Origin of the sequence: Pseudomonas sp. RA_105y_Pfl2_P56, assembly GCF_963970845.1 — a bacterium.
In the GTDB taxonomy this organism is placed as follows: Bacteria; Pseudomonadota; Gammaproteobacteria; order Pseudomonadales; family Pseudomonadaceae; genus Aquipseudomonas; species Aquipseudomonas baetica_A.
In genome coordinates this window covers 1-56,073 of record NZ_CAXAPL010000025.1, presented here as the reverse complement: position 1 = coordinate 56,073, position 56,073 = coordinate 1, and the positions used below count along the sequence as shown (strand labels likewise).

Below are 56,073 nucleotides of genomic sequence, written 5' to 3'. Positions count from 1 at the left end.
GATCGGCATCCGGATTGGTAAAACCATGCTTGGCGCCCTCCAGACTGACGAACCTGTAGTCAGCCCCCGCCTTGTCCATTTCCGACTTGAACGCGGTGACGTTGTCCGGCGTGACCATGCTGTCCAGCGCACCATGCTCCACCAGAATTTTCGCCTTCACGCTGCCGGGCGTGGCCGGCGTCTTGGTTGCCAGCGCGACATGGAAACTCACCACACCCGCCAGCGGTACACCTTGGCGCGCCGCGTTCAACACGACGCCACCGCCGAAGCAATAGCCGATGGCTGCGAGTTTGTTCACGTCGGTCTGGGGCTGTTTTTTCAACAAGTCCAAACCGGCAGTGAAGCGTTTACTGGCGGCGTCGGCGTCCTGGGTCGCTGCCTGCATGAACGCCATCGCATCTTTCGGGTGCTCGGTATTTTTCCCTTCGCCGTACATATCAATCGCCAGCGCGCTGTAGCCGAGCTCAGCCAGGTCGCGTGCGCGGCGCTTGGCGTAATCGTTCAAGCCCCACCATTCATGCACCACGACAATGCCGGGACGGGCGCCTTTGATCGCGTCGTCGTAGGCGTAGTAACCCATCAGCTTGCTGCCGTCGGCGCTTTGGTAGGGGATTTCTTCGGTCTTGATCGCCGCGTGGGTGAGGCAGCTTGCGGCCAGCAGGGTGAGGGCGAGGAACAGGCGCATGGTCGGTCTCCATATCGAAAAGTGGTCAGAGCAGCCTAGTCGATTTGGTTCAGGTCAGGTTCAGAGAGTGTTCAGGGGCGGTACAGGACAGGGGCAGTAACCTTGCGCCATACCCAAACAGCACTGTGAAAGAGGAAATACCATGACTCGTTTAAACAAACTGCTGCTGGCATTTACCGTAATGAGCGCCAGTATCGCGGCCCATGCCGACACGACTTCGAACTTCGCCGGCCTGACCTTCGGCCAGACCAGCGACAAGATCAAAAAATCCCATGCCCTGAACGACAACCTCGATCACCCTGACGCCACTGGCGCGATCGACGGCAACAATACCTACGGCGTACGCCTCGGTCAGCAAAACAGTCAGGGTCGCTACTACGCCACCTACGACAATGTGTCGGGTTCGCACAATGGCATTAAACTGCGTCAGGAAAACCTGCTGGGTAGCTACGATCTGTTCTATCCGGTGGGCAACACCACCAAATTGTTCGGCGGTGCAACGGCCGGTTTGACCAAGCTGACTCAGGAATCGCCAGGCTACAGTCGCGACAGTGACATCGGTTATGCGGTCGGCGGCCAGTTCGGTGTTTTGCAGCAAGTGTCGCAAAACACTTCGGTAGAACTCGGTTACCGTTACCTGCGTAGCAACGCCAGCACCGAGATGAGCGAGCGCGGCGGCAGCAAACAGGGTTCGCTGGGCTTGACCAGCAGCGCCCAGACGTACCTGTCGGCCAACTACTCTTTCTGATAGAGCAGTCAGCCTGAATGTGGGAGCGGGCTTGCTCGCGAAAGCGGTGGATCAGTCAATGAAGATGACGACTGGTACATCGCCTTCGCGAGCAAGCCCGCTCCCACAGGTGTGTTGTTGGAGATTTTGATTTACCCAGGAGAGCGATATGAAACTGTTGGTCGTCGAGGATGAAGCGCTGTTGCGTCATCACCTGCAAACCCGTCTGACGGAGAGCGGTCACGTGGTCGAGTCCGTGGCCAATGCCGAAGAGGCGCTGTACCAGACCGGGCAGTTCAATTTTGACCTGGCGGTGATCGACCTCGGTCTGCCGGGCATGGGCGGCCTCGACCTGATCCGCCAGTTGCGCTCAGGCGCCAAGACCTTCCCGATCCTGATCCTCACCGCGCGCGGTAACTGGCAGGACAAGGTCGAAGGCCTGGCCGCCGGTGCTGACGACTACGTGGTCAAACCGTTCCAGTTCGAAGAACTCGACGCGCGCCTGAATGCCTTGTTGCGACGCTCCAGCGGTTTCACGCAATCGACCATCGTCGCCGGCCCGTTGCTGCTTGATCTCAATCGCAAACAGGCCACCCTCGACGAGCAACCGCTGGCGCTGACCGCCTACGAATACCGCATCCTCGAATACCTGATGCGGCACCACCAGCAAGTGGTGCCCAAGGACCGCTTGATGGAACAGCTCTATCCGGACGATGACGAGCGCGATCCGAACGTGATCGAAGTGCTGGTCGGCCGCCTGCGCCGCAAGCTCGAAGGTCCGGCCGGGTTCAAGCCAATCGACACCGTGCGTGGTCTCGGCTACCTGTTCAATGAGCGCTGCACTTGATTCGTTCCCTTCGTGTTCGCTTGATGCTCGCCGCCACCACGTTGGCGGTGTTGTTCATGCTCGCCTTGCTGCCGGCGATGCAAGGCGCGTTCAGCCTGGCGCTGCAGGATTCCATCGAGCAGCGTCTGGCGTCGGACGTCACCACGCTGATCTCCGCCGCACGCATTGAAAACGGCCGGCTGGTGATGCCTACGCAGTTGCCGGATGAGCGCTTCAACCTCACTGACCTGCGCCTGCTCGGTTACATCTACGACCGTTCAGGGCATCTGGTCTGGCGTTCGAAAGCCACCCAGGAAGAGCAGATCAACTACAAACCGCGTTATGACGGCCTCGGCAACGAGTTCGCGCGGATTCGCGAGGCCAGCGGCCAGGAATTCTTCGTCTACGACGTGGAAGTCAAACTGCTCGGCGGCAAAAGCGCTGCGTTCAGCATCGTTGCCTTGCAACCGGTGCGCGAGTACGAAAGCACCCTTGAAGGCCTGCGCGAAAATCTTTACCTGGGTTTCGGCGCCGCCTTGCTGGTACTGCTGGCGCTGTTGTGGATCGGTCTGACCTGGGGCCTTAAAGCCTTGCGCCAACTCAGTCAGGAACTCGATGAAATCGAAGGCGGCACCCGCGAAAGCCTCACCGAACAACACCCGCGTGAACTGCTGCGACTGACCGGTTCGCTCAACCGCTTGCTGCTCAGTGAGCGCCAGCAACGCAGCCGCTATCGCGACTCTCTCGATGACCTGGCCCACAGTCTGAAAACGCCGCTGGCGGTGCTGCAAGGCGTCAGCGAGGACATGGCTCAACGTCCCGAAGAACGCGATCAGGCCTGGGTGCTGCAAAGCCAGATCGAACGCATGAGCCAACAGATCAGCTATCAACTGCAGCGCGCGAGTTTGCGCAAAAGCGGACTGGTGCGGCATCAGGTGCGCTTGCAACCGGTGCTCAAAAGCCTGTGCGACACGCTGGACAAGGTCTACCGCGACAAGCGTGTGCGGGTGGCATTCGATCTGCCTGAGCATTGTTATGTACCGATCGAGCAGGGCGCCTTGCTGGAGATGATGGGTAACTTGCTGGAAAACGCCTATCGCCTGTGCCTGGGCGAAGTGCGCATCAGCGTGCGCGAGACCCTGGCCGGGGTTGAGTTGTGCGTCGAAGATGACGGCCCGGGCGTACCGCCGGATCAGCGTGCGCGGATTCTTGAGCGTGGCGAGCGGCTGGATCGTCAGCATCCGGGGCAGGGGATTGGCTTGGCGGTGGTCAAGGACATTATCGAGAGTTACAACGCCAAGTTGATGCTGGGGGATTCGCCGATGGGCGGGGCGGCGTTCAGGATTCATTTTCCTCCCGCTTGATCGCTGTCCTTTCTGGCTCCTTCGCGAGCAAGCCCCACAGGGGGAGCCTTGAACGCCACACAACCTTGTGGGAGCGGGCTTGCTCGCGAAGGCGTCCGTGCAGCCCACGCAAGGCGTACTGATACCGCTACGCCAGAATCATCAATGTCATGCTCAACGATTTGGCCGGGCTGATCTATTGCTCTTAATGCTCCTGCGCCCGATAAGCCCCCGGCGTCAGCCCTGTCCATTTCTTGAACGCGCGGTGAAACGCCGACGGTTCGGAAAACCCCAGTTGTTCGGCAATCTGCTGCAACGACAGATCCGCCCGCCCCAAATGGTAGATGGCGATATCCCGCCGCAACTGATCTTTCAACTCCTGAAAACTGCTGCCTTCCTCGCGCAAATGCCGACGCAGGGTCTGCGGGCTGATGTGCAGGTGCGCGGCCACCGCTTCCAGATCCGGCCAGTTCGCCGTGTCGCGGCTGAGCAAGCGACGCAAGCGGCTGCTCAGGCTGTCGCCGTCATCCGGGCGTGACAGCAGATCCGCCGGGGAGCGTTCGAGGAAATGCTTGAGGGTGCGTTCGTCCTGCAGCAAGGGCATGGGCAGGTAGCGACTGTGAAACAGCAGGCTGCTTTGCGCGGTGCCGAACGTCGTGGGGCAGGGGAACAGCAGATCGTATTCAGCGCCATGCGCCGGTTTCGCATAGCTGAACGTGGCGTGTTCCAGGCGAATGCGCTGGCCGATCAGCCAACTGCCCAGGCGATGCCAGATCACCAGCAGGCTCTCGCTGAGAAAGTGATCCGGGTCCCATAGCTGCGAATCGTCAAGGCTCAGCCGCACCCATTCGTCTTCGCGGCTCAGGGTCAGGCGCGGGGCTTGGGGGAACAGGCTGTAGAACAATAAACCGCGTTGCAGGGCTTTCTCCAGGTTGCGGCAATGAATCGAGGCGTGGCACATCATGGCGAAGCTGCCGGGTTTGCTTGGTGCGTTACCCAGTCCCAGGTACTCGTCGTCCAGCACCAGCCACAGTGCCTGGATCAAACGGGTGAACTGCTCCGGGGCAATGCGTGCACGAGGCTCGTCGAGCAATTCAGGGCTGATCCCCAGTTGCTGCAACAGGCCCGAATAGTCGAACCCTGAGCGACGTGCGCCGCCGAGGGCGGCACGGGCGAAATGGCTGGCAATGGTGCGTTCGCGCATAAGCGGCAAATCCTTTCTCAGGCGCCGGATGGTAGCCGGGGTCCATCAAGGGCAACAAGGCGGATTTCCGCCAAATTGTAGGACGAGAAGCGGTGGGTTGGCGGAAATCCGCCAGGGCAGGGGCGACGAACGCTGACATCGATGAGCCTGCAATCCCTGATATCAAAAGGCTTGCCGCGAAATGCACCAACGTGGCACGACGCTTGCGATAGGAGTGTCAGAAGCGTGCGTTGATCCGCAGGATAAAGCGCCATTCGACACAACAAATCCCTCCAGTGCAGGAGGGTTCGCAATTTAAGGTTTTGCGGACAACAGATGGATGTTGCCCAGCGAGACGCTTGAGGACACTTGCAATGACGACTCGTCAGCCACTGTATAAATCCCTGTATTTCCAGGTGATCGTTGCCATCGCCATCGGCATTCTGGTCGGTCACTTCTATCCGCAGACCGGTGTGGCGCTCAAGCCGCTGGGTGACGGGTTCATCAAACTGATCAAAATGGTCATCGCGCCGATCATCTTCTGTACCGTTGTCAGCGGTATCGCGGGTATGCAGAGCATGAAGTCGGTGGGCAAGACCGGCGGCTACGCGCTGTTGTACTTCGAAGTGGTTTCCACCATCGCCTTGCTGATCGGTCTGGTGGTGGTCAACGTTGTGCAGCCGGGCGCCGGCATGCACATCGACGTGACAACGCTGGATGCCTCGAAAATCGCCTCCTATGTCACGGCCAGTAAAGACCAGAGCATCGTCGGTTTCCTGCTTAACGTCATCCCGAACACCATTGTCGGTGCATTCGCCACTGGCGATATCCTGCAAGTGCTGATGTTCTCGGTGATTTTCGGTTACGCCCTGCATCGCCTCGGTTCCTACGGCCGTCCGCTGCTGGACCTGATTGATCGCTTCGCGCATGTGATGTTCAACATCATCAACATGATCATGAAACTGGCGCCGCTCGGTGCGCTGGGTGCCATGGCCTTCACCATCGGTGCTTACGGTGTCGGCTCGCTGGTACAGTTGGGTCAACTGATGATCTGCTTCTACATCACCTGCGTACTGTTCGTCGTCGTGGTGCTGGGCTCCATCTGCCGCGCGCATGGTTTCAGCGTGTTGAAACTGGTTCGCTACATCCGTGAAGAACTGCTGATCGTGCTGGGTACTTCCTCGTCCGAGTCGGCGCTGCCACGCATGCTGATCAAGATGGAGCGTCTGGGCGCGAAGAAATCCGTTGTGGGTCTGGTGATCCCGACCGGTTACTCGTTCAACCTCGACGGTACTTCGATCTACCTGACCATGGCGGCCGTGTTCATCGCTCAAGCGACCGACACCCACATGGACATCACTCACCAGATCACCCTGCTGCTGGTGCTGCTGCTGTCCTCCAAAGGCGCTGCCGGTGTCACCGGTTCGGGCTTCATCGTGCTGGCGGCCACGCTGTCGGCGGTCGGTCACCTGCCGGTGGCCGGTCTGGCGCTGATCCTGGGTATCGACCGCTTCATGTCCGAAGCTCGCGCGCTGACCAACCTGGTCGGCAACGCCGTTGCCACCCTCGTTGTGGCCAAGTGGGTGAATGAGCTGGACACCGACGTGCTGCAATCCGAGCTGGCCTCGGGCGGTCGTGGTATCTCCGATGTGCGTGAAGAAGATGACCTGGGTGTGGCTGAAGGCCCAACCCCTAACAGCGTCAGCTAACTCGTGCTTGCATGAAAAAACCCGCTTCGGCGGGTTTTTTTTGGCCTGCGATTTGAGCACAACGGTCATGTTTACTGACACATCCGGTGATTGCCGCATGGCGGTTAGCTGCCTAGGCTGAGTGCATCGCACAAGGAGATCGCCCATGTCCGCACCGCTGGCCTCACTGAAGATTCTGGATTTCTCGACGTTGTTGCCGGGGCCCTTCGCCTCGCTGCTGCTGGCGGACATGGGCGCCGACGTGCTGCGCATCGAGTCGCCCACGCGCATGGATCTGCTGCGGGTGCTGCCGCCCCATGACGGCGGGGTATCAGCCAGCCACGCGTATCTCAATCGCAACAAGCGCAGCCTGGCGCTGGACTTGAAACAGCCCGCGGCGCTGGACGTGATCAAGCAGTTGCTGGGCGATTACGACATTGTGCTTGAGCAGTTTCGCCCCGGTGTGATGGAGCGTTTGGGGCTGGGTTACGAGGCGTTGAAAGCCATCAATCCGAAGCTGATTTACGTGTCGATCACCGGTTACGGCCAGACCGGGCCTTACAAGGATCGCGCCGGCCACGACATTAACTATCTGGCCCTGGCCGGGCTGTCCAGTTACACCGGCCGCGCCGACAGCGGGCCTCTGCCGCTGGGCATGCAGGTGGCCGATGTCGCCGGCGGCTCGCTGCATGGGGTTGTCGGTCTGTTGGCGGCGGTGATTGCGCGTCAGCAAACCGGGCAGGGCACGCATCTGGACGTGAGCATGACGGACTGCGCCTTCAGCCTCAATGCCATGGCCGGCGCCGGCTATCTGGCTTGCGGCGAGGAGCCGGGGTGGGAAGACCAGATGCTCAATGGCGGCAGCTTCTACGACTATTACCGTTCCCGCGATGGGCGCTGGATGTCGGTGGGCAGTTTGGAGCCGGGTTTCATGCAGCCACTGTGTACGGCGCTGGGCCGGCCGGAGCTGGCGGCGTACGGCCTGTCACCCAAGCCTGAGCAACAGCAGGCGCTCAAGGAGGCGTTGAAGGTTGAATTCGAGAAGCATGACTTTGCCGAACTGTGCGCGCTGTTTGCCGGGCTCGATGCCTGTGTCGAGCCGGTGTTGAGCCTGGGTGAGGCGCTGCAGCATCCACAGTTGCAGGCGCGGGAACTGGTGACGCAGGTGCCGCGGGGAGATGGCACGACACAGGCGCAGATGGCGTGTCCGCTGAAGTTTTCCGAGGCTTTACCGGCGCCGCGGCATGTCGGGGCGGTGTTGGGGGAGCATACGGATCAGGTGTTGGGGGCGTTGGGGTTTAGTGCGCAGCGGATTACCGAATGGCGTGTTGCCAAAGTAATTTTTTAGTGCCAGTGCTAGCGATGGGACCAGTTGTAACAACACTTATTCCACCCGCATTTCACCACTGAATACCAACGTGTTCCGGCACCGCCGGCACAAATACCGCCGCCCCTGCCGCACCAGGCTGTGACGCTGCGCCGAAAACGGAAAATCGCTGTCTGCACACGGGCATTTATAGATATAGCGCGTCACGCTGCGGCGTTTGACTTGATAGGTATGGCAGCGATCCGGCGGCAGTTCATAAACGCCGCGCATGATCAGTTGCCACTCCTCGCCGTGGGGCTGAATGCGGTCGCCAAACAGTTGATGGGCGATCAGGTGCGCGACTTCATGGGCCACGGTCTGCTTGAGGAAATGCTCGGTGTTTTCCCGGTACAGCTGTGGGTTGAAGCGCAGCAGGTTCTCGTGCAGATGCGCGACCCCGGCTTTTTGCCCGCGCAGCTTGAGGCTCACCACAGGGCGTTGGAAGTGACGTTTGAAAAAGGATTCAGCGAGTTGGTAGCAGTCTTCGACGCGGGTATTGAGTTGCTCGGGCATGCTTGATGGATCTCCAGAGGTGTCGAGTATGCCGCAACCCTTGGGACTTGCGAATCGCCGAACTGCCGAATGGTCATCCTGCACGCGAGAAGGCCGCCTTGCGGCGGCCTCTATTGGCAGGTCTGGTTTTTCTCAGGCAGGACGCTTTTCTAGTTGGTATAGACCGGGCCGACGCCCAGCCCCCAGATGATCACGGTGAACGCCATGATGGCCACGAGCACCACCAGGCCCACCGCCAGCACCGAGCTGGAAAACAGAAAACCCTCGTCGGATGGAATATTCATGAAGGTCGGAAGACCGACATAGAGCAGATACACCGTGTAGCAGATGGCCGCCGTACCGACGATCATCCCCAGCCACATATGCGGATACAACGCCGCCAACCCGCCGACGAACAGCGGTGTCGCGGTGTAAGTGGCGAATGCAACGCAACGGGCCAGGCTCGGGTTGGCGTCATAGGTGCGCGCCATCCAGTGCACGAAGGCCCCCATGACCGCGACGCCGCCGAGCATCGCCAGATAAGACATGACTGTCATCCAGATCGCGCTTTCGACCGTGAGCATCACGGGGGCGCGGTTGCCGATCACCCAGCCGACCTGAGTGGTGCCGATGAAGGCCGAGACAGCCGGGATGGCCGCCAGGATCAGCGTGTGCGTCAGGTACATGTGGCTGATGCTTTCCTCTTGGTCGCCACGGATTTCTTTCCATTCCTGATCGGGGTGGGTAAAAAGTCCCACTACGTGATGGATCATGCCAGTCACTCCTCTTGTTATTGCCATCGCCCCCCAGCGGAGCGCCTACGGGCCAATGAGGCCGAGCAAGTTCAGGTCTTCAAATGCGTGCGACCTTACGTCGCAGTATAGAAAGGTCTGAACCGCACCGGGACCAGGGGGTTAGAGCAAATCGCGCTGTAAACACACGGGTTAATCGCCGTGGGGTCTGTAAAAGGCGAATCGGCCAGTGGCGACAACCTGTGACCACAACCTCAGGGTTTTTGCGTAAAATGCCGGCCTTTCGTCACACCTCACGGATTTCGCGTCATGGGCACTCTTACGGTCAATCAGAACAAACTGCAAAAGCGCCTGCGCCGCCTGGCCGGCGAAGCGGTCGCCGATTTCAACATGATCGAAGACGGCGACAAGGTCATGGTCTGCCTGTCCGGGGGCAAGGACAGCTACACCATGCTCGACGTACTGATGCACCTGCAGAAGGTTGCGCCGATCAAGTTCGAGATCGTCGCCGTGAACATGGACCAGAAGCAGCCGGGCTTCCCGGAGCACGTGCTGCCGGCCTACCTCAAAGAACTGGGCGTCGAGTACCACATCGTCGAGAAGGATACTTACTCGGTGGTCAAAGAGCTGATTCCGGAAGGCAAGACCACCTGCTCGCTGTGCTCGCGCCTGCGTCGTGGCACGCTGTACACCTTTGCCGATGAAATCGGTGCGACCAAAATGGCCCTCGGTCATCACCGCGACGACATCGTCGAAACGTTCTTCCTCAACATGTTCTTCAACGGCTCGCTCAAGGCGATGCCGCCCAAGCTGCGCGCCGACGACGGTCGCAACGTGGTAATCCGCCCGCTGGCCTACTGCAACGAGAAGGACATTCAGGCGTACTCGGACTTCAAGGCATTCCCGATCATCCCGTGCAACCTCTGCGGTTCGCAGGAAAACCTGCAGCGTCAGGTGGTCAAGGAAATGCTTCAGGACTGGGATCGCAAGACCCCGGGTCGCACCGAAAGCATCTTCCGCAGTTTGCAGAATGTGGTGCCGTCGCAACTGGCTGACCGCAACCTGTTCGACTTCACCAGCCTGAAGATCGACGAAACGGCGGCTTCGCGCTTCGTTAACGTCGTCAATCTGTAAACACCATCCCTGTGGGAGCGGGCTTGCCCGCACACATTGGTTTCTTCGCTTCACTCAACAGGAGAGGGCATGCGCGATTACAAGTGGCTGCACGAATACTGTCTGAACCGTTTTGGTTCAGCGGCTGAACTGGAAGCCCATCTGCCCGTTCCCAAGACCCCGGCGCAACTGCGCAAGATCAGCGATGATCGCTACCTCTCGACCATGGCCCTGCGCGTGTTTCGCGCCGGGCTCAAGCACAGCTTGGTCGACGCCAAATGGCCGGCGTTTGAAGAGGTGTTCTTCAAGTTCGACCCGGAAAAAGTCGTACTGATGAGCGCCGAGCACCTTGAACGCTTGATGCAGGACGCGCGGATCATCCGCCACTTGGGCAAGCTCAAGAGTGTGCCGCGCAATGCGCAGTTCATTCTGGATGTGGAGAAGGAGAAGGGCAGTTTCGGCGCGTTGATTGCCGACTGGCCGGTGACCGATATTGTCGGTCTGTGGACCTACCTGAAAAAGCACGGCCATCAGTTGGGCGGGCTATCGGCGCCGCGCTTTTTGCGCATGGTCGGCAAGGATACGTTTGTGCCGAGCTACGACGTGGTCGCGGCGTTGAATGCGCAGAAGGTCGTCGACAAGGCGCCGACCAGCCTGCGCGATCTGGCCATTGTGCAGAATGTGTTCAACCAGTGGCATGAAGAGAGTGGCGGCCGGCCGATGAGCCAGATTTCGATGATGCTGGCTTATACCGTCAATCACTGACACCGAGTCCGCCCCTTCGCGAGCAAGTCCGCTCCCACAGGGGATCTGTGGACGCCACGGATCCATTGTGGGAGCGGGCTTGCTCGCGAAGGCGCCGGCTCAGGCGCCGCAAATCTCGCCTTCACCCGCCAGTTTGCGATTCAACTGATACCGCCACCGCACATACAGCAGCGCCGAGCAGAACACTGCCAGGCTCGCGAGCATCTCCAGAATGCCGAACAACTGCCGGTTCGGGTCATACGCCGCCAGCGCGCCTTTGATGAAATACAGATTCACCACAAAGCACATCCACGAATGTCCGCGAGCGCTGCCTATGATCATGGCCGGTGCGAGGACGATCCACGGGACCAGTTCGACCAGCAGAATCACCCACGGTCGCGCACCGTGCAGGTCGGCAAAGATCAGGTAGTAAGCGGCGAGCAATCCGGCCAGGCCGAAAAAGCACAACAGACTGATAATCCGCATCGCTTTGACGCGCGGCTCGAGCCACGCGACGGAGGGTAGAATCTTCGGCTTCCTGGCCATGTCAGTCCTCCAGTTTTTGGGCTGTCTTGGCCAGACGCAGGCCGAGTGCGCGACACAGCGCCACTTCGTGCTGATCCAGACCGCTTTTACCATCAGCCCCGGCATGATGGCTGGCACCGTAAGGCGTGCCGCCGCCCTGGGTTTCCAGCAGCGCCGATTCGCTGTACGGCAGGCCGGTGATCAGCATGCCGTGGTGCAGCAGGGGCAGCATCATCGACAGCAACGTGGTTTCCTGACCGCCGTGCAGGCTGGCGGTGGAGGTGAACACGCCGGCCGGTTTGCCGACCAGTGCGCCGGTCAGCCACAGATTGCTGGTGCCATCGAGGAAGTACTTGAGCGGTGCGGCCATGTTGCCGAATCGGGTGGGGCTGCCGAGGGCCAGACCGGCGCAATTCTTCAGATCATCAAGGGTGGCGTAGAGCGCGCCTTCATCAGGGATGTCCGAGGCCACGGCTTCGCATTCGGTGGAGATCGCCGGCACGGTGCGCAGGCGTGCTTCAAGACCGGCCTGCTCGACGCCGCGGGCAATCTGCCGCGCCATCTCGTTGGTCGAGCCGCTGCGGCTGTAATACAACACCAGAATGTACGGCGCGCTCACGGCAGCAACTCCAGAATCTGTTCCGGTGGACGGCCGATGACGGCTTTGTCGCCGGCTTCAAGAATCGGTCGCTCCATCAGTTTTGGATGCTGGGCGATGGCGGCGATCAGTTGATCTTCGCTGAGGCTACTGTCGGCGAGCTGAAGCATTTTGTATTCATCTTCCCCGGTGCGCAGCAGTTGCCGTGCGCTGATCCCCAGCTTGCCGAGCAGCGCCTTGATGTGCGCCGCATCCAGCGGGGTTTCGAGGTAACGCACGACGATCGGGGTCAGGCCGCGGGCTTCCAGCAGTTCCAGTGCGCCGCGGGATTTCGAGCAGCGCGGATTGTGATAAAGCGTCAGATCGGTCATGGCGGGTCGCTTCTGGCGTAAAGTGGCGGCTATTCTAACTGTGCAGCGCACAATCCAGAACCTTCAGAGACGATGGGTCGCAGGCGCATTCAAATTTTCACAAGGAACACGACATGACACGGCGATTGGCAGCGGCATTGACCATGATCGGGGCGTTGATGCTGGGGGGCTGCGGCAATGATTACGGCATCGACCAGAATGGTCAGAAGGTGGCGTCCGAGCGCCTGGACAAACAATGGGTGGTGCTCAACTACTGGGCCGAATGGTGCGGGCCGTGCCGGACCGAAATTCCGGAGCTCAACCATCTGGCAGACGAGCTCAAGAGCAAGAACGTCGGCGTGTTCGGGGTCAACTTCGACAACGTGCAGGGGGAAGAGCTGAAGAGCGCCAGCGAAAAACTGGGCATCCAGTTCACCGTGCTGGCGCAGGATCCGGCGGAGTTGTTCGAGTTGCCGCGCAGCGAGGCGTTGCCGGTGACTTACATCATCGACAACAAGGGCAAGGTGCGGGAGCAGTTGCTGGGTGAGCAGACGGCGGCCGGGGTGATGGCCAGGCTTGAGGCGTTGCAGGCTACCCAGTAGGCACGCCGAGCTTTTGCCGAAAGCGAGCTTCAATGGTGAGGGGATAAGTCCCCTCACCACAAATGATCAACCCTCTTCCAGCCACCAGCGCAGCGGTTTGCCTTGCGCCGGCCAGAAGCGCATCTGCTCGATGGGCGAGATGTCCCAGCGCTGCACGCCTTCCAATGCCTGCAGGAAACGCTGCTCCTGCTCCATCAGTGCCGGTGCGCACAGCTTGCGGGTCTTGCCGATCTTGCCGAAGCTCAACTTGTTGCCATCGAGCGTGTAAGGCGCGAACCAATGGTTGCAGCCGCCGTTGCCATAGGCGCGACCATCATCGCCAAGTGTCACGGTCAGATGGCTGTAATCCATCAACGGCCGCTCGCCGATCCACTCCAGAATGTAGCTGCGGTTCTGTTGCAACTGCACAGGCTCCGCGGCGCAGCCCATCAGGCCAACACCGACCAGAGCGGCCAGGGCAAGGCGTTTCATCACGCAGGCTCCTGGCATTTCGGGCACAGGTGCTTGTCGCCAACGGCTTTCCAGCCCAGTTCGGCGATGCGCGCCGTAGCCGCTGGTTTTTCTGCGGTTTTGCCCAGCTTGGCGTCGACGGCGAATTCAAAGCTCAGCTCTTTGGCGCAGCTGTCGCAGTTGACCTGCCAGGTGTGAATCGCCAGTTCGCCGAACACCGGGCCCGTGGTCATCGCGGTCCATTGGCCCGGCGGATTGATCAGGTGGCGGACGGTTTCGACGGTCAGGCGCATGGACAAGTCCTTGCTGCCTTTGAGGGTGACCAACAGGGCGTCACCGATGCGGATCGAGCCACCATTGCCGGTGACCTGATAGCGGCCCGGAACAAGGGCGCGGCATTCGGTGAGGGTGTGTTGCGGGTTCATCAGGTTGTAGCGGAAATCGTGTTCGACCATGGGTCCTCCAAATATGCGCGACATGCTAGCACGGGCCACGTTGCAGAATGACGCACGCTTGTGACCTTCGATCAGGTTCAAATCGGCTTGCACACATGGCAAACTGCCGCCCTCGACTCTGAAGGAACGGAACATGGCGCTTATCGAATGTTATGAATGCAAGCGCAACATCAGCTCAGAAGCCTCGGCGTGCATTCATTGCGGGGCTCCTCTGGCAGAGCAGCCAACCCACGCACAAGCCCAGACCGCAGCGGCCCCCGTTCAGCCTTCGACGATTTCTTTCGGCAGTCTGCCGCGTAACCAGGCCGTGCCCGAGGCATTTGTCCCTCCGGCGCCTGAGCCTTTGCCAAAAGTCATGCCGGCCGCAGCGGGGCGTCGGCGTCGGCAACAGGCCGAACAAACGGTTGCGCGGCCCATCAATGAAGATGGCAGCCGTCCGGTGGAAAGCTGGCTGAAGATCATGGTGTTCCTGTTGCCGATGGTTTTCGTCTGGTTTCTGCTGCGCAGCGGGCACTCGGCGAAGCAGCGGCTTTTCGGCTTCGGCTGGCTGGCGCTACTGATTCTGGCGTCCTGGCTATCACCGAAATAAAACGTTAAACCCTCAACCCTCAACCCTCGACCTGATTTTGCGGCGATCCCGCCGCCCAGGTCGCGATGTTGTGCAGGGTCGTTGCGGCAATCGCGCCCAGCGCTTCATGCGTCAGAAACGCCTGATGCGCGGTGATGATCACGTTCGGAAAGGTCAGCAATCGCGCCAACACGTCGTCCTGCAACGGCAGGTCGGAGCGATCCTCGAAAAACAACTGCGCTTCTTCTTCATACACATCCAGCCCCAGGTAGCCGAGCTGCCCGTCCTTCAAGGCGTCGATCAACGCTGGCGTGTCGACCAAAGCGCCGCGCCCGGTGTTGATCAGCATGGCGCCGGCTTGCATGTGCGCCAGTGAATCACGGTTGATCAGGTGTTTGCTTTGCTCGTTGAGCGGGCAGTGCAGGCTGACGATTCGCGATTGCGCGAGCAACTCCGGCAGGCTCAGATAGCGTGCGCCGAGTGCCAGGACGTCGGGGTTTGGATACGGATCACAGGCCAGCAATTTACAGCCGAAACCGTGCATGATTTTCGCGAACGTGGCGCCGATCTGCCCGGTGCCGACGATGCCGACGGTCTTGCCGACCAGATCGAAACCGGTCAGCCCGTGCAGGCTGAAATCGCCCTCGCGGGTGCGGTTGTACGCGCGGTGCAAGCGTCGGTTGAGGGCCAGGATCAGTGCGACAGCATGTTCGGCCACGGCATGGGGCGAGTAGGCCGGGACACGCACGACGGTCAGGCCGAGACGTTTGGCTGCGGCCAGATCGACATGGTTGTAACCGGCCGAGCGCAAGGCAATCAATCGGGTGCCGCCGGCGGCCAGTCGCTCCAGCACCGCCGCGCCGAGATCGTCATTGATGAACGCGCAAACCACCTCGTGCCTGTCGGCCAGTGCGGCGGTGTCGAGGCTGAGCCGGGCAGGTTGAAAATGCAGTTCGATGTCCGTCGGGCAGTCGGCCGCGAGAAAACTGTCGCGGTCGTAGGCCTGGCTGCTGAAAACGATTGTGCGCATTGAATCCTCCTGGAACATCGACCCGGGTTGAAGCACCCGAATCCACTTTAGCCGGGTCTGCGTCGACCGGCATTGCGCTGGATCAGGCGCTGATCCTCGCTTGCGCTGCCAGTCGGTTCATCGCTCGCTCCAGTTCATCGAGCGCTTGCGCGGCTTTTGGGTCGTCCTGTTTTAGCAGGGTTTCGCTGCGCTGACAGGCGGCGCGCAATTGCGGTACGCCGCAGTAGCGTGTGGCGCCGTGCAGGCGATGGACTCGTTCGATCAGTGCATTCTGATCGTGGCTGTCGCGTGCATTGCGGATGGCTTCGCGGTCGGCCTCCAGCGAGGCCAGCAACATCGCCAGCATGTCCGCCGCCAGATCTGCTTTACCGGCAGCCAGGCGCAAACCTTCCTCGTGATCGAGTACCGGCAGTTCGTTTTGGTCGGCAGTGCTTTCGCTGGCCCGCTCCGGCCCCTGATTGCGCAGGGCTAGACCGGTCCACTTCAACACGACCTGCGCCAGTTGCCGTTCGCTGATCGGTTTGGTCAGGTAGTCGTCCATGCCGCTTTGCAGTAACGCACGTTTTTCGTTGGCCATGGCGTGGGCGGTGAGGGCGACGATCGGCAGCGGCGTGCAATGCCGCTCACTTTCCCACTGGCGGATGGTTTCGGTGCTCTGGCGGCCGTCCATGCCCGGCATTTGCACGTCCATCAGTACCAGGTCGAAGGATTCGGTCTGTACCGCTTTGACTGCGGCGTAACCGCTTTCCACGGCGAGGACCTTGGCGCCCATGTCTTCGAGCAGGGTTTGCACCAGCAACAGGTTGGCCGGGTTGTCATCGACGCAAAGCACTCGCGGCGCGCGACTCGACAGCGGCTCGCCGGGTTCGGTGCGCGGTTGGCGCGGGTTGGCCAGATCCGATAGCGCCCGGCGCAGTTTGCGCGTGCAGGCCGGTTTGGCTTGCAGTTGGCTGTGCGGATTGGGCACCGACAGATGGAACAGCGTCTGTTCCGTGGTCGGGCACAGCACCAACACTTTGCAACCCAGGTGTTCGAGATCCCAGATATGCTGGTTCAGACGTTCCGGCAACATGTCGTTGCTGGTGATGCCGATTACCGCCAGATCAATCGCCTGATCGGTCTGATGCGCGCCGGTGACGCCATTGGTCAGGCTTTCCAGGGTGTTGAACGGTGTGACATTGAGGCCGCAGTCTTCCAGTTGATGCTGCAACGCCTGACGCGCCAGTTCGTGGTTTTCCAGCACCGCCACCCGACGTCCGAGCAGCGGCGCCGAGGGCAGGTCTTCGGCATCGTCGCGGGCCTTGGGCAGGCTCAGGCTGATCCAGAATTCCGAGCCTTCGCCCGGCGTGCTCTCGACGCCGATTTCGCCGCCCATCTGTTCGATCAGTCGCTTGGAAATCACCAGACCCAGACCGGTGCCACCGGGTTGGCGCGACAGCGAGTTGTCAGCCTGACTGAAGGCCTGGAACAACGCCCGTACGTCCTGGCTCGACAAGCCGATGCCGGTGTCCTGAATGCTGATGCGCAGTTGCACACTGTCCTCGTGTTCTTCCTCAAGCATGGCTCGCGCGACGATGGTGCCTTCGCGGGTGAACTTGATCGCGTTGCTGACCAGGTTGGTGAGGATCTGCTTCAGGCGCAACGGGTCGCCGACCAGCGACAGTGGCGTGTCGCGGTACACCAGGCTGACCAGTTCAAGCTGTTTGGCGTGGGCGGCCGGGGCAAGAATCGTCAAGGTGTCCTGCAACAGATCGCGCAGGTTGAACGGGATATGGTCGAGCACCAGTTTGCCGGCTTCGATTTTCGAGAAATCGAGGATCTCGTTGATGATGCCCAGGAGGCTGTCGGCGGACTTTTCAATGGTGCCCAGATAATCGAGCTGACGCGGCGTCAGTTCGCTTTTCTGCAACAGGTGAGTGAAGCCGAGAATGCCATTGAGCGGCGTGCGAATCTCGTGGCTCATGTTGGCGAGGAACTCGGATTTGATCCGGCTTGCCTCCAGCGCCTCCTTACGGGCCAGGTCCAGTTCGATGTTCTGGATCTCGATGGTTTCCAGGTTCTGGCGCACGTCTTCGGTGGCTTGATCGACACTGTGCTGCAATTCTTCGCGGGCGTTTTGCAGGGTGCCGGCCATGCGGTTGATGCCCGACGCCAGCTCATCGAGCTCCTGGCTGCCAAGGGGTGGCAGGCGGGTTTCCAGATGACCATCCTTGAGTTGCGCGACGGCTTGTTTGATCTGGCCCAGCGGGCGGTTGATGGTGCGCCCCATGCGCAATGCGAGCAAAGCCGCACCAGCGAGGCCTGCGGCGATCAGCAGCAGGCTGGCGAACAGGCTGCGATAACCGCGCAGCAGCATGCCGTTGTGGGACAGCTCCAGTTCGACCCAGCCCAGCAGGCGGTCGGACTCTTCGGGGATCACCTCACCGGCAAGGTTGCGGTGTCTGCCGAAGACCGGCATCAGGTAACGAGTCGCGTCATTGCCGCTGCGTCTTTGCAGTTGGGCGCTGTCGCCGCTCGGCGCCTGATTGAGCATGGTGGGGCCGGCGTGGGCCAGCGGCGTGCGATCCGGCGCGAGGAAGGTCACCGCGCGCATGTCCGGTTGTTCGAGCGACTGGGTGGCAATGCGTTCGAGCAATTCGTTGTTGCCATGGCCCATGGCGGGAGCTACCAGCGGCGCCAGTTGCTCAGCGATCATTTCGCCACGCTGCATCAATTGGGTCTGCAAGTCGGACTGCTGCGTCCAGGTGAAATAACCACCCAGCACCAGCGCCATCAGGCTGGTCGGCAACAAGGTCAGCAGCATCACGCGACCTTTGATTCCCAGTTTCTTGAGCACACCTGTCTCCTGCATCCCGCTGATCTGTTGACTCATGCGTGCATCCGGCACGCGGCATGGGCGCAGTGTAGCGATTTGCTCGCGGGCAATCTTCGGAAAAATGGTGTCGTGGTCGGTCTGTGCATCGGTGCGCGTTTGTCCGGCAGGCCAGGCTTGGGTTGCCCGATGTCCCTCAATCTTGAATAATCGCGCTCAACTGAGAATTATTTGCAGATACTCATGAATCCTGTTTCCGTCGTTCAGCCACGCATTCTTTCCATCGAAGACGATCCGGTCCTGGGGGCCTACGTTCACGAACACCTGGGCCGCAGCGGCTTTCAGGTGACGTGGTGCCAGAACGGCCAGGAAGGTCTGAACATCGCTCAGCATCAACCGTTTGACGTGGTGCTGGTGGATATTCTGCTGCCCGGGCTGGACGGTCTCAAGGTGCTGACCCAGTTGCGACAGAGTCATTCGACGCCAGTGCTGCTGATGTCGGCGCTGGGGGCCGAGGCTGATCGCATCAGTGGTTTCCGCTTGGGCGCCGATGACTATTTGCCCAAACCGTTCAGCATGGCCGAATTGCATGTGCGCATCGAAGCGATTCTGCGGCGGGTGGCCCTGGATCGTCGCCCGGCGCCTGTAGCCGTGCCCGTGGCGCCGGGTACGCTGCGCTTCGACGATCAACAGAGCGATGTGTTTTTTCGCGAACAACCGGCGGGGCTGACCCGCAGCGAATTCCGCCTGCTGGAAACCCTCGATCGCTATGATGAGGAGGTGCTGAGCAAGGCCTTCCTTTATCAGCATGTTCTGCAACGCGGTTACGCGGCCCATGACCGCAGCCTCGATATGCACATCAGCCAGATCCGCCGCAAACTCAAGGCCATCGGTTATACCGAGCGCGAAGTGCGCACGGTCTGGGGCAAGGGCTATGTGTTGAGTGCCGCTGATGAAAGTGTCTGAACTGCCGGGGCGTCATTCGCTGTTCTGGAAGCTGGCCTTTCTGTTGGTGGCGTTCTGTTTGCTGATGATCTGGCTGAGCTGGTCGTGGGGCCGGTACATGGAGCAACGCAATCAGTTTCTCTCCAGCGAGGCGCGTGGCACCTTGATGCGTTATGCCAGCGAAGCCGAGCAGGCTTGGCAGCGGGGCCGGCGCGAAGGCGTCGATAGCTGGTTGCAGAGCATGGAGTTGCGCGAAGCCGCCTGGGTCGGCGTGATCGGCAGCAACTTGCAGTCGTTGAGCAATGAGCCGCTCAATGACCGGGAAATCCAGCACCTGACTTTTCTGCGCGGGCTCGATTGGCCGATCCACAAGCAGGGGCGGCCGTGGCTGCGCATACCGTTTCCCCAAGCCCCCTCCGTTGGCAGTCTGGTGATCGAACTCCCCGAGCGTTTTCTGCCGGGCAAATATCGAATGTTCTGGCGGGTGATCACCAACGGCGTGATTCCCGGCCTGTTCACTTTATTACTGTGCGTTGGCCTGTATCGCCTGCTGGTGGTGCCGCTGAACAACCTGCGTGAACAGGCCAACGCCTGGCGCGCCGATCAATTGAATGTGCGACTGTCGAGCGGTATCACCCAGCGACCGGACGAACTCGGCGAACTGGCCCGGGCGTTCGACTCGATGTCCGAACGTTTGCAATCGAGCGTCGCGCTGCAACAGCAATTGCTTCGCGACCTCTCCCATGAACTGCGTACACCGCTGAGTCGACTGCGCGTGGCCAGCGAAAGCGAGCAAAGCCTGGTGCAATTGCGCGAGCGCATCGGGCGTGAAGTCGACGGCATGCAACGGTTGGTCGAAGACACGCTGCAACTGGCCTGGCTGGATACTGACCGCTCACCGTTGCCGAATGAGGCCATCCAGATCCAGGCGCTGTGGGAAATGCTCACCGATAACGCCTGTTATGAAAGCGGCTGGTCAAGTCTGCAATTGCAGTGTTCCGTCGAAGCGTCGTGCTGGGTGCGCGGCAATCTCAATACGCTGGCGCAGGCGCTGGAAAACATTTTGCGCAATGCCATTCGTCACTCGCCTGAGGGCGGGATCGTGCGCCTGGATGGGCGACGGGAGGGGAGTTATTGGCATCTGTGTCTGGAGGATCAGGGGGGCGGGGTGGCTGACGGGGATCTGCAGCGGATTTTTGATCCGTTCATCCGACTGGATGGGGCGCGGCCGGGCAATGGCGGGTTCGGGTTGGGGTTGAGCATTGCCAGGAATGCGGTGCAGCGCCAGGGCGGGACGTTGTGGGCGGAGAACAGCGGGACGGGGTTGCGACTGAATTTTCGGTTGGTTGCTGATGAGGGGATTGCTTCGACTGACGCCTTCGCGAGCAGGCTCGCTCCTGCATTGGGGTTGTGTTCGCCGCTGACTGTGTGAAGGAAACGGTTCTCTTGTAGGCGTGAGCCTGCTCGCGATGTAGTCCTATGGAATGTCCATTTCCGCCGACTTTGCGGGAGTGCTCTCGTATTTTTGTACGATATTTCCCAAGCAGGATCGGCGGTCATTTGAAGGTTCGTTGAGCGTTTAAGCTCGCGCTTCACCTCATCTTCAAGGAATTGCGCATGAATGCCTCCAGCGTTACCGGTATCTCGGATGGCGATCGTTTTAACGAAGTGTTAGCGCTGATCAACAGTGCCAGGCACCAGGCCATGCAGACCGTCAATACACAACTGATTGAGCTGTATTGGCAGGTCGGTGCACATATCAGTCGCAAGATTGAGCGGGCGGAGTGGGGGGATTCGGTTATTTCGCAACTGGCTGCACATTTGGCTCAGACGCAGCCAGGATTGCGCGGTTTTACTCGGCCAAATCTGTTTCGTATGCGCCAGTTTTATGAGGCTTATCGAGATGACGTAATTGTCTCACCACTGGTGAGACAATTGCCGTGGACTCACAACATCATCATTTTGAGCCAAAGCAAACGCCCGGAAGAGCGGGAGTTCTACCTGAAAATGGCGGTTCAGGAAAAATGGTCGAAGCGCGAACTGGAGCGCCAGTTCAAGGCAGCCCTGTTCGAACGAAGTGTCACCGATCCGGCGAAGGCATCTGCTGCTTTAAAGCAGGCTCACCCAGCAGCACTGGAGATATTTCGCGACGCCTACATGGTCGAATTTCTCGACTTGCCCGGCGTCCATGCCGAGACCGATCTGCACCAAGGATTGCTGGGGCGGCTGAAGGCGTTCCTGACCGAGCTTGGTCGCGACTTCTGCTTTGTTGGCTCTCAATACCCCCTGCAAGTCGGCAGTCGGGATTTCGCGCTCGATTTGCTCTTCTTTCACCGTGGGCTCAACTGCCTGGTGGCCATCGAACTCAAGGTTGGGCGCTTTGAGCCGGAGTACCTCGGCAAGCTGGATTTTTATCTGGAGGCGCTGGACCGCACTGTTCGCAAGCCCCACGAAAACCCGGCCATCGGTGTGCTGCTCTGCGCCAGCAAAGAGGACGAGGTCGTCGAGTACGCCCTTAATCGCAGCCTTTCGCCTGCCTTGATTGCTGAATACCAAACGTGCTTGCCGGATAAACAATTGTTGCAAGCCAAACTGCACGAGTTTTATGCATTGGATACGGCGCACGCAGAAAACACGGACTAGCGTCTCCTTATTCCCATAAACCATAAGCACCGCACTTTGCGTGATATGGCCTGCGCGGGTTTGCCGGTATGATAGGCGCCCCGCACGTCTGGATTGCGAATACGCCATGACCTTGCAGTACCCAACCATCGCCGATTGCGTCGGCAACACTCCGCTGGTGCGTTTGCAGCGCCTGCCCGGAGCCACCAGCAACACCCTATTGCTCAAGCTCGAAGGGAATAACCCGGCGGGTTCGGTCAAGGACCGTCCGGCGCTGTCGATGATCACCCGTGCCGAGTTGCGCGGGCAGATCCACGCCGGCGACACGCTGATCGAAGCGACCTCGGGCAACACCGGGATCGCTCTGGCCATGGCTGCAGCGATCAAGGGTTACAAAATGATCCTGATCATGCCGGACAATTCCAGCGCCGAGCGCAAAGCGGCCATGACCGCCTACGGTGCCGAGCTGATTCTGGTCAGCCAGGAAGAAGGCATGGAAGGCGCTCGCGATCTCGCCCAGCGCATGGAAGCCGAAGGTCGTGGCAAGGTGCTCGATCAGTTCGCCAACGGTGACAATCCTGAGGCGCACTACACCACCACCGGCCCGGAAATCTGGCGTCAGACCCAGGGCAGCATCACCCATTTCGTCAGCTCTATGGGCACCACCGGCACCATCATGGGCGTGTCGCGCTACTTGAAAGAGCAGAACGACAACGTGCAGATCGTCGGTCTGCAACCGATGGAAGGCTCGGCCATTCCCGGCATCCGTCGCTGGCCGCAGGAATACCTGCCGAAGATCTATCAGGCCGACCGCGTCGACCGCATCGTCGACATGGCACAAAGCGAAGCCGAGGACGTGACCCGTCGTCTGGCCCGCGAAGAAGGTATCTTCTGCGGTGTGTCCTCGGGCGGTGCGGTGGCAGCGATGCTGCGTCTGTCCCAGGAAGTTGAAAACGCGGTGATCGTCGCGATCATCTGTGACCGTGGCGACCGTTATCTGTCGACCGGCATTTTCGACGCGCCCAACTGATGGCCAAACACGAGAGAGGCCTGCGCTTCCAGCCCACGGGTGGCAGCAAGGCCCCGCAAATCCCGACCGGCAAAAAACAGCGCTTGAGCATCGAGCGTCTGGCCAATGACGGTCGCGGCATCGCGTTTTTCGAAGGCCGCACCTGGTTCGTCCTCGGCGCCCTCGCCGGTGAAGAGGTCGAGGCGCGGGTGCTCGGCGCCCACGGCAAAGTGGTCGAGGCGCGTACCGAACGCGTGTTCAAGACCAGTGAGTTGCGCCGTCCTGCGCCGTGTCAGCACGCGGGCCGTTGTGGCGGTTGCAGCGTTCAGCATTTGCCCCACGGCGAACAGCTTGCCCTGAAACAGCTCATGCTCGCCGAGCAATTATCGAAGGTCGCCGGTGTCGAACCGCAAGAGTGGGCGCCGCCGCTGACCGGCCCCGAGTTCGGCTATCGCCGTCGCGCCCGCATTGCCGTGCGCTGGGACATCAAAGCCAGGCAACTTGAGGTGGGTTTGCGTGCTGCCGGCAGCCAGGACATTGTTGCGATCAACGAATGCCCGGTGCTGGTACAGCCCTTGCAGCCGATCATGACCGCTTTGCCGCAGATGCTCCGTCGTTTGAGCAAACCGCAAGCGCTGGGCCATATCGAGTTGTTCAGCGGTTCATCGCTGGCGGTGTTGCTGCGGCACATGGCGCCGCTGTCGGAAGCGGATCTGACGATCCTCAAGGATTTCTGCCAATGCCATGAAGCGCAATTGTGGCTGCATGGCGAAGGCGGACCGCAACCGATTGATGCGAACCAGTCGCTGGGTTATCGCCTGGAGCAATGGGGACTGGATCTGGCTTACCGGCCGGGGGATTTCATTCAGGTCAACGCCGGTATTAACGAAGCGATGGTTGCGCAGGCGCTGGATTGGCTGAAACCGACGAGCGAAGAGCGTGTGCTGGATCTGTTCTGCGGCTTGGGCAACTTCGCTTTGCCGCTGGCCAGAACCGTGCGCGAAGTGGTGGCGGTCGAAGGCGTGCAGACCATGGTCGAGCGTGCCGCCGCGAACGCCGCTAGTAACAATTTGCATAACACAAAGTTTTTTCAAGCCGATTTATCCCAGCCTTTGACCGACGCTCAATGGATCGGAAACGGCTTTTCTGCGGTACTCTTGGACCCACCGCGTGACGGTGCTTTCGAGGTGGTGCGCAAGCTCGCGACCCTGGGTGCCAAGCGGTTGGTGTATGTGTCGTGCAACCCGGCAACGCTGGCGCGCGATACGGTCGAATTGATCAAGCAGGGCTACCGGTTAAAACGTGCCGGGATTCTCGATATGTTTCCTCAGACGGCGCATGTCGAAGCCATGGCGTTATTTGAAGCGAGCCAGGATGGCTCGTCTGATCCGTCCGGTCTGTCCGTGACGCGCTCGCGTTAGCCCCGCGAGTGCCCACGGGCATAGAAGACCAGCGATTTGACGCATTGAATCTGCGTCGTAGGGAAGGTAAAGCAAGATGGTACAGGTGAGAGCACACCAGCCGATCAACAATGACGGCAGTATCAATCTCGAGGCTTGGCTCGATCACGCGGTCAGTGTCGATCTGGCACTGGATCGCGAAGCCTTGAAAGAAGCCTGCGAGTTCGCTCGCGAGGCTGAACAACAGTCCAACGCCGCCAAGAACCTGTGGGCCGAGGGCTCCGGCAGTTTCCGCACCGGGCTTGAGATTGCCGAGATTCTCGCCGACCTCAAGCTCGATCAGGATTCGCTGGTCGCTGCGGTCTTGTATCGCGGTGTGCGCGAAGGTCAGATCGAACTGGCAGCCGTCAGCCAGCGCTTCGGTTCCGTGGTCGCCAAGCTGATTGACGGCGTGCAGCGCATGGCCGCCATCAGTGCCAGTCTGAGCCCGCGTCAGTCGATGGTCATGGGGGCGCAAGGGCAGGTGGAAAACCTGCGCAAGATGCTCGTGGCAATGGTCGACGACGTGCGCGTTGCCCTGATCAAACTGGCCGAACGGACCTGCGCGATCCGCGCGGTGAAAACCGCCGACGACGAGAAGCGTAACCGTGTCGCCCGGGAAGTCTTCGACATTTATGCGCCGCTCGCGCACCGGCTCGGCATCGGACATATCAAATGGGAGCTGGAGGACTTGTCCTTCCGCTACCTGGAACCCGATCAATACAAACAGATCGCCAAGTTGCTCCACGAGCGACGTCTGGATCGCGAGCGTTTCATCGCCGACGTGATGACCCAGCTCAAAGACGAATTGCAGGCCACGGGGGTCGACGCCGACATCAGCGGCCGGGCCAAACACATCTATTCGATCTGGCGCAAAATGCAGCGCAAGGGTCTGGAATTCAGCCAGATCTACGACGTGCGTGCGGTGCGCGTGCTGGTGCCGGAAATGCGCGATTGCTACACCGCGCTCGGCATCGTCCACACCCTGTGGCGGCACATTCCGAAAGAGTTCGACGACTACATCGCCAACCCGAAAGAGAACGGCTACCGCTCGTTGCATACCGCGGTGATCGGCCCGGAAGGCAAGGTGCTGGAGGTGCAGATCCGCACCCATTCCATGCACGAAGAGGCCGAACTCGGCGTCTGCGCGCATTGGCGCTACAAGGGCACCGATGTCAAATCCGGCTCCAATCACTACGAAGAGAAGATCTCCTGGCTGCGTCAGGTGCTCGAGTGGCATGAGGAACTGGGCGATATCGGGGGCCTGGCCGAACAACTGCGCGTCGATATCGAGCCGGACCGGGTCTACATCTTCACCCCCGACGGTCACGCCATCGACTTGCCCAAAGGCGCGACGCCGCTGGACTTCGCTTACCGCGTGCACACGGAAATCGGTCACAACTGCCGTGGCGCGAAGATCAACGGGCGCATCGTACCGCTCAACTACAGCCTGCAAACCGGTGAGCAGGTCGAGATCATCACCAGCAAGCACGGGACGCCGAGTCGCGACTGGCTGAACTCGAACCTGGGGTACGTCACCACTTCCCGGGCTCGGGCCAAGATTGTTCACTGGTTCAAGTTACAGGCCCGTGATCAGAACGTTGCGGCGGGCAAAACCCTGATCGAGCGCGAACTCGCACGTCTGGGGCTGCCTGCGGTGGATTTCGACAAGTTGGCGGACAAGGCCAACATGAAAACCGCCGAAGACATGTTCGCCGCCCTCGGTGCTGGCGATTTGCGTCTGGCGCAACTGGTCAACCTGGCGCAGCAACTGGTCGAGCCGGAACGCGGCAACGAACAACTGGAGCTGATCCCGCGCAAAGCCACTGGCTACAAGCCGGGCAAGCGCGGCGACATACAGATCCAGGGCGTCGGCAACCTGATGACGCAGATGGCCGGTTGCTGCCAGCCGCTGCCGGGCGATGCGATTGTCGGTTACATCACCCAGGGCCGTGGCGTGAGCATTCACCGCCAGGACTGCGCTTCGGTGCTGCAACTGGGCGGGCGCGAACCTGAGCGGATCATCCAGGTCAGTTGGGGCCCTGTGCCGGTGCTCACCTATCCGGTGGACATCGTCATCCGAGCCTACGACCGGTCCGGTCTGCTGCGCGACGTTTCGCAGATATTGCTCAACGAGCGGATCAACGTGCTGGCGGTCAACACCCGCTCGAACAAGGAGGACAACACCGCGCTGATGTCCCTGACCATCGAGATTCCGGGGCTGGATGCGTTGGGGCGGTTGCTGGGGCGGATTTCGCAGTTGCCGAACATCATCGAAACGCGGCGTAACCGTACTCCGTGAAGACCAACGCCGATCAACTGTGGGAGCGGGGTGGCTCGCGAAAAGGGCATGTCAGTCGACATCATTGTTGCTGACACACCGTATTCGCGAGCAAGCCCGCTCCCACATGGGTTTTGTGGTGAGAGATAAATGATGTACAGCCTTGAAGACCTGCTCCACCTGATGAGCCGCCTGCGCGATCCGCAGTACGGTTGCCCGTGGGACATCAAGCAAACCTACGCAACCATCGTCCCGCACACCCTCGAAGAAGCCTACGAAGTGGCCGACGCCATCGAGCGTGGCGACTTCGATCACTTGCAGGGCGAGTTGGGCGATCTGTTGTTCCAGGTGGTGTATTACAGCCAGCTTGCGCGGGAGGAAGGGCGATTCGAGTTTGCCGGGGTGATCGACAGCATCACCCGCAAGCTGATCCGCCGTCATCCCCACGTCTTCCCCACCGGCGATCTGTATGCGCCGCTCGACGTACCGCGTTTGAGTGAAGAGCAAGTCAAGCAGCGCTGGGAGGAGATCAAGGCGCAAGAGCGCGCCGAGAAATCCGCTGCGCCAGAGCAACTTTCGCTGCTTGATGACGTACCGGCGACGCTGCCTGCGCTGTCGCGTTCAGCCAAGTTGCAAAAGCGTGCGGGGCAGGTCGGTTTCGACTGGCCAGACGCCTTGCCAGTGCTCGACAAGGTGCGCGAAGAGCTTGATGAAGTGCTTGAGGCCATGTCCGAGAACGATCCCGTCGCGGTGGCTGACGAGATCGGTGATCTGCTGTTTTCCGTGGTCAATCTGGCCCGGCATCTGAAGGTCGATCCGGAAACCGCACTGCGTGGTGCCAACGGCAAGTTCGAAAGACGTTTCCGATTTATCGAACAGGCATTGCGCGACACCCACCGTCCCATGGAAGATTGCACCCTCGAAGAGTTGGACGCCCTCTGGGGTGAAGCCAAACGTCAGGAAAAGAACTTGCCCAGCTGCGGCTGAGCAACTGCCCAAGTGAGTAAGCACCATGAGTATTTCCCTTCGCGATCAGTTGCTCAAAGCAGGGCTGGTCAACCAGAAGCAGGCCAAACAGGTCAGCAAGGACAAACAGAAGCAGCAGCGTCTGGCCCACAAAGGCCAGATCGAGCTGGATGACTCGCAGCAGCGCGCCGCACAGGAAGCCATGGCCGAGAAGGTCAAGCGCGACCAGGAGCTGAATCGTCAGCAGAAAGAGAAAGCCGAGGCCAAGGCGCGTGCGGCACAGGTCAAGCAGTTGATCGAAGCCTCGCGTCTGCCGAAGCTGACCACCGAGGACTACTACAACTTCGTCGACGACAAGAAGGTCAAGCGCCTCTCGGTCAACACGCTGATGCGCAACAAGCTCAGCAGCGGTTCGCTGGCGATCGTGCACCATGCCGGCGGCTATGAAGTGATCCCCCGTGAAGCGGCCCTGAAGATCCAGGAGCGCGATCCACAGCGCATCGTGCAGCTCAACGTGCAGACCGAAGAGATCATCACCGAGGACGATCCGTACGCGGCCTACCAGATCCCTGACGATCTGATGTGGTAAATCGGTAGTGCTGTCACTACGACAAACCCCGCGATCGCGGGGTTTGTCGTTTTCAATGCTGTGGTTGGTTCAGGCGGATCGTAAATCCCGTTGCTGTTCTTGCAGTTCCAGTTCGGCCTTGTAGTTGTGGGCATCGATTTCGTTATGGAACATGCCGACCAGCAAGTCTTGTTGATGCACATCCCAGATTCGTAAACCGGCGGCTACGCCTTCATGGGACATGTGTGAATCGTCGCGTTCAGTTACTTTTACAGTCATCTGCTAGCTCCAAATCTCAAGTTATCTGCAGCAAGGCGTGTGCAGGACTCTTTTATATGATTTGTTAGTTTGCTAAGTAAACGGCTGATTCGTGCAAGGTATAGTTGCGAATTCTGCAACAGTGCTGGAGGCCGCTAAAACCGCGACATTCGGTCGCAGGGTGGGAAGTTGCATGACAGAAGTTTCATTTTCAGAAGCTCCGCAAGCCCACTTGTGGGAGCGAACAGGCTCGCCCCACAGGGTTTTACGGTGTAACTGCCATTTACTTCAGGCCAAAAAAACGCCCCGAACCAGTCGGGGCGTTTTCATGTGAGGCTCAGCAGCGGGGAATTACTTGCCTTCCCAGCGCTTCAGTACCAGCGTGGCGTTGGTGCCGCCAAAGCCGAAGCTGTTGCTCATCACGGTGTTGATGGTGGCGTTCTCGCGGGTCTTGGTCAGCACCGGCATATCGGCCACTTCTGGGTCGAGTTCGTCGATGTTGGCGGAACCGGCAATGAAGTTGCCTTCCATCATCAGCATGCAGTAGATCGCTTCGTGAACGCCGGCGGCGCCCAGGGAGTGACCGGACAGGCTCTTGGTCGAGCTGATGGCCGGAGCCTTGTCGCCGAACACTTCACGCACACCTTTCATTTCCGCGACGTCACCGACCGGAGTCGAAGTGCCGTGGGTGTTGAGGTAGTCGATCGGGGTATCAACGGTGGACATCGCCATCTGCATGCAGCGGATCGCGCCTTCGCCGCTTGGAGCGACCATGTCGTAGCCGTCGGACGTCGCGCCGTAGCCAACGATTTCGGCGTAGATTTTCGCGCCACGGGCCAGAGCGTGTTCCAGCTCTTCAACCACGACCATACCGCCACCGCCAGCGATGACGAAACCGTCACGGTCAGCGTCGTAGGCACGGGAGGCTTGTTGCGGGGTGTCGTTGCGCTTGCTGGACAGGGCGCCCATCGCGTCGAACAGGAACGACTGGCTCCAATGCTCTTCTTCACCACCACCGGCGAAGACGATGTCTTGCTTGCCCATCTGGATCTGTTCCATGGCGGTACCGATGCAGTGAGCACTGGTGGCGCAGGCAGAAGCGATGGAGTAGTTCAGGCCCTTGATCTTGAAGGGCGTGGCCAGGCAAGCGGAAACGGTGCTGCTCATGGTCCGCGTGACGCGGTATGGGCCAACGCGCTTCACGCCTTTCTCGCGCAGGATGTCCAGCGCTTCCATCTGGTTCAGCGTGGAAGCACCACCGGAACCGGCGATCAGACCGGTACGCGGGTTGGACACTTGCTCTTCGGTCAGACCGGAGTCAGCGATAGCGTCTTTCATGGCCAGGTAGGCGTAAGCCGCTGCGTGGCCGACGAAGCGATAGATCTTGCGATCAATCAGCTCTTCAAGGTTGAGGTCGATGGAGCCGGAAACCTGGCTACGCAGACCCATTTCGGCATATTCCGGGTTGAACCGGATGCCAGGGCGGCTTGCACGCAGGTTAGCGGAGACGGTCTCTTTGTCATTGCCCAGGCACGAAACAATGCCCAGACCAGTGATAACGACGCGGCGCATGCGAATAACCCTTAGAAGTTGTCAGTGGAGGTGAACACGCCGACGCGAAGGCCTTCGGCGGTGTAGATTTCGCGACCGTCGACAGTCACCGAACCATCGGCAATGGCCAGGTTCAGCTTGCCCTTGAGGACGCGTTTGATATGAATGTTGTAGGTGACTTTCTTGGCGGTCGGCAGCACCTGACCGAAGAATTTCACTTCGCCCGAACCCAGCGCACGGCCGCGGCCCGGCAGGCCTTGCCAGCCCAGGAAGAAACCGACCAGTTGCCACATGGCATCCAGACCCAGGCAGCCCGGCATGACCGGATCACCTTCGAAGTGGCACGCGAAGAACCACAGGTCAGGATTGATATCCAGTTCGGCGACCAATTCACCTTTGCCGTACTTGCCGCCTTCTTCGCTGATCAGGGTGATTCGATCCACCATCAGCATGTTCGGGGCGGGCAGTTGCGCGTTACCTGGGCCGAACAGCTCACCGCGACTGCAGCGCAGCAGATCTTCCCGAGTAAAGGCGTTTTGTTTGGTCATGCGAGCTCCTCAATAATCCCATGCGGCAGGTGGGGCAAATCTTCCCGACCGTTCGAAGCGTTCATGCCTCGAACCGGCAGCCTACTCATAGACTATTGCGTTGTGGTGAAAGTCACAGCACCAAGGACATGAATGTACACTTGTGCACTGAAATTTTTATTCAAGCCCCTTTTGAGGCTCGTTCGGGTGCCTAAGACTGCCGCACTTTCGCTTTTCACGCCAGTCGCAGATGGTCGAAAAGCCGTCACTACGACACCCAGCGCTGCAGAATCTGCTGTAGGTCATTGCGTTTGAACGGCTTCGCCAGATAATCGTTCATGCCCGCCGACAGGCAGGCCTCGCGGTCGCCCTGCAAGGCATTGGCGGTCAATGCGATGATCGGCACCGCGCTGCGTCCGGGCAAGCGGCGAATCTGCCGGGTCGCTTCGTAGCCATCAATGATCGGCAAACGGCAATCCATGAGAATCATTTCGAAATCGCTTGCTTCGGCATTTTGCACCGCTTGTGCGCCATCGGTGGCAACACTGACAGTAAAGCCCAAACTGCGCAGCATCGCTTCAATCACAGTCTGATTCACCGGATTGTCTTCCACGAGCAACACATGACGCCCCTCGCCGTGACCGCTGCTGTTCAATGCGCGTGGCGCTGCCAGTTGCGGCAACGCCTGCTTATAAAGAGCCAGCGGAATTTCCAGGGTGAATACCGAGCCGCGACCTTCTTCGCTCTGCGCGCGCAATGTCCCGCCCATGCGCTCGGCGAGAGTGCGGGCAATCGGCAGACCGAGGCCGGTGCCACCGTAACGCCTTGAAATAGAACTGTCGGCCTGCTGGAAAGCGTTGAACATCAACTCCAGGCTCTCGGACGAAATACCGATGCCGCTGTCGCGCACCGAACAGGTGAACCACAGCAGTTCGTGATCCAGCGACTGCCACTGCGCCTCGATGCTGACCCGACCCTGTTCAGTGAATTTCAAGGCGTTGCCGACCAGGTTGACCAGAATCTGCCGGATCCGCGTCGGATCGCCCTGTACCTGCAAACCGTGCATGTCTTCAGGGATCCGCAGATTGAGCGCCAGGCCACGCTGAACCGCGCTGTGCTGGAACGACTGGGCGCAGGCTGCGATGAGTTCGGCGAGGTTGAACGGGATATGTTCCAGTTCCAGTTCCGAACGCTCGATGCGCGAGAAGTCGAGAATGTCGTTGATGACCTTGAGCAGGTGTTCGGTGGACTCCGAGGCAAGCGCGGCGTACTCGACCTGTTCTTCGGTCATGTCGGTGGTTTCGAGCAATTGCAACATGCCCAGCACGCCGTTCATGGGGGTGCGCAGTTCATGGCTCATCATCGCCAGGAAGTCGGATTTGGCGCTGTTGGCCTTTTCCGCTTCCTCACGGGTCTGGATCAGTTGGGCCATGGCTTGATGCTGTTCACGACTGGCCTGTTCCAGCGCCTGAGCGAGGTTGTTGATGTGTTGCGACAGGGCGCCCAGTTCGGTGTCGTCGACAATCGGTAGCGGCGTTTTATAGTCGCCTTGCTGAATCGCCTTGACCGCATTGCCGATATCGCGAATCGGCTGCGACAGGCTGCCCGCCAGGCGCCGCGCGACGATGAAGGTGAAGAGCAGGGCAAACAGCGCCAGAATAGCGGCCTTGAGCAGGATTTCCTGCTGACGCTGACTGAAGGCATCGTTGGACAGACCGACGATCACTCGCCCCAGATAATCCTCGTTGGCCGCGCCATTGCTGACTTTGGTGTCCTGGAAAAAATCATTGTGCAGGGCGATCCGTTGCAGCCTTACCGGCGCTTGAAAAACTTCGACCTGATGCGCACGGCTATGGACATTCGCCGGTTGCTCGACGTAGACCAGAATCCGGTTGGCACTGTCCTGCACTTCGATAAAGCGCACGTTGGGTGTTGCCAGCGAGGCTTTGAGCAGGCTCTCCAGCACTTCGTTATTGCCGGAAATCACCCCGTACTCGGTGGCGGGTGCCAGTTGGTTGGCGATCAATTGGCCGGTGTGGTTCAGCTCCTGGCGCAAATCCTGAATGCGCACGAAGGTAAAAAAGCTGATCAACAACAAGGTCAGCAACAGCGCCGGGCCCAGGCTGATCAACTGGGTCCGGGTGTTGATGTCCCAACGGCGACGGAAACTCATGGGCGGCTTTCTCCTTCAGCCAACGCTCTGGCGACTGACGCGTCATTTAACGGTTCGATCCCAAGGGAACGAGCCACCTGCGCATTACTTGAAACTTTAAAACGTTTGGGATAGAGGGCTGGCGGCCAATTGCCCGGCGGCTGGTCGAGCAGTTGGTCGAGTACCGCCAGCCAGTCGCTCTGATCGCTGTAGCTGCTGACCAGGCTACCGGCGCGGACAAACGCAACGTTGGGCCCCACCAGCGCCATTTGCTGCGAGTAACTGCTGAGCAGCAGGTTTTTCGCGGTTCTCGGGTTGTACAGATCAGGATCGTCGAGGCCCAGCAGCACGTCGCTGTTTTTCAGTACAGCTTGCAGGGGTCGGTTGTCGTGGGTGTTGTCCCAGCGTTGGCTGACGATTTGCAGATTCAGCGATTGAGCGGTCAGGCGCAGTTCCTTGAGCAGAAATTCGCTGTGCGGGTGGAACAACACGCCAACCCTGCGCGCCTGCGGCAACATCCGCCGGATCAACTGCAATTGACGGCCCAGTGGTGGATCGCTCCACAGCAGAGTCAACTGCGAGGGTTGTGCCGAGCCGAAACGCTGATGTGCTTGCACGCGGCTGATACGCAGCACCAGCGTTGCCGGGCCCTTTGAGTCTTGCAGGCGCCAGTCGAGGCTTGGCAGATCGAGCAGAATCAGGCGCAGTCTGGAAGGTAATTTTCCCGGTGCCGGGAGACTGGCCAGCGGCTGGAAACGCACACTGTCGGTCGGACGCAACTCGCTGAGGGCCTGAACGAAAGCCTGCACGCCGGGACTTTCTTCAGCCCCTGTGAGCAGAATATCGGCAGCTTGCACTGCGATGCCGTGCAGCCACGCGGCCAGAAACAGGCACAGCCCGGCCAGGCAGTGGCCAAGGGTTGGCGCCTTGCGTGACAGGCCGAGGCGCACCCTAGAACTCCAACTCGGCGCTGAAATACATCACCCGGCGTTCGTCGTATTGGTTGTCCACGAACGTCGTTGGCGCGTGATCGAGGCGCTGTTGCAGCACGCCGGCCAGTTGCAGTTGGGCTTTGCCCAGCGGGATGCGTTTGGCGATCCGCGTGTCGACCCGTTCAAAGCGATAGCCGTTGAGCGCGTTGTCGCCGTAATAGAAGAGGGCGCTGTTCCAGCCTTGGCCCCAGTCGCGCAGCCAACCGGCCGAACCGCTGTTGCGCGAGGTGAATTGCTGATCCAGCGGATTGCTCGCTTGGGCGTCGACGTAGGCGTAAGTGAAACGCAAGCGGTCGACCCTGCTCACGCGCCAGTCGAGTTGGGTTTCGGTGCCGCGAAAACGTGAGCTGTTGGCATTGCTGGCGATGTATTGGTTGTTGCGCAACGGCTCGCTGATCATCCCGGTGATTTCGTCGTAGAACAGCTTCACATCCAGTGCCAGTCCCCACTCTGCGAAATTGCCGTTGTAGCCCAGTTCACGCGAGCGCATGTGTTCCTGATCGAGATCGCCGGGGCCACGGGTCTTGACGAAATAACGCGCTGACGACTGGCCGTACGCCGTGGGCCGCAGGTTGGTCACCTGATAGCTCCAGTTGACGTTGTTCTCGAACATGTCCGGCGAGCGGATCGCCTCCGAGTACACCGCACGCAGACCATGGCGCGGGTTGATCAGGTAGTTGATCGCGAAGCGCGGGGTCAGCGAACTGCCGATCAGTTGCGTGTCTTCGAACATTGCACCGCCCTGCAACAGCCAGTGTTCGGTCGCGCGCCATTCCAGTTGGCCGAAGGCGCGCCAAGTGGTGTCGTCCAGCGTGCCGTTGAAGTAGGTCTCGGAATCGGCCCGGTCGTAACGATAGTTCATGCCGCTGACCAGGCGCAGGCTGTCGGACAGGCTGAGGGTGTCCTGCAATTCGAGGTCGTAACGCGACTCCCGGGCACTCTGGTCGATATCGCCGCACAGGGTTTGGCTGGCGCCGTTGCGCCATTGATCAAGCACCTGATTGGCCAGCGCCATTTTCTGCGGGCTGCCGGGCTCGGCGCCGGGGCCGGTGAACCGGGTGATGTTGCGCGCCAGGCGCTCGGTGTAATTGGGGTCGAGTTGCCACAGCTGCGTCAGTTCCGGGCTGAACGACACTTCGGCGTCGCAAGCTCGCCAGGTTTGCTGACGGTCCCAGTGCTGCGCCGATCCTTGTACATAAAGGCTATGTTCGGGATTGATGTCGAGATTCCAGCGCACCGACCCGGCGTAGTCCTTGGCCACCACGTCGGAGTTGTTCCCCGCGTCTGTAATCCCCGAGAACACCGGTCGGTAGGTATAGGGCCGCTGGTTGGTGCCGTCCTTCGCGTTGACCTGCCAGTCGAGGCTCTGGCTGTCGCTCAGGGTATGACTGACCGCGAGACTGAAACGGTTCAAGCGGCGGCTGTCGCGGTAATCGGCGCCTGTGCGATTGCTGTCGAAACCGTCGTCTTCTTGACCTGACAGCGACAGACGCAGGTCGCCGCCATTCCAGCCCGTGCCCTGGCTGGCATGGAAATCGTTGATGCCGCGCTGGCCTCGAGTGATCTTCAGCCGTGTGCCGTGGCTGTTCGCCGGGTGGCGCGTGATGATGTTGACCACCGCCATCAGTGCATTGGCGCCGTAGCTGACAGTGTTCGGGCCTCGGAAGACTTCGATGCGCTCAATGTCTTCCACGGCCACCGGAATATCGCTCCAGTCCACCGTGGCCAGACCCGCGCGGTAAACCGAGCGGCCGTCGATCAACACCTGCATGCGCCGCGCTTCGCTGGCGTTGGTGCCGTGGTAATTGACCACAGCCTGATTGCCGCTGACGTTGCCGACCATCATCCCGGGCACCAGGCGCAGCAGTTCACTGATGTCGCGGGCGCCGCTGGCGTTGATCAATTCGCTGTCGAGGACGGTCATGCTTCCCGGCACTTGCGCCGGTGTCTGTTTAAGGCGTGTGGCCGTCAGCACCTGCGGTAGCGACTCGCTGTCCATGAACAGGTCATCGGCCTGCACGACCGGGCTGAACAGCAGCGCGAGCAACAGGGACGAGCGCGATGAGGGAGAAGCAAAGAGCACGACACAGCCTATAGAGCGAAGAATTGGCGGGCATGTTAACCGAGGGCAGCGACTTTTCCAGTCACGTTATAGGCATTTTCCTAGGTTTTGTTGGTCTTCTTCCTACAAGTATCGGTAATTGACGCGGGGGCTGGCCGCGACGGGGTCGCCCCGTATAATGCCGACATCGCCACTGGTATGGATTAACGGATTGCATATGACTGAACAGCGCCCGATTGCGGTCCTGGGAGGCGGAAGTTTTGGTACCGCCGTGGCCAATCTTCTGGCCGAGAACGGCCATCAAGTCTTGCAGTGGATGCGTGACCCCGAGCAGGCCGAGGCCATCCGGGTCAATCGCGAAAACCCGCGTTACCTCAAAGGCATCAAGATTGTGCCGGGCGTGACCGCCGTCACCGACCTGCAAGCCACCCTCGATGCCTGTGACCTGTGCTTTGTCGCCCTGCCGTCCAGCGCGTTGCGCACGGTGCTGGCCGCCCACGCCGAACGGCTGAGCGGCAAAATGCTGGTCAGCCTGACCAAGGGTATCGAAGCCCACACCTTCAAGCTGATGAGCCAGATCCTCGAAGAGATCGCTCCGCAAGCGCGCATCGGCGTGTTGTCCGGGCCGAATCTGGCGCGGGAAATCGCCGAGCACGCACTGACCGCCACCGTGGTTGCCAGTGAAGACGAAGACCTGTGCAAACAAGTGCAAGCCGCGCTGCATGGCCGCACCTTCCGCGTCTACGCCAGCGCCGATCGTTTCGGTGTCGAGTTGGGCGGTGCGTTGAAAAACGTTTACGCGATCATCGCCGGCATGGCGGTGGCTCTGGAGATGGGTGAGAACACCAAGAGCATGCTGATCACCCGGGCCCTGGCCGAGATGACCCGGTTTGCGGTGAATCAGGGTGCCAACCCCATGACCTTCCTGGGGCTTGCCGGCGTCGGTGACTTGATCGTGACGTGTTCGTCGCCCAAGAGCCGCAACTATCAGGTCGGTTTCGCCCTCGGTCAGGGGCTGAGCCTCGACGAAGCGGTGTCGCGCCTTGGTGAAGTCGCCGAAGGGGTGAATACCTTGAAAGTACTCAAGGCCAAATCCCAGGAGGTGGGTGTCTACATGCCGCTGGTCGCCGGGCTGCACGCCATTCTGTTCGAAGGGCGCACGCTGGACCAGGTCATCGCGTTGTTGATGCGGGCCGAGCCGAAAACCGACGTCGACTTTATTTCCACCAGTGGTTTCAACTGAATCAGCAGGGAACGACCTATGAACGATCCAAAAATCGACACCAAGTACGAGTCCATCCTCCTGCGGGTGTTGTGGATGCTCATTTACGTGCTGGCCTGGCAAGTGGCGCAGTTCATCCTTGGCGCAGTGGTGCTGGTGCAACTGATCTATCGTTTGATCTATGGCGCTCCGAGCGCCGGCCTGATGAATTTCGGCGACAGCCTGAGCCAGTTTCTGGCACAGATCGGCCGTTTCGGTAGCTTTCACAGCGACCAGAAACCATGGCCGTTCGCCGACTGGCCTGCGCCGCGTACCCCCGAAGGCGAAGCGCCGCATGCCGTGCCGCCAGCACCGCATCCGGCCCGAGATGAGGAACCCAAGCTATGAAACTCTGGGTATTGCGTCACGGTGAAGCCGTGCCTTATGGCGCGTGCCCCGATGCCGAGCGGGAGCTGACCGAGCATGGCCGCCAGGAAGCCTTGAGCAGTGCGGCCCGTCTGATGGGCCAGCCGTTGACCGCGATCTACGCCAGCCCCTATCTGCGCGCGCAACAGACCGCGCAGATTGTCCGTGAGGCGCTGGGTTTCGAGCCGCCGATTCGCACGGTCGAGTGGCTGACGCCGGAGGTCGATCCGGACAAGGTCACCGATCAACTGGTCTCGGTGAGCAATGTGCTGCTGGTCAGCCATAACCCGCTGGTGGGCAATTTGCTCAGCTATCTGCAGCATGGCGCCGGGTATCCGCCCGAGAGGGTCAGCACGGCCGGGCTTGCGGAGCTTGAACACAGTGAGTTGCTGATCGGCTCGATGAAGCTCAATAGCCTCAAGCATCCATAACGTTGTAAACACCGCTCCCACATTTCGCTGTGTCGGGGGAAATTATTTGTTTGAATTTTCCAACCAAGCACTTGCTTGGTTGACTACGCTTGCTCCAGACCCAAAAAACAGGAGCGAGTCGCATGTCTGCCGCATTCCGTTTGCCGCTGGACGTGTTTTACGAACGTGAGGCACGGCATCCGCGCCAGCGCTTCCTTGTACAGCCAATCGGGGGCGGGCAGGTCGAAACGCTGACCTGGGCCGACGTCGGCCATCAGGCCCGTTGCGCCGCGCATTGGCTGCGAGCGCGCGAGTTGCCGCAAGGCAGCCACATCGCCCTGATCTCGAAAAACTGCGCGCACTGGATCATCGCCGACCTCGCCATCTGGATGGCCGGGCACGTCTCTGTGCCGCTGTATCCCAACCTGACCGCCGACTCCGTGGCTCAGGTGCTCAATCACTCGGAAAGTGTGTTGGCGTTTATCGGCAAACTGGATGATTGGCCCGGCATGTCGAAAGGCATGCCTTTGGGCCTGCCGACCATCAGCCTGCCGCTGCATCCGGCCGGCGACTTCGATTTCAGCTGGGCCGACCTGCAACGCAGTTCACCGATCCAGGACGACCCGCGTCCCGCCGCCGAGCAACTGGCCACCATCATCTACACCTCCGGCACCACTGGCCTGCCCAAAGGCGTGATGCACAGTTTCGCCAACCTCGGGTTTGCGACGACCCATGGCACGCAGTTATTCGGGCTTAACGAGCATGATCGATTGCTCTCCTACCTGCCGCTGTGCCACGTCGCCGAGCGGATGTTTGTAGAGTTGGCGTCGATCTACACCGGGCAGACGGTGTTCTTTGCCGAAAGCCTCGAGACCTTTATCACTGACTTGCAGCGTGCGCGGCCGACCGCAATGTTTGGTGTGCCACGAATCTGGAGCAAATTCCAGATGGGCGTTTACAGCAAGATTCCGGCAAAGCGCCTGGATTTGCTCCTCGGCCTGCCGTTCATCGGCAAGCGGGTCGGGCACAAAGTGCTTGCTGGCCTCGGGCTGGATGCCTTGCACGTCGCCCTGTCGGGCGCCGCGCCAGTGCCGCAAACCTTGCTTGCGTGGTATCAGAAACTCGGGCTCGACGTCCTGGAGGTCTACGGCATGACCGAGAGCTGCGGCTATTCGCACATCTGCCTGCCGGGTCAATACAAGCAGGGCTGGATCGGTAAACCGTGCCCGGATGTTGAAGTGCGTATCGATGAGTCCGGTGAAGTGCAGGTACGCAGTCAGGCGAACATGCTCGGCTATTTCAAGGAGCCGCAGAAAACCGCCGAAACGATCACCGAGGACGGTTTTCTGCGCACCGGTGACAAGGGCGAGCAGGATGCCGAAGGGCGCCTGCGTCTGACCGGTCGACTCAAGGAGATCTTCAAGACCAGTAAAGGCAAATATGTGGCTCCGGCGCCGATCGAAAATCGGCTGGCGGTGCATTCGCGTATCGAACAGGTCTGCGTGGTGGGCGATGGTTTGAGCGCGCCGCTGGGCTTGTGCGTGCTCTCCATTGTCAATCAGGAAGAGGGGCGGGCGAGTCTGCATTCGAGCCTGGAAAAACTGCTGGAGGAGGTCAACGCGGTGCTCGACAAGCACGAGCGCCTGCGTCGACTGGTGGTGGTCAAGGACAGTTGGGCGGTGGAGAACGGGTTTCTCACGCCGACCCTGAAAATCAAACGCAACGTCATCGAAGACACCTACGGCGCGCGCTTCGAAGAATGGAGCGAGCGCAGCGAGGCGGTGCTGTGGCAGGATTGAGCGACCACTAAAACAACAAAGGAAGTCTGTGATGAGCCTGTGGCGCACCACTCCCGACATCGAGCAGTTGAACGCAATCCAGAAAAACACCATCGGCGAAGTGCTGGATATCCGTTTCGAGGCGTTCGACGAACAATCACTGACCGCGAGCATGGTCATCGACCATCGCACCCACCAGCCTTACGGCCTGCTGCACGGCGGCGCCTCGGTGGTGCTGGCTGAAACTGTCGGTTCTATGGCCAGTTATTTGTGTATCGATGCCAGCCAGTTTTATTGCGTGGGGCTTGAGATCAACGCCAACCATTTGCGTGGTTTGCGCAGTGGCCGGGTGACGGCTGTGGCCAAGCCGATTCATATCGGTCGCACCACGCATGTCTGGGATATTCGACTGACCAGCGATGAAGGCAAGGCCAGTTGTGTCTCGCGCTTGACCATGGCAGTGGTGCCGTTGGGGCAGACACCACCCTCGAGTTGAGTCATACGCTACGTCGTCTGATAACACTCATGGGCAGGTCGCCCGCGTCGGGTGTTTCCGGGTGATAACCGGCGGGTGTCGCATCTCTCCAAATCCGGTTCGCTGGAGTGAAACGATCCAGAGTGAAGTCCCCATCGTCGTACCTGGCCAGCTCGAAGGCGCCACGCTGCACATGCTGGCCCAGGTATGTGCGGGCCTCGGTGGGGGTGGCCAGGCTTTCGACGACTGCTGATTGTAAGTGGGCGTTTTCGATTGTGTTCGTTAGAGGTTCGGCGAGCAATGTCAGTGAGGCGGTCAAGGTTGAGCCGGCGGTGCGTGTTACGACGCCGTACAGCCATTCCGCAGCATTCGGCACAGAAAGCCGATTGCGTTCCGGGCTGCTGTAGTCACCTCCACGCAATGAGTTGATCGTGGTTGTGGACGCTCCATCCAGGCCTTCCACGGTAGCGGCGACAGTGATATCCAGGCCAGGTGGCAGATTTGCCCCGAGCGCACCGTCAGCAAAAAGAACGGCTCCATAGAAGGCGGTGCGCCAAGCGGTCGTGGTGCCGCTTGGCGCAATCGTGACGCTGGGGCCGACGCTGGCGAACGCGCGTTGGCCTGCTTCCCTTGTCATGCTCTTGGGCACACTGGCAAGTATGCTGATGGCTGTCATGTTCAAGGTTTCCCGCTCAGACAGGTACGCATACAGTGGAGCGGCGGCTCCCGCCGCAGCGCCCGCCAGCCCCAAGATACCGGCCATGACTTTCTGTGTGGTGCGGTTGTAGTTGCGGCTGCTGGCAATACGACTGCCTGCTCCTATCCCCATGGAACCACCGGCCAACGCACCCACCATGCTGCCTGCTAGGGTCAATCCCAGATTGACACCCGGGTCTGGCGGTGAGTCCGGATCGCCGGTTGCCCATTGCTCCAACCCTCTTGCAGCAAAATATTTAACCGCTCCTGCGGCCAGTGCACTCACACTGTCCCGGCCAAAGGTTGCCAGAGCGGCGCCCACGCCTTCTTTCAGTGTGACCAGTCCCTGGAAGTCCACGTTCCCGACAGGGTTGCCGTGCACCATGGCAAACAGATTCAGTCCGTCCTGCACCCCCAGCGGGTCTGCATTGAGCCAGCGCTGAAGCCATGGCGTGTAGTAACGAAAACCGTAGTAATACAGGCCACTGGCATCCCGTTCCTTGCCCGAGTAGCGCAGGGTCTTGTAGCTCGCTTCGACCAGGCTTCGGCCCGCCCACCAACAGGTACCGCCAAACGGGTAATAGCTTTCCCGGGAGATCATCTGTGCCTGGGCGTCCAGTTCAATGGTGCTGGAGTTCAATTGATCGGTGAAGCTGTAGCGCTGCTGATGCTGGGGTATGCCGTGTGGTGGCGGTTTTTCAAAGTGCAACACCTGGATTGTCGCGCGACCGGCCTTGACGGTGATGACGTGTACGGTCTGATTCGGATCGGTGCGAATTTCCAGACCGGGCAAGTAGCGCGTTTCACTGAGTCGTTGCACCGATGCGGTACAGGCCTGACGGATTTTTCGCAGGCGTTGACCGCTGCCGTCATAGATGTAGAACTCGCAATCATTCGGTTCACCCTCTCGAACCACCTGATCAACCTGTTGCAATTCATTGCGTCGATCCCATTGCAGCGTTTGCCCTTCGTCTTGGAGAAACACGCGGTTGCCATTGGCGTCGTAAGCGGCGGCAATCGCCTGCTCATCGGGCAGATGGCCGTCGGGGCTTTCCGGCAGGCTGCGATTGCTGGCGCTGGCCACAACCGTGCGCTCGGTGCGGTTTCCACTGGCGGCGCGGTGCTCCATCAACAGCAGATTGCCGGACGGATCATAGGTGTAAGTGCGCGTGTAGTTTTCCAACTGACCCGGGTCGGCAGGAGAGGCAAATGCCGGCAGCTGTGGCCCGCCCGCAGCGTTGCGGATCTGCCGGCCACTGGCCTCGATCAAGCGCGAGAGGCTGTCGTAACGGTAGCGGCAGATCGCGTCTGTTCGCTGGTTACGGTGATAGACAGCCGCCTCTGCGCTATCGCTGATGCGAGTGATATTGCCGACTGCGTCGTACGCGTAGGACAGATCCTGGAGGATCGAGCCATGACTGGTCTGGCTCCTCAGACGTTGCAGGCGGCCATCGTCGAGGCTGAATGTCGCTTGGGAGATCACGTCATTTCCCGCGCGTTGCTGCTCAATAAGCCCAAAGGCGTTGTAGTGGATATCGCTGACCAGCGTCTGGCTGTCGTCGTTTGCGGCCAGTGTCAGACGGGTTTCTTTCACATGGCCCGCCACGTCTTGAAGCTGTATCTGCCGATTTCCCAAGGCATCTGTCTGACCAACCGACTCGCCAAGGGCGTTGTAGCTGAAGTGGGTCGCGGCCGATCGGGTTTCCAGAAAAAAATCGCGATCGACTTCCACTTCCGGCCAGTCCACCGCCCACGCGGGATCGGCACTGAAGGTGCGACAAAGTTGCAGTGGTTGCCCGCTCATACTGAGTTCAGTGAAGTGCAGGGTGCCTGCGGTGTCGTCATGCCGAATCAATCGGCCACGGCGGTTATGGTGGACTTCATCCGGATCATCGAAATAGGTGAAGCGCTCCGTACAGTGTTCAGGCTCGTCGCCAGACTGCTCGAAAGTGGCGCTCGGTCGTCGCAGAGCATCATGGACGATACGGCTGTGGTTGCGTTTCTGATCCCATCCGTCAATGTGAGCGCCGTCCTCTGCGAGCAAGCTCAGGCGCCAGCCGGCATCGCTGTTTTCACTCGACAGCATGGCGCCTGACAGGCTGAACACATTGCTCTGATTCGCCGGGCCGGGTTTTCAGGTGTGTGCTCGCGGAACAGTCTGGGATCGCGACTCAATACCGTGCGCCCCGCTGCATCATGCGTCTGGTGAGTGATGTAACTCTCGGGTGCCAAAGTCTCATCGCGACGATGGTAATTCACGCTGCGTAATACCAGGCCTCGAGCGTCGAAGGCCTGGATGGCGGGTGTATTCGCGTGAGTCATGGGCGCCGGCAGCTTTGATGAGGGTGATCCTCTTATCAGCCTGAACACGGCGTGGGTCAACTGACAGAACTGACAGTTGACAAAAACACCCACACGGCGGTGCGTCGGATATAGCCATGGCGCGACTGTCATCATTCCTGGCCGTTACGGTCATTGCTGTGAGGCGCACTCTTGCGGACAATCAACGCCACGTTTCCCGCTCATGGATCTACCCGCATGTCGCAACCGATCTTTTTCGCCCACGCCAACGGATTTCCTTCGGGTACCTATGGCAAGTTGTTCGCGGCGCTGGCGCCCGAGTACCGGGTCGCGCATCTGGAGCAGCATGCCCATGACCCGCGATTTCCCGCGGACGATAACTGGTACAACCTTGTCGATGAGTTGATTCACCATTTGCAGCAGCAGGATCAACCGGTGTGGGGCGTCGGCCACTCGTTTGGCGGCGTGCTGCACCTGCATGCGGCGCTGCGTTGCCCTGAGTTGTATCGCGGCGTGGTCATGCTCGATTCCCCTGTGCTGACCCGTACCGATCAATGGGTGATCCGTGCGGCCAAGCGCTTCGGCTTCATCGACAGACTGACTCCGGCTGGACGCACCCTGGGCCGGCGCGAAGAGTTTGCCGATCTCGACAGCGCACGCAGCTACTTTGCCGGCAAGACATTGTTTCGCAGTTTCGATCCCGAATGTTTCGATGCCTATCTGCAACACGGTTTGCATCAGGTGGGCGACAAGCTGCGGTTGCGCTTCGACCCGGCCACCGAGATCAGCATCTATCGCGGGGTGCCGCACACCAGTCCCGGCCTTACCCGACAGTTGCAAGTGCCGCTGGCGGTGGTACGAGGGCACAAGAGTCGGGTGGTGATGCGTCATCACACCCGTTTCGTTTCGCGTCTTGCCCAGGGCGAGGCGCTGAGCATGCCCGGTGGCCATATGTTTCCGCTTGAACGCCCGCAAGACACGGCGCGGTTGCTCAAGAGCCTGTTCACTCGCTGGGAAAACCCTCAGGACAAGGATTGCGCATGAGCCCGACCTTCGAAGAAGTACGCCTGAACCTGCCGCATATCGAGTTGGCTGCGCACTTGTTCGGTCCCGAGGACGGTTTGCCGGTCATCGCCCTGCATGGCTGGCTCGACAACGCCAACAGCTTTGCCCGCCTGGCGCCGAAGCTCAAAGGCTTGCGCATCATGGCCCTGGACATGGCCGGGCATGGGCACTCCGGGCATCGTCCGAGTGGCGCCGGTTACGCGTTGTGGGACTACGCCCATGACGTGCTGCAGGTTGCCGAGCAGATGGGCTGGAAACGTTTCGGCCTGCTCGGGCATTCGATGGGCGCCATCGTGTCGCTGGTGCTGGCCGGTTCGTTGCCGCAGCGTATCTCGCATCTGGCGTTGATCGACGGCGTGATTCCTCCTACAGACAAAGGCGAAAACGCTGCCGAACGCATGGGCATGGCCCTGCAAGCGCAACTGGAACTGCGCGAGAAGCGCAAACCGGTCTACAACAGCCTCGACCGAGCCATCGAAGCGCGGATGAAAGGTCTGGTGGCGGTCAGTCGTGAGGCGGCGGAACTGTTGGCGCAACGGGGATTGATGCCCGTGCCCGGCGGTTACACCTGGCGCACCGATAATCGCCTGACGCTGCCGTCGCCGCTGCGCCTGACCCTGGAACAGGCGATGGCTTTCGTCCAGCGCATCGACTGTCCTGCGCAATTGGTCGTCGCGGCCGACGGCATGCTGGCCAAACACCCAGAACTGCTGGAGCGTCTACCCTTTAACCGGGAACAGCTGCCCGGCGGACACCATTTGCACCTCAACGATGAGGCCGGTGCCGATCTTGTCGCAGACTGTTTCAATCGGTTCTTCGCCATTCCTTGACTTGCTGCGGGCAACTGTCGAGGCTGGGCGGGTTGAAATGGGAGATAACCATGATGGATCTTTACACCGCTACGACCCCGAATGGCCAAAGCGGCACCCAGGCCATGTCTGTCCGATGAACCTATCCATGCGTTCACTCAGTCTCTTGGCACTGTGCTGTTTCAGTTCCTTTTCAATCGCCGACGATGTACCGGGCAGTCAGGATCTACCGATCGTGCCGCGTCTGGCCGATGCACAAATCGTCGACTATCGTGCCCCGACCGAACTGGAGCGTGTCTATCCGCTCGGATCGATCCGTAAAATCAGCGGCAAGCTGCGCTTCGAAGGGCAGGTCAGTGCCAGAGGCCAAACCACGTCAGTGACCTACGAACTGCCACCGGAACACTCCGCCAACGAAGCGTTCACTGCCGCCCGTGAAGCGCTGCAAAAAAAACAGGGTGCCGAGTTGCTCTATTGGTGCGAGTCCCGTGATTGTGGCGAAAGCAGCCTGTGGGCCAATGAGGTCTTTGGTAATTCGAAACTGTTTGGTTCCGATGAGCAGCAGGCCTATCTGTTGCTAAGGCTGGCGGCTCCAAGGGATAACACGCTGATAGCGCTCTACAGCATTACGCGCGGCAATCGCAGGGCTTATCTGCATGTTGAACAGTTCGTGGCCGAAGCGCCGCTGGGCGAGTTGTTGCCGACGTCTGCGACCCTGTTGCGGCAGCTCAAAAGCACTGGTGAACTGGACTTTCCGAAGTTGGTGGGCGATCCGGATGACATCTGGCTGCGGCTGATTTCCCGGGGCCTGAACCTGGATATTACGCAAAGGGTGACCGTGTCGGGCCCCAAGGCCGAGGCTTGGCGACAAGCACTGATCGAGCAGGGCGTGCGCGCGAGGCGGCTGGAAGCCGGCAGTGTCGAAGGCCCTGGCCTGCACATTAATCTGTTGCGATAAGGTGTATCGGGCGGGCACGCTGTGTGTTCGCCTATTTTTTGTCTGACTGACTTTTTCGAGACCTTACATGCTCAATAACGATCGGCTGTTGGTGCAAATCCTTCTGCTGGTGCTGTTTGGTGCCAGCCTGTGGGTGATGGCGCCGTTCTGGTCGGCGTTGTTCTGGGGCGCCGTGCTGGCGTTTGCCAGTTGGCCGCTGATGCGTCTTCTGACCCGCTGGCTCAATGGCCGCGAATCGCTGGCCGCCGCCATTCTGACGTTGGGCTGGATGCTGCTGGTGGCGGCGCCGCTGGTCTGGCTGGGGTTCAACCTGGCAGATCACGTGCGTGATGCCACAGCGTTCATCAAAGATGTGCAAGTCGATGGTTTGCCGCAGGCGCCGACGTGGCTGGGAGGTTTGCCGTTTGTGGGTGAGCGGCTGGTCGGGCTCTGGAACAGCATTGATGAGCAGGGCGCCGCGTTGATGGTGTCGATCAAACCTTATCTGGGGCAGGTCGGTAACTGGTTGCTGGCGCGCAGTGCGCAGATCGGCGGCGGGATTCTCGAACTGACGTTGAGCATTGTCTTTGTCTTCTTTTTCTATCGCGACGGGCCGAGGCTGGCGGCGTTTGCTCATCGCTTGCTGGAACGCTTGATTGGCGAACGCGCCGGGTACTACATCGAATTGGTCGCTGGCACGGTTCAGCGGGTGGTCAACGGCGTGATCGGTACGGCGGCGGCGCAGGCGATTCTGGCGTTGATCGGCTTCCTGATTGCCGGCGTACCGGGGGCGTTGGTATTGGGGGTTGTGACGTTCCTGCTCAGCCTGATTCCGATGGGACCACCGCTGGTATGGGTGCCGGCCACGGCTTGGCTGGCCTGGAAGGGTGAGTATGGGATGGCGGTGTTTCTCGGGATCTGGGGGACGTTCGTCATCAGTGGCGTGGACAACGTGCTCAAGCCGTACCTGATCAGTCGCGGGGGGAATCTGCCGCTGGTAATTGTATTGCTGGGTGTCTTTGGCGGGTTGATTGCGTTTGGGTTTATCGGGTTGTTTATCGGACCTACGCTGTTGGCTGTTGCTTATAGTTTGCTGACGGACTGGAGCAAGAGTCAGGCTCGGGTTGAAGACCGCCGTTAGTTTTTTGGAATGGGACGGTATGCGCGGGCCTGAGGACTGACCTGTCTCTGGCAGGAGTCCCCAGTCCGGACTGTGGGCACCGCACGTTTCAGCTCGTCCTGATCCACCGCGCCATCGCTGTTGCTGTCGAATTTGGCGAACAGTTGCTTTTGCAGTTGCTGGCCTCGGGCGTTTTGCGTGGAGGCGCTGCGGGTGCTGGTATAGCTCGTGTAGCTGCTGACGCTACCGATCATCGGGCTCACTCCTGAACTGGAAAACCGGTGGGTGTACCGGCGCAGGCAGCCTCAAGGGGCAGGTGAGTACACACGAGGGTGGAGTTCTCAGGGTCGAGGCAGGCGGATGACTGCCGTGAGGCCGCCACCGGGGGTTTGTTCCAGGTTTAGATCTCCACCCAAACGCTGCGCGGCTTCCCGGGCAATGGTCATGCCCAGGCCGACGCCGCCGGAGTTGCGGTTGCGCGAGCCTTCCAGGCGATAAAACGGTTCAAACACTGCCTCGCGCTTGTCCTCGGCAATTCCCGGCCCATGGTCGATCACGCGGATCAGCAGTTGGCCGCGCCGATCCAGCAGTTCGATGCATGCCTGCCCGGCATAGCGCAGGGCGTTGTCCATCAGGTTATTGATGCATGAGCGCAGCGCCATCGGCTGTACCGCAAGTGGTGCGCAATGGCCGCTGACCTGCACATCCGAGCCTTGATCCTGGGCGTTTTCGCACAGAGATTCGACCAGCGCCTGCACGTCCATTAATTGCAAGGCTTCGCTGGTGCGCTGTTCGTGCAAATAGGTAAGGGTGGCATCGAGCATGCCGATCATGTCGTTCAGATCCTGGCGCATCTGGCTTTGCAATTTGTCGTCGCTGATGTTTTCCAGGCGCAGTTTCAATCGCGACAGCGGTGTGCGCAGGTCGTGGGAGACGGCGCCGAGCATTCGCGCGCGTTGCTGAATTTGTTCGCGTATCCGTTGTTGCATCAGGTTGAAGGTATGCGCTGCTTGCCGGGCTTCCCGCGGGCCGGATTCGTCCAGCGGTGGGCTGTCGAGGTCTTCACTGAGGCGCTCGGCGGCGTCACTCAAGCGCTGGATCGGGCGACTGAGCAGCTTGGCGCCATACCAAGCGGCGATCATCAAGGTAATGAACTGAAAGGTCAGTGGCACCACGGGGCCGCCGAACCAGGGTCGCGCTGGCCGTGGCGGATAGCGCGGATCCTGGTGAGGCCGTTGCCCCTCGGCATTTGGGGAAAACGCCGGGGGCGGCGGAGGTGGCGGCGGACCGTAGAGGTGAAACCAGGTGAACGCCAGCAGGTGCGCCAGGACGATCGCCACGAACAACACGCCAAACAGGCGGCCGAACAGGGTGTCGAAGCGCGCCCGCATCAGCCGATGTCTCGTGCGTCGAACAGGTAACCCTCACCGCGCACGGTTTTGATCAACTGCGGTGCTTTCGGATCGTCGCCGAGTTTCTGTCGCAGACGCGAGACCAGCAAGTCGATGCTGCGGTCGAACGCTTCAATCGAACGGCCTCGGGCGGCATCAAGCAATTGTTCGCGGCTGAGTACCCGGCGCGGGCGCTCGATGAAGACCCAGAGCAGGCGGAATTCAGCGTTGGACAGCGGCACCACCAGGCCATTGTCGGCGATCAGTTGGCGCAGAACGCTGTTCAGGCGCCAGTTGTCGAAACGAATATTGGCGCGCTGCTCGGTACGATCGTCGCGCACGCGGCGCAGAATCGTCTGAATCCGGGCGACCAGTTCACGCGGCTCGAACGGTTTGGCCATGTAGTCATCGGCACCCAGTTCCAGGCCGATGATGCGATCGGTGGGTTCGCAGCGGGCGGTTAACATCAGGATCGGGATGTCCGATTCGGCGCGCAGCCAACGGCACAGCGACAAACCGTCTTCGCCGGGCAGCATCAGGTCCAGCACCACCACATCAAAATGTTCGGCTTGCATCGCCTGGCGCATCGCCGCGCCGTCAGTGACGCCACTGGCGTGGATATTGAAACGGGCAAGGTAATCGATCATCAGCTCGCGGATCGGCACGTCATCGTCGACGATCAGGGCGCGAATGCTCCAGCGCTTGTCGTCTTTGGGCTCATCCGTTCCGGTGGTTTGGGTGTTGTGCATGGGGCTGTTCATCTGCCAGTAAGCCGCCAACCACAAAGATGGGCTGCGAGGTTGTGGTTTCAGCATAGGTGTCCGGCCGCGAAGCGGGAAGTGCTGATGTAAGGACGTGTTTCGGCTGGCGAGGCTAGCGCGGGCGCTTGTTGGCGACATGTCGGTTGTGTATCGGAGTCGACACAATAGCGTCGAACGCTATGCTGATCACGTTTGGCGCGACGAATTACCGATCATCGGGTGCCGCGCCGCCGCCGGTTCCGCTACAATGCGCGCCGATTTCGACTTGCCTGAGAGCCCATCCATGTCCGCCTGCCAGACTCCTATCATCGTCGCCCTGGATTTTCCCACCCGTGACGCCGCACTGAAGCTGGCCGACCAGTTGGACCCGAAGCAGTGCCGGGTCAAAGTGGGCAAGGAACTGTTCACCAGTTGCGCCGCCGAAATCGTTGGCACCCTGCGTGACAAGGGTTTTGAAGTCTTCCTCGATCTGAAATTCCACGACATTCCCAACACCACCGCGATGGCCGTGAAAGCCGCCGCCGAGATGGGTGTGTGGATGGTCAACGTGCATTGCTCCGGTGGCCTGCGCATGATGGCCGCCTGCCGTGAAGAACTGGACAAGCGCAGCGGCCCGCAACCGTTGCTGATCGGCGTGACCGTGCTGACCAGCATGGAACGCGAAGATCTGGCCGGTATCGGTCTGGATATCGAGCCGCAGGAGCAGGTGCTGCGTCTGGCGGCACTGGCCGAGAAGGCCGGGCTGGACGGTCTGGTGTGCTCGGCGCTGGAAGCCACCGCACTGAAAACCGCGCATCCGTCGCTGCAACTGGTGACCCCCGGAATTCGCCCGGCGGGTAGCGCGCAGGACGATCAGCGCCGTATTCTGACCCCGCGTCAGGCGCTGGATGCCGGCTCCGATTATCTGGTGATCGGCCGTCCGATCAGCCAGGCGGCAGATCCGGCCAGGGCGCTGGCCGCTGTCGTGGCCGAAATCGCCTGATCAAACGCTGAAGATCCAAAATATGGGAGCGGGCTTGCTCGCGAAGTAGGCGTATCAGTCGACACAGATGTTGACTGACACACCGCCTTCGCGAGCAAGCCCGCTCCCACATTGGTTTCTGGTGGCTTAAACCTTCAACACCAACTTGCCGAAATTCTCACCGCTGAACAGTTTCATCAGCGTCTCGGGGAAGGTCTCCAGGCCTTCGACGATGTCTTCCTTGCTTTTGAGCTGCCCCTTGGCCATCCAGCCGGCCATTTCCTGCGCCGCACTGGCGTATTGCGCGGCATAGTCCATCACCACAAACCCTTCCATGCGCGCACGATTGACCAACAGCGACAGATAGTTGGCCGGGCCTTTGACCGCTTCCTTGTTGTTGTACTGGCTGATGGCGCCGCAGATCACCACTCGCGCTTTCGGCGCCAGGCGGCTTAGCACAGCGTCAAGGATGTCGCCACCGACGTTATCGAAATAAACGTCCACGCCTTTCGGGCATTCGCGTTTAAGCCCTGCCACCACGTCTTCGTTTTTGTAGTCGATAGCGCCGTCGAAGCCCAGTTCATCGATGAGGAATTTGCACTTGTCGGCGCCACCGGCAATGCCCACCACACGGCAGCCTTTGATCTTGGCGATCTGTCCGGCAATGCTGCCCACTGCGCCCGCAGCCCCGGACAACACCACCGTGTCGCCAGCCTTAGGCACGCCCACCTCAAGCAGCGCGAAGTAGGCGGTCATCCCGGTCATGCCCAGTGCCGACAGATAAACCGGTAGCGGCGCCAGTTTCGGATCGACTTTGTAGAAACCTCTTGGCTCGCCGAGGAAATAATCCTGCACGCCGATGGCTCCGTTGACGTAGTCCCCGACGGCAAAGCCCGGGTTGTTCGACGCGAGCACTTTTCCTACGCCGAGCGCACGCATGACTTCACCGATGCCGACCGGTGGGATGTAGGACTTGCCCTCGTTCATCCAGCCACGCATGGCCGGGTCGAGGGACAGGTATTGGTTCTTGACCAGAATCTGTCCCGCAGCCGGTTCACCGACCGGCACTTCCTGATAAGTGAAGGTCTCGCGGGTGGCAGCGCCCACCGGGCGTTTGGCGAGCAGGAACTGGCGATTGGTCTGGGAAGTCATGGCAGGTTCTCGAATTGAATTAAGCCTTGTTGATAGACCTTCACCGGCGATGTCGCAAGGTTGGCTGATGCGGCGAATGCACATCGATCCAGTGCAGTGATAGTGATCTACGGGGTTCTATCACTGGGGCGCATGGGCGCCTAAACAGGCTTTTGATAGTGCTGACGTCTGGTAGAACCCTGTGGCTATGCTGCACTTGAACCCATCCCCTGCATTTACCCGTTCGAGGACATAACAATGAGCATGACGTTTTCCGGTCAGGTTGCCGTAGTCACTGGTGCGGCCAACGGCATTGGCCGTGCGACCGCACAGGCCTTCGCCGCCGAAGGCCTGAAAGTGGTGGTGGCCGATCTGGATGCGGCAGGGGGCGAGGGCACGGTGGCGCTGATTCGTACAGCGGGCGGTGACGCCACTTTTGTGCGTTGCAATGTCACCGACGAAAACGACGTAAAAAACCTGATGGAAGAGGTGATCAATGTTTACGGCCGCCTCGACTACGCCTTCAACAATGCCGGGATCGAAATCGAGAAAGGCAAGCTGGCCGAAGGCTCGATGGATGAGTTTGACGCGATCATGGGCGTCAACGTCAAAGGCGTCTGGCTGTGCATGAAATACCAGTTGCCGCTGTTGCTGGCGCAGGGCGGCGGAGCAATCGTCAACACTGCCTCGGTGGCCGGGCTGGGTGCTGCGCCGAAGATGAGCATCTATGCAGCATCGAAACACGCGGTGATCGGTCTGACCAAATCGGCAGCCATCGAATATGCGAAGAAGAAAATCCGCGTCAACGCGGTATGCCCGGCCGTGATCGATACCGATATGTTTCGCCGTGCCTACGAGGCTGATCCGAAGAAGGGCGAGTTTGCCAACGCCATGCATCCGGTAGGCCGCATCGGCAAGGTCGAAGAGATCGCCAGTGCCGTGCTGTATCTGTGCAGCGATGGTGCAGCGTTCACCACGGGACATTCTTTGGCCGTGGACGGTGGTGTCACCGCGTTCTGAAAAAGCGCCGCTTGAAAGAACCCGCCTTCGTGCGGGTTTTCTTTTTATGGACCGCCGTCAGTTCCGTTAAACCGATAAACAATGTGTATCAAATGATTAGAACGGTCGCTTTTGGCGGCGTTGTCGCACAGCCTGTGCGGCGTGGCTGTGATTTACTGCCGCCAGCAAAACGGACAGGAGTTTGCTTGCTCATGGAATTGAGAATTGATCGACAGGCAATGGTGCCGGTCGTACAGCAGATTGTTGACGGACTGACTGACTGGATCCTGCAAAGCGGGGTACCGCCGGCTACCCGCTTGCCCTCTGTTCGGCAAATCGCCCGGGGTAATCTGCTCAGTCAGTCATGTGTCGTCGAGGCTTGTGAGCGGTTGGTAGCGCAAGGCGTTCTGTCCACGCGGCAGGGCGCGGGGTTTATCGTGGCACCGTCGCCGTCGAGCCAGAGCCTGGAGGATGAATCGGTGCCATGCGAGGGCCGGCAAGCCTGGTGCGATACCGTGTGCGGCACTTCAAGTGGCTTGAAACTCGGCGGTGGCGGTTTGCCGGAGAGCTGGCGCGAGCCCGACGATCTGAGCTATGCACTGCGTGAGGTAGCGCGTACCGACATGGCAAGCCTGTTCAACTACAGCACGCCACTGGGCCTTGCAGCGTTACGCGAGCAGATCGTCAAACGACTTAAACTGTTCAGCATCGAAGCCTGCAGCACACAGATTCTGAGCACTGGCGGTGCCAGTCACGCGCTGGATCTGATTGTTCGAACCTTGTTGAAGGCTGGCGATTGCGTCGTGGTCGAAACACCGGGTTATGCGCCGCTGTTCGACCTGTTGCGGCTGCATGGCGTGCGCATGCTTGAGGTGCGTCGAACGCCGAACGGGCCGGATATCGAAGCGCTTGAGGCTCTGCTGCGTCAGTTTCAGCCCAGTGCGTTTTTCATCAACAGCCATCACCACAACCCCACCGGCAGTTCCCTGACACCGGCAGTGGCTCAGCGCATCGTGCAGTTGAGCAGGATCTACGATGTACGCCTGATCGAAGACGATGTCTACGCGGACTTGCACACTGGCAATGGTACGCGCCTGGCTGCACTGGACGATGAGGAGCGGGTCATCTATGTCGGCAGCTTTTCCAAAACGCTGAGCAGCGCTTTGCGGGTGGGGTTCGTCTTGGCCGACAGCGAGCTTGTTGCACGGCTGGCTCGGGTCAAGATGATCAGCGGTCTGGGATGCTCAAGATTTTCCGAAGCGGTGCTGGCCAGTCTGATGTCGACCGGCGCATACCGCAAACTGGTGCAGCGTCAGCGGCAGCGCTTGAACGCCGATCGCGCAGCGGCGTTACAGGCTCTGGAGGATGCCGATTGGGAGGTTTTCGGCAAACCGACGGGCGGATTGTTTATCTGGGCGCGTGCGCGAATGACCGATCAGGCTCGTGTGTTCAGGCAGGCCCAACGCTGCGGGGTGCTGCTTTCAGCTCCAGATGCCTTCAGCCCCAGTGGCGAGGCTGGCGAATGGCATCGCATCAACGTGGCTTACGCCTGTGATCCGCGCGCCCGCCAGTTTTTTCGCAATACCGGTTCGGATCGACCTCAAGTGTTCTGAAAACGACGCGGGCGTAGCTTTTTGCCATTATTCCGACGCCAGAGACTTGTGCTGGTTCATGGCCATTGCGACTCTTCATCAACAGACTTTGGCAGGGGACTACGCGCAATGATTTCGGCCGTGCAAGCACGTTTTGCCAACCTTGGTATGGCAAAAAAACTGGGTATCGGGTTTGCGTTGGTCTTGCTGCTGACCGCGCTGGTGGCAGCCATTGGTGTCTGGTCTCTGCAAACCATCAGCCAGCGTTTCGACGGGCTCAAACAGATGTCCTCGCTCAATAGCGGCCTGCTCAACGTTCGCTTGCTCGAGCAGGAATACGCCTTGCGCGGTGATCCTAAAACCGCCGATGCCGTGCGTGAGGGCGTGGACGGGCTTATTGCCCGGGCCAATGAGCTCAAGGCGCAATCACCGGTCAACGTGCCAGTGATGACGGATGTCGAGCAGTCGCTGGCGGCCTATCGAAAGGCATTCGATGAGTTCGTTTCGCTGACCCAGGCCAAGGATCTGGCGCTGGAAATGGCCAGTTGGTCGGTTTCCAGTGTGGCCAACAATCTCGACTTGTTGCAGGCCGGGCTGGCGGACGACGGTGCGTATACCTTGAAGGATTCCGAGGGCAAGGATGGCGCGCAATTCATTGAGCAGGCCAGTCAGGTCAGTCAGGTGTCGAAGCTGATGCTGCAAGCGATGAATGAGGCACGGGTTCGACTGGATCAAAGCCGCAAAGGTGATGCCGACAATGCCGACAAAGGCAAAATCGAACAGGCTGCCCAAGCCCAGGCGCAGGCTGATGAGTTGAAGTCCACGGTCAAGGACGAAGGCTATCTGACGGTGCTCAATGAAGTCTTGGGGCACATCGCAGGTTTCAACGAAAAACTGGCTGAGTACACCGGGCTGCTGGCTCAGGAAAAGACTGTTTATGAACAATTGCACGAGCGTGCTGCGCAGGTGGTAGAGCGGGTGAATCAGGCTTATGTCGCGCAAGACAGCGCGATGCAGGCTGAACTTAAGAAGAACGCGCTGCTGATCATTGGCTCATCGGCGCTGGCACTGCTTGTCGGTTTGATCGCTGCGTGGGTGATTACCCGTTTGATCGTCGCGCCGTTGCGCAGCGTGATTCAAGTCGCGCAGCAGATTGCTGCCGGAGATCTGAGTGCAACGGTCGAGGTCACCCGTCGTGATGAAATTGGCCAACTGATGTTGGCGATGCAGCAGATGGGGGCGGGCTTGAGCACGATTGTCAGCGGGTTGCAGGCCGGTATTGAGCAGTTGGCCAGTTCGGCACAATCGCTGTCGGCCGTGACCGAACAGACCAACCTTGAGGTCAGCAGTCAGAAGGAAGAAACCGAGCAGGTGGCCACGGCCATGAATCAGATGACCGCTACTGTTCACGATGTTGCGCGCAACGCGGAAGAGGCGGCGTTGGCGGCGCAGACGGCGGATGACAAGGTCGAAAGTGGTCAGCAGGTCGTGCGCCAGAGCATGGCGCGGATCGAGCAACTGGCTGATTCGGCGACTTCGGCCAGTTCCAGTATCGAAAGCCTCAGCGCTGAAATCCAGAATATCGGTACGGTGCTGGAGGTGATCAAAAGCGTGGCCGAGCAGACCAATCTTTTGGCATTGAATGCGGCAATCGAAGCGGCGCGGGCCGGTGAGCAGGGCAGGGGCTTTGCAGTGGTGGCCGATGAGGTTCGTGCTTTGGCCCGGCGTACGCAGCAATCGACTGAGGAGATCGAGCGCTTGGTCAGTGCTTTGCGCTCGGCGGCGCATTCTTCGGTGCAGCAGATTCAGAGCAGTGGTGAACTGGTGAAGCTGGCCGTCAGTGATGCCTTGCAGACGGAGAGTGCGTTGGGGAGTATTGCGGCGGCGGTTTCGCTGATTCAGCAGATGAATCAGCAGATTGCGGCGGCGGCCGAGGAGCAGAGTTCAGTGGCGGAGGAGATCAATCGCAGTGTGACGAGTATTCGCGCGAGTGCCGATCAGTCGTCGATTGCAATGCGTGGGAATGCAGCCTCGAGTGTTGAACTGGCGCAGTTGGGGGGCGAGTTGCGCGGGATGGTCGGGCATTTTCGGCTTTGATGACTTGACGACCTGACAGGTGTACTCGCTTCAAACTGTGGGCTTGCTCGCGAAGAGGGATGTAACTTCTGTGAGGCTGGGCCCCAACCGCATGACCACAAAAAAGCCACCTCTCCAGACTGTGTGAAAACACACTGATGGTGGTTTCAAGCAAACGCCCCGACTTGTTCGGGGCGTTGGCTTTTGTGCGGACGGCAGACGAAAAAGGGCGTTTCAGCCCATCAACGCCATCAACTGACGTG

Annotated in this window: 51 protein-coding genes and 2 pseudogenes (1 of these 53 only partly in view); 31 read left to right on the top strand and 22 right to left on the bottom strand. The window is 60.1% G+C overall.

The features are described 5' to 3' along the window. Positions 1 to 685: the 5' portion of a dienelactone hydrolase family protein gene (locus AACY11_RS17845; protein ID WP_339495438.1), read on the bottom strand. The gene continues 107 nt to the left of window position 1, outside the view; only the first 685 of its 792 coding nucleotides appear in the window; the start codon lies at positions 683 to 685; its stop codon lies off the left edge, out of view. A 142-nt stretch (positions 686 to 827) separates the two neighbouring features. Between AACY11_RS17845 and AACY11_RS17840 the strand changes: the two genes are divergently transcribed. From AACY11_RS17840 to AACY11_RS17830, 3 genes are all read left to right on the top strand, one after another. Further along, positions 828 to 1,433 carry a hypothetical protein gene (locus tag AACY11_RS17840; protein ID WP_339430851.1) on the top strand — a complete coding sequence of 202 codons (606 nt, stop codon included), beginning with the start codon at positions 828 to 830 and terminating at the stop codon, positions 1,431 to 1,433. Between the two features lie 148 nt (positions 1,434 to 1,581). Then, complete coding sequence (locus tag AACY11_RS17835) at positions 1,582 to 2,259, top strand: response regulator transcription factor (protein WP_339430850.1); 678 nt, start codon at positions 1,582 to 1,584, stop codon at positions 2,257 to 2,259. Continuing rightward, positions 2,256 to 3,602, top strand: a complete 1,347-nt coding sequence (locus AACY11_RS17830; RefSeq protein ID WP_339495437.1) for an ATP-binding protein — start codon at positions 2,256 to 2,258, stop codon at positions 3,600 to 3,602. Before AACY11_RS17835 ends, AACY11_RS17830 begins: the two co-directional genes overlap by 4 nt. Positions 3,603 to 3,786: 184 nt before the next feature. Here the strand turns inward: AACY11_RS17830 and AACY11_RS17825 are convergent, their stop codons facing one another. Beyond that, complete coding sequence (locus AACY11_RS17825) at positions 3,787 to 4,785, bottom strand: AraC family transcriptional regulator (protein ID WP_339464077.1); 999 nt, start codon at positions 4,783 to 4,785, stop codon at positions 3,787 to 3,789. Between the two features lie 353 nt (positions 4,786 to 5,138). Here AACY11_RS17825 and AACY11_RS17820 point away from each other — a divergent pair, with 353 nt between their 5' ends. Both AACY11_RS17820 and AACY11_RS17815 read left to right on the top strand, forming a co-directional pair. After that, the gene (locus tag AACY11_RS17820; protein ID WP_339430846.1) at positions 5,139 to 6,473 is read left to right on the top strand and encodes a dicarboxylate/amino acid:cation symporter; all 1,335 of its coding nucleotides are present in this window, start codon (positions 5,139 to 5,141) and stop codon (positions 6,471 to 6,473) included. 145 nt (positions 6,474 to 6,618) lie between these two features. Then, positions 6,619 to 7,800, top strand: a complete 1,182-nt coding sequence (locus AACY11_RS17815; RefSeq protein WP_339495436.1) for a CaiB/BaiF CoA transferase family protein — start codon at positions 6,619 to 6,621, stop codon at positions 7,798 to 7,800. A gap of 36 nt (positions 7,801 to 7,836) precedes the next feature. On the opposite strand, the gene AACY11_RS17810 is transcribed toward AACY11_RS17815, so the two are convergent. Then, on the bottom strand, positions 7,837 to 8,331 hold the full coding sequence (locus AACY11_RS17810; RefSeq protein ID WP_221733026.1) for a SprT family zinc-dependent metalloprotease: 495 nt from the start codon (positions 8,329 to 8,331) through the stop codon (positions 7,837 to 7,839). A gap of 149 nt (positions 8,332 to 8,480) precedes the next feature. Next, a complete protein-coding gene (locus AACY11_RS17805; RefSeq protein ID WP_339430844.1) occupies positions 8,481 to 9,083 on the bottom strand; it encodes a Yip1 family protein in 603 nt (200 codons plus the stop codon). Positions 9,084 to 9,371: 288 nt separating this feature from the next. Here AACY11_RS17805 and ttcA point away from each other — a divergent pair, with 288 nt between their 5' ends. Next, positions 9,372 to 10,196 carry a tRNA 2-thiocytidine(32) synthetase TtcA gene (gene ttcA / locus AACY11_RS17800; protein WP_339430843.1) on the top strand — a complete coding sequence of 275 codons (825 nt, stop codon included), beginning with the start codon at positions 9,372 to 9,374 and terminating at the stop codon, positions 10,194 to 10,196. Positions 10,197 to 10,265: 69 nt separating this feature from the next. After that, on the top strand, positions 10,266 to 10,940 hold the full coding sequence (locus AACY11_RS17795; RefSeq protein WP_339495435.1) for a DNA-3-methyladenine glycosylase I: 675 nt from the start codon (positions 10,266 to 10,268) through the stop codon (positions 10,938 to 10,940). Between the two features lie 99 nt (positions 10,941 to 11,039). Here AACY11_RS17795 and AACY11_RS17790 read toward each other — a convergent pair whose 3' ends face one another. Genes AACY11_RS17790 through arsC form a run of 3 tightly spaced genes read right to left on the bottom strand, consistent with a single transcriptional unit; the run spans position 11,040 to position 12,413 of the window. Further along, positions 11,040 to 11,465 carry a DUF2069 domain-containing protein gene (locus AACY11_RS17790; protein WP_339495434.1) on the bottom strand — a complete coding sequence of 142 codons (426 nt, stop codon included), beginning with the start codon at positions 11,463 to 11,465 and terminating at the stop codon, positions 11,040 to 11,042. 1 nt (position 11,466) lies between these two features. Further along, positions 11,467 to 12,063, bottom strand: a complete 597-nt coding sequence (gene wrbA, locus AACY11_RS17785) for an NAD(P)H:quinone oxidoreductase (RefSeq protein ID WP_221733022.1) — start codon at positions 12,061 to 12,063, stop codon at positions 11,467 to 11,469. Further along, positions 12,060 to 12,413 (bottom strand): arsenate reductase (glutaredoxin), encoded by a 354-nt coding sequence (arsC, locus tag AACY11_RS17780; protein WP_339430841.1) that lies wholly within the window; start codon positions 12,411 to 12,413, stop codon positions 12,060 to 12,062. The genes wrbA and arsC overlap by 4 nt, the downstream gene beginning before the upstream one ends. A 113-nt stretch (positions 12,414 to 12,526) precedes the next feature. On the opposite strand from arsC, the gene AACY11_RS17775 reads away from it, so the two are divergent. Further along, complete coding sequence (locus AACY11_RS17775) at positions 12,527 to 12,994, top strand: TlpA disulfide reductase family protein (RefSeq protein ID WP_339430840.1); 468 nt, start codon at positions 12,527 to 12,529, stop codon at positions 12,992 to 12,994. Between the two features lie 66 nt (positions 12,995 to 13,060). Here the strand turns inward: AACY11_RS17775 and AACY11_RS17770 are convergent, their stop codons facing one another. Together AACY11_RS17770 and AACY11_RS17765 are read right to left on the bottom strand one after the other, a co-directional pair. Beyond that, positions 13,061 to 13,465, bottom strand: coding sequence for an META domain-containing protein (locus tag AACY11_RS17770; protein ID WP_339430839.1), 405 nt, complete (start codon positions 13,463 to 13,465; stop codon positions 13,061 to 13,063). After that, positions 13,465 to 13,899, bottom strand: coding sequence for a hypothetical protein (locus AACY11_RS17765; RefSeq protein ID WP_008079168.1), 435 nt, complete (start codon positions 13,897 to 13,899; stop codon positions 13,465 to 13,467). The genes AACY11_RS17770 and AACY11_RS17765 overlap by 1 nt, the downstream gene beginning before the upstream one ends. A gap of 133 nt (positions 13,900 to 14,032) precedes the next feature. On the opposite strand from AACY11_RS17765, the gene AACY11_RS17760 reads away from it, so the two are divergent. Then, positions 14,033 to 14,488 (top strand): hypothetical protein, encoded by a 456-nt coding sequence (locus AACY11_RS17760; protein WP_339495433.1) that lies wholly within the window; start codon positions 14,033 to 14,035, stop codon positions 14,486 to 14,488. 19 nt (positions 14,489 to 14,507) lie between these two features. On the opposite strand, the gene AACY11_RS17755 is transcribed toward AACY11_RS17760, so the two are convergent. Both AACY11_RS17755 and AACY11_RS17750 read right to left on the bottom strand, forming a co-directional pair. Next, a complete protein-coding gene (locus AACY11_RS17755; RefSeq protein WP_339430837.1) occupies positions 14,508 to 15,497 on the bottom strand; it encodes a 2-hydroxyacid dehydrogenase in 990 nt (329 codons plus the stop codon). Positions 15,498 to 15,579: 82 nt separating this feature from the next. Next, positions 15,580 to 18,333 (bottom strand): response regulator, encoded by a 2,754-nt coding sequence (locus AACY11_RS17750; protein WP_339495450.1) that lies wholly within the window; start codon positions 18,331 to 18,333, stop codon positions 15,580 to 15,582. Positions 18,334 to 18,552: 219 nt separating this feature from the next. Between AACY11_RS17750 and AACY11_RS17745 the strand changes: the two genes are divergently transcribed. The 8 genes from AACY11_RS17745 to AACY11_RS17710 all read left to right on the top strand — a co-directional run bounded on the left by AACY11_RS17745 (position 18,553) and on the right by AACY11_RS17710 (position 28,160). Next, positions 18,553 to 19,275: a response regulator transcription factor gene (locus AACY11_RS17745; RefSeq protein ID WP_339464079.1), complete on the top strand. Its 723-nt coding sequence runs from the start codon at positions 18,553 to 18,555 to the stop codon at positions 19,273 to 19,275. Next, the gene (locus AACY11_RS17740) at positions 19,262 to 20,686 is read left to right on the top strand and encodes a sensor histidine kinase (RefSeq protein ID WP_339495432.1); all 1,425 of its coding nucleotides are present in this window, start codon (positions 19,262 to 19,264) and stop codon (positions 20,684 to 20,686) included. Before AACY11_RS17745 ends, AACY11_RS17740 begins: the two co-directional genes overlap by 14 nt. A 185-nt stretch (positions 20,687 to 20,871) precedes the next feature. Further along, positions 20,872 to 21,897 (top strand): PDDEXK nuclease domain-containing protein, encoded by a 1,026-nt coding sequence (locus AACY11_RS17735; RefSeq protein WP_339495431.1) that lies wholly within the window; start codon positions 20,872 to 20,874, stop codon positions 21,895 to 21,897. Positions 21,898 to 22,003: 106 nt separating this feature from the next. Then, positions 22,004 to 22,906: a cysteine synthase CysM gene (cysM, locus tag AACY11_RS17730; RefSeq protein ID WP_221733057.1), complete on the top strand. Its 903-nt coding sequence runs from the start codon at positions 22,004 to 22,006 to the stop codon at positions 22,904 to 22,906. Then, positions 22,906 to 24,306: a 23S rRNA (uracil(1939)-C(5))-methyltransferase RlmD gene (gene rlmD / locus AACY11_RS17725; protein ID WP_339495430.1), complete on the top strand. Its 1,401-nt coding sequence runs from the start codon at positions 22,906 to 22,908 to the stop codon at positions 24,304 to 24,306. The genes cysM and rlmD overlap by 1 nt, the downstream gene beginning before the upstream one ends. Before the next feature lie 76 nt (positions 24,307 to 24,382). Further along, on the top strand, positions 24,383 to 26,626 hold the full coding sequence (gene relA / locus AACY11_RS17720) for a GTP diphosphokinase (protein WP_339430832.1): 2,244 nt from the start codon (positions 24,383 to 24,385) through the stop codon (positions 26,624 to 26,626). A gap of 132 nt (positions 26,627 to 26,758) precedes the next feature. Further along, on the top strand, positions 26,759 to 27,592 hold the full coding sequence (mazG, locus tag AACY11_RS17715; protein ID WP_339431010.1) for a nucleoside triphosphate pyrophosphohydrolase: 834 nt from the start codon (positions 26,759 to 26,761) through the stop codon (positions 27,590 to 27,592). Between the two features lie 25 nt (positions 27,593 to 27,617). Next, positions 27,618 to 28,160 (top strand): DUF2058 domain-containing protein, encoded by a 543-nt coding sequence (locus AACY11_RS17710; protein WP_339430831.1) that lies wholly within the window; start codon positions 27,618 to 27,620, stop codon positions 28,158 to 28,160. A gap of 69 nt (positions 28,161 to 28,229) precedes the next feature. Here the strand turns inward: AACY11_RS17710 and AACY11_RS17705 are convergent, their stop codons facing one another. The 6 genes from AACY11_RS17705 to AACY11_RS17680 all read right to left on the bottom strand — a co-directional run bounded on the left by AACY11_RS17705 (position 28,230) and on the right by AACY11_RS17680 (position 35,702). Next, positions 28,230 to 28,418: a hypothetical protein gene (locus AACY11_RS17705; RefSeq protein ID WP_339430830.1), complete on the bottom strand. Its 189-nt coding sequence runs from the start codon at positions 28,416 to 28,418 to the stop codon at positions 28,230 to 28,232. A 330-nt stretch (positions 28,419 to 28,748) separates the two neighbouring features. Beyond that, the gene (fabB, locus tag AACY11_RS17700) at positions 28,749 to 29,969 is read right to left on the bottom strand and encodes a beta-ketoacyl-ACP synthase I (protein ID WP_221733008.1); all 1,221 of its coding nucleotides are present in this window, start codon (positions 29,967 to 29,969) and stop codon (positions 28,749 to 28,751) included. Positions 29,970 to 29,980: 11 nt separating this feature from the next. Then, the gene (fabA, locus tag AACY11_RS17695; protein ID WP_003227150.1) at positions 29,981 to 30,496 is read right to left on the bottom strand and encodes a 3-hydroxyacyl-[acyl-carrier-protein] dehydratase FabA; all 516 of its coding nucleotides are present in this window, start codon (positions 30,494 to 30,496) and stop codon (positions 29,981 to 29,983) included. Positions 30,497 to 30,743: 247 nt separating this feature from the next. Beyond that, on the bottom strand, positions 30,744 to 32,648 hold the full coding sequence (locus AACY11_RS17690; protein WP_339495429.1) for a response regulator: 1,905 nt from the start codon (positions 32,646 to 32,648) through the stop codon (positions 30,744 to 30,746). Continuing rightward, a complete protein-coding gene (locus tag AACY11_RS17685; RefSeq protein ID WP_339430828.1) occupies positions 32,645 to 33,577 on the bottom strand; it encodes an ABC transporter substrate-binding protein in 933 nt (310 codons plus the stop codon). The genes AACY11_RS17690 and AACY11_RS17685 overlap by 4 nt, the downstream gene beginning before the upstream one ends. Position 33,578: 1 nt before the next feature. Next, positions 33,579 to 35,702 (bottom strand): TonB-dependent receptor plug domain-containing protein, encoded by a 2,124-nt coding sequence (locus AACY11_RS17680; protein ID WP_339495428.1) that lies wholly within the window; start codon positions 35,700 to 35,702, stop codon positions 33,579 to 33,581. Positions 35,703 to 35,898: 196 nt separating this feature from the next. Here AACY11_RS17680 and AACY11_RS17675 point away from each other — a divergent pair, with 196 nt between their 5' ends. The 5 genes from AACY11_RS17675 to AACY11_RS17655 all read left to right on the top strand — a co-directional run bounded on the left by AACY11_RS17675 (position 35,899) and on the right by AACY11_RS17655 (position 39,992). Continuing rightward, positions 35,899 to 36,924 (top strand): NAD(P)H-dependent glycerol-3-phosphate dehydrogenase, encoded by a 1,026-nt coding sequence (locus AACY11_RS17675; RefSeq protein WP_339430826.1) that lies wholly within the window; start codon positions 35,899 to 35,901, stop codon positions 36,922 to 36,924. 18 nt (positions 36,925 to 36,942) lie between these two features. After that, positions 36,943 to 37,290, top strand: a complete 348-nt coding sequence (locus tag AACY11_RS17670) for a DUF4389 domain-containing protein (RefSeq protein WP_339495427.1) — start codon at positions 36,943 to 36,945, stop codon at positions 37,288 to 37,290. Continuing rightward, positions 37,287 to 37,739 (top strand): phosphohistidine phosphatase SixA, encoded by a 453-nt coding sequence (sixA, locus tag AACY11_RS17665; RefSeq protein ID WP_339430824.1) that lies wholly within the window; start codon positions 37,287 to 37,289, stop codon positions 37,737 to 37,739. The genes AACY11_RS17670 and sixA overlap by 4 nt, the downstream gene beginning before the upstream one ends. A gap of 122 nt (positions 37,740 to 37,861) precedes the next feature. Beyond that, a complete protein-coding gene (locus AACY11_RS17660; RefSeq protein WP_339495426.1) occupies positions 37,862 to 39,517 on the top strand; it encodes an AMP-binding protein in 1,656 nt (551 codons plus the stop codon). Between the two features lie 31 nt (positions 39,518 to 39,548). Continuing rightward, a complete protein-coding gene (locus tag AACY11_RS17655) occupies positions 39,549 to 39,992 on the top strand; it encodes a hotdog fold thioesterase (protein ID WP_221732999.1) in 444 nt (147 codons plus the stop codon). 1 nt (position 39,993) lies between these two features. On the opposite strand, the gene AACY11_RS17650 is transcribed toward AACY11_RS17655, so the two are convergent. Further along, a complete protein-coding gene (locus tag AACY11_RS17650; RefSeq protein WP_339495425.1) occupies positions 39,994 to 42,774 on the bottom strand; it encodes an RHS repeat-associated core domain-containing protein in 2,781 nt (926 codons plus the stop codon). Positions 42,775 to 43,205: 431 nt separating this feature from the next. Between AACY11_RS17650 and AACY11_RS17645 the strand changes: the two genes are divergently transcribed. The 4 genes from AACY11_RS17645 (at position 43,206) to AACY11_RS17630 (ending at position 46,920) form a co-directional block, all read left to right on the top strand. Then, complete coding sequence (locus AACY11_RS17645) at positions 43,206 to 44,012, top strand: alpha/beta fold hydrolase (protein ID WP_339430820.1); 807 nt, start codon at positions 43,206 to 43,208, stop codon at positions 44,010 to 44,012. Then, positions 44,009 to 44,863, top strand: a complete 855-nt coding sequence (locus AACY11_RS17640; protein WP_339495424.1) for an alpha/beta hydrolase — start codon at positions 44,009 to 44,011, stop codon at positions 44,861 to 44,863. Before AACY11_RS17645 ends, AACY11_RS17640 begins: the two co-directional genes overlap by 4 nt. Before the next feature lie 127 nt (positions 44,864 to 44,990). Further along, a complete protein-coding gene (locus AACY11_RS17635; protein WP_339495423.1) occupies positions 44,991 to 45,800 on the top strand; it encodes a DUF4892 domain-containing protein in 810 nt (269 codons plus the stop codon). Between the two features lie 67 nt (positions 45,801 to 45,867). Beyond that, entirely contained in the window at positions 45,868 to 46,920 is a 1,053-nt protein-coding gene (locus AACY11_RS17630; protein ID WP_339430818.1) for an AI-2E family transporter, read from the top strand. A 77-nt stretch (positions 46,921 to 46,997) separates the two neighbouring features. On the opposite strand, the pseudogene AACY11_RS17625 reads toward AACY11_RS17630, so the two are convergent. The 3 genes and pseudogenes from AACY11_RS17625 to AACY11_RS17615 form a co-directional block, all read right to left on the bottom strand. Then, positions 46,998 to 47,153 (bottom strand): annotated as a pseudogene (locus tag AACY11_RS17625) (histidine kinase); the annotation flags it as partial. Positions 47,154 to 47,240: 87 nt separating this feature from the next. Beyond that, the gene (locus tag AACY11_RS17620) at positions 47,241 to 48,290 is read right to left on the bottom strand and encodes a sensor histidine kinase (protein ID WP_339430817.1); all 1,050 of its coding nucleotides are present in this window, start codon (positions 48,288 to 48,290) and stop codon (positions 47,241 to 47,243) included. After that, a complete protein-coding gene (locus AACY11_RS17615; RefSeq protein ID WP_445261463.1) occupies positions 48,290 to 49,039 on the bottom strand; it encodes a response regulator in 750 nt (249 codons plus the stop codon). Before AACY11_RS17615 ends, AACY11_RS17620 begins: the two co-directional genes overlap by 1 nt. A 295-nt stretch (positions 49,040 to 49,334) precedes the next feature. Here AACY11_RS17615 and pyrF point away from each other — a divergent pair, with 295 nt between their 5' ends. Further along, positions 49,335 to 50,033: an orotidine-5'-phosphate decarboxylase gene (gene pyrF, locus AACY11_RS17610; protein WP_339430816.1), complete on the top strand. Its 699-nt coding sequence runs from the start codon at positions 49,335 to 49,337 to the stop codon at positions 50,031 to 50,033. Between the two features lie 126 nt (positions 50,034 to 50,159). Here pyrF and AACY11_RS17600 read toward each other — a convergent pair whose 3' ends face one another. Beyond that, complete coding sequence (locus tag AACY11_RS17600; protein WP_339464086.1) at positions 50,160 to 51,164, bottom strand: NADP-dependent oxidoreductase; 1,005 nt, start codon at positions 51,162 to 51,164, stop codon at positions 50,160 to 50,162. 237 nt (positions 51,165 to 51,401) lie between these two features. Between AACY11_RS17600 and AACY11_RS17595 the strand changes: the two genes are divergently transcribed. The 4 genes and pseudogenes from AACY11_RS17595 (at position 51,402) to AACY11_RS28465 (ending at position 55,831) form a co-directional block, all read left to right on the top strand. Beyond that, entirely contained in the window at positions 51,402 to 52,163 is a 762-nt protein-coding gene (locus AACY11_RS17595) for an SDR family oxidoreductase (protein ID WP_339430814.1), read from the top strand. A gap of 191 nt (positions 52,164 to 52,354) precedes the next feature. Beyond that, positions 52,355 to 53,755 (top strand): aminotransferase-like domain-containing protein, encoded by a 1,401-nt coding sequence (locus AACY11_RS17590; protein WP_339464087.1) that lies wholly within the window; start codon positions 52,355 to 52,357, stop codon positions 53,753 to 53,755. Between the two features lie 108 nt (positions 53,756 to 53,863). Next, positions 53,864 to 54,970, top strand: a pseudogene (locus tag AACY11_RS28470) (HAMP domain-containing protein); the annotation flags it as partial. Continuing rightward, the gene (locus AACY11_RS28465) at positions 54,950 to 55,831 is read left to right on the top strand and encodes a methyl-accepting chemotaxis protein (protein WP_401160011.1); all 882 of its coding nucleotides are present in this window, start codon (positions 54,950 to 54,952) and stop codon (positions 55,829 to 55,831) included. The pseudogene AACY11_RS28470 and the gene AACY11_RS28465, both read left to right, overlap by 21 nt. The last annotated feature ends 242 nt before the right edge of the window (positions 55,832 to 56,073 follow it).

Excerpts from the sequence above, each read along its gene's own strand:
- AACY11_RS17675 (WP_339430826.1), top strand. The coding sequence starts at position 35,899 with ATGACTGAACAGCGCCCGATTGCGGTCCTGGGAGGCGGAAGTTTTGGT.
- AACY11_RS17815 (WP_339495436.1), top strand. The coding sequence starts at position 6,619 with ATGTCCGCACCGCTGGCCTCACTGAAGATTCTGGATTTCTCGACGTTG.
- mazG (WP_339431010.1), top strand. The coding sequence starts at position 26,759 with ATGTACAGCCTTGAAGACCTGCTCCACCTGATGAGCCGCCTGCGCGAT.
- AACY11_RS17705 (WP_339430830.1), bottom strand. The coding sequence starts at position 28,418 with ATGACTGTAAAAGTAACTGAACGCGACGATTCACACATGTCCCATGAA.
- AACY11_RS17810 (WP_221733026.1), bottom strand. The coding sequence starts at position 8,331 with ATGCCCGAGCAACTCAATACCCGCGTCGAAGACTGCTACCAACTCGCT.
- AACY11_RS17655 (WP_221732999.1), top strand. The coding sequence starts at position 39,549 with ATGAGCCTGTGGCGCACCACTCCCGACATCGAGCAGTTGAACGCAATC.
- AACY11_RS17635 (WP_339495423.1), top strand. The coding sequence starts at position 44,991 with ATGCGTTCACTCAGTCTCTTGGCACTGTGCTGTTTCAGTTCCTTTTCA.
- AACY11_RS17645 (WP_339430820.1), top strand. The coding sequence starts at position 43,206 with ATGTCGCAACCGATCTTTTTCGCCCACGCCAACGGATTTCCTTCGGGT.
- AACY11_RS17760 (WP_339495433.1), top strand. The coding sequence starts at position 14,033 with ATGGCGCTTATCGAATGTTATGAATGCAAGCGCAACATCAGCTCAGAA.
- pyrF (WP_339430816.1), top strand. The coding sequence starts at position 49,335 with ATGTCCGCCTGCCAGACTCCTATCATCGTCGCCCTGGATTTTCCCACC.
- AACY11_RS17640 (WP_339495424.1), top strand. The coding sequence starts at position 44,009 with ATGAGCCCGACCTTCGAAGAAGTACGCCTGAACCTGCCGCATATCGAG.
- AACY11_RS17805 (WP_339430844.1), bottom strand. The coding sequence starts at position 9,083 with ATGATCCATCACGTAGTGGGACTTTTTACCCACCCCGATCAGGAATGG.
- AACY11_RS17770 (WP_339430839.1), bottom strand. The coding sequence starts at position 13,465 with ATGAAACGCCTTGCCCTGGCCGCTCTGGTCGGTGTTGGCCTGATGGGC.
- AACY11_RS17835 (WP_339430850.1), top strand. The coding sequence starts at position 1,582 with ATGAAACTGTTGGTCGTCGAGGATGAAGCGCTGTTGCGTCATCACCTG.
- AACY11_RS17630 (WP_339430818.1), top strand. The coding sequence starts at position 45,868 with ATGCTCAATAACGATCGGCTGTTGGTGCAAATCCTTCTGCTGGTGCTG.
- AACY11_RS17840 (WP_339430851.1), top strand. The coding sequence starts at position 828 with ATGACTCGTTTAAACAAACTGCTGCTGGCATTTACCGTAATGAGCGCC.
- ttcA (WP_339430843.1), top strand. The coding sequence starts at position 9,372 with ATGGGCACTCTTACGGTCAATCAGAACAAACTGCAAAAGCGCCTGCGC.
- arsC (WP_339430841.1), bottom strand. The coding sequence starts at position 12,413 with ATGACCGATCTGACGCTTTATCACAATCCGCGCTGCTCGAAATCCCGC.
- AACY11_RS17765 (WP_008079168.1), bottom strand. The coding sequence starts at position 13,899 with ATGGTCGAACACGATTTCCGCTACAACCTGATGAACCCGCAACACACC.
- AACY11_RS28465 (WP_401160011.1), top strand. The coding sequence starts at position 54,950 with ATGTTGGCGATGCAGCAGATGGGGGCGGGCTTGAGCACGATTGTCAGC.
- AACY11_RS17820 (WP_339430846.1), top strand. The coding sequence starts at position 5,139 with ATGACGACTCGTCAGCCACTGTATAAATCCCTGTATTTCCAGGTGATC.
- AACY11_RS17600 (WP_339464086.1), bottom strand. The coding sequence starts at position 51,164 with ATGACTTCCCAGACCAATCGCCAGTTCCTGCTCGCCAAACGCCCGGTG.
- AACY11_RS17745 (WP_339464079.1), top strand. The coding sequence starts at position 18,553 with ATGAATCCTGTTTCCGTCGTTCAGCCACGCATTCTTTCCATCGAAGAC.
- rlmD (WP_339495430.1), top strand. The coding sequence starts at position 22,906 with ATGGCCAAACACGAGAGAGGCCTGCGCTTCCAGCCCACGGGTGGCAGC.
- cysM (WP_221733057.1), top strand. The coding sequence starts at position 22,004 with ATGACCTTGCAGTACCCAACCATCGCCGATTGCGTCGGCAACACTCCG.
- AACY11_RS17755 (WP_339430837.1), bottom strand. The coding sequence starts at position 15,497 with ATGCGCACAATCGTTTTCAGCAGCCAGGCCTACGACCGCGACAGTTTT.
- fabA (WP_003227150.1), bottom strand. The coding sequence starts at position 30,496 with ATGACCAAACAAAACGCCTTTACTCGGGAAGATCTGCTGCGCTGCAGT.
- AACY11_RS17795 (WP_339495435.1), top strand. The coding sequence starts at position 10,266 with ATGCGCGATTACAAGTGGCTGCACGAATACTGTCTGAACCGTTTTGGT.
- AACY11_RS17710 (WP_339430831.1), top strand. The coding sequence starts at position 27,618 with ATGAGTATTTCCCTTCGCGATCAGTTGCTCAAAGCAGGGCTGGTCAAC.
- sixA (WP_339430824.1), top strand. The coding sequence starts at position 37,287 with ATGAAACTCTGGGTATTGCGTCACGGTGAAGCCGTGCCTTATGGCGCG.
- AACY11_RS17660 (WP_339495426.1), top strand. The coding sequence starts at position 37,862 with ATGTCTGCCGCATTCCGTTTGCCGCTGGACGTGTTTTACGAACGTGAG.
- AACY11_RS17740 (WP_339495432.1), top strand. The coding sequence starts at position 19,262 with ATGAAAGTGTCTGAACTGCCGGGGCGTCATTCGCTGTTCTGGAAGCTG.
- AACY11_RS17790 (WP_339495434.1), bottom strand. The coding sequence starts at position 11,465 with ATGGCCAGGAAGCCGAAGATTCTACCCTCCGTCGCGTGGCTCGAGCCG.
- AACY11_RS17775 (WP_339430840.1), top strand. The coding sequence starts at position 12,527 with ATGACACGGCGATTGGCAGCGGCATTGACCATGATCGGGGCGTTGATG.
- AACY11_RS17670 (WP_339495427.1), top strand. The coding sequence starts at position 36,943 with ATGAACGATCCAAAAATCGACACCAAGTACGAGTCCATCCTCCTGCGG.
- relA (WP_339430832.1), top strand. The coding sequence starts at position 24,383 with ATGGTACAGGTGAGAGCACACCAGCCGATCAACAATGACGGCAGTATC.
- fabB (WP_221733008.1), bottom strand. The coding sequence starts at position 29,969 with ATGCGCCGCGTCGTTATCACTGGTCTGGGCATTGTTTCGTGCCTGGGC.
- AACY11_RS17595 (WP_339430814.1), top strand. The coding sequence starts at position 51,402 with ATGAGCATGACGTTTTCCGGTCAGGTTGCCGTAGTCACTGGTGCGGCC.
- AACY11_RS17690 (WP_339495429.1), bottom strand. The coding sequence starts at position 32,648 with ATGAGTTTCCGTCGCCGTTGGGACATCAACACCCGGACCCAGTTGATC.
- AACY11_RS17620 (WP_339430817.1), bottom strand. The coding sequence starts at position 48,290 with ATGCGGGCGCGCTTCGACACCCTGTTCGGCCGCCTGTTTGGCGTGTTG.
- AACY11_RS17590 (WP_339464087.1), top strand. The coding sequence starts at position 52,355 with ATGGAATTGAGAATTGATCGACAGGCAATGGTGCCGGTCGTACAGCAG.
- AACY11_RS17735 (WP_339495431.1), top strand. The coding sequence starts at position 20,872 with ATGAATGCCTCCAGCGTTACCGGTATCTCGGATGGCGATCGTTTTAAC.
- AACY11_RS17615 (WP_445261463.1), bottom strand. The coding sequence starts at position 49,039 with ATGCACAACACCCAAACCACCGGAACGGATGAGCCCAAAGACGACAAG.
- AACY11_RS17825 (WP_339464077.1), bottom strand. The coding sequence starts at position 4,785 with ATGCGCGAACGCACCATTGCCAGCCATTTCGCCCGTGCCGCCCTCGGC.